This window comes from Streptomyces sp. RPT161, assembly GCF_027533845.1.
Taxonomy (GTDB): Bacteria; Actinomycetota; Actinomycetes; order Streptomycetales; family Streptomycetaceae; genus Streptantibioticus_A; species Streptantibioticus_A silvisoli_A.
Genome location: NZ_JAPZVN010000026.1, coordinates 1 through 57,342, shown reverse-complemented (window position 1 = coordinate 57,342; position 57,342 = coordinate 1). Strand labels below are relative to the sequence as shown.

Genomic DNA, 57,342 nt, shown 5'->3' with positions numbered 1-57,342 from the left:
GACGTGCCGGTGGTGGTCGACCCGGTCGGCATCTCCAAGCACGGCGACACCCTGCTGGCCACCGAGGCACTCGACCCGGTACGCGCCAGGCTGCTGCCCACCGCGACCGTCGCCACCCCCAACCTGGACGAGGTCGAGCAGCTCACCGGCGTCAAGGTGACCGACGAGTCGGCGATGCCGGACGCCGCCCGCGCCATGCTCGCCTTCGGACCGCGCTGGGTGCTGGTCAAGGGCGGCCATCTGCCGGGCGCGCCGGTGGACCTGCTCACCAACGGCACCGACGAGCACTGGTTCCGCGCCACCCGGCACGACAACCGGCACACCCACGGCACCGGCTGCACCCTGGCCAGTGCCATCGCCGTCCACCTGGCCAACGGGCTGAGCGTCCCCGAGGCGGTGGGCGCCGCCAAGAGCTATGTGACCGGTGCCATCGCCGCCGGATATCCCCTGGGCGCCGGAATCGGCCCGGTCGACCACGCCTGGCAGTGGCGCTGAGCGGCCCGCGGGCCGCTCCGGAGACGGCAAAAAACCGGCCCACCGACAGGTGGACCGGTTTTCGATGAGCCGCAGGGCTGCGCTACGACGACGCGGTGGACGTCAGCGCGCGACCTTGCCGGCCTTGATGCACGAGGTGCAGACGTTGAGGCGCTTCGGCGTCCGACCGACCACAGCACGCACCGTCTGGATGTTGGGGTTCCAACGACGGCGCGTACGGCGGTGCGAGTGCGAGATGTTGTTGCCGAAGCCCGGCCCCTTGCCGCAGACGTCGCAGTTGGCAGCCACGGGTCACTCCAAAGACTTCAGATGCACGTACGGTGAGTTCTCGGCGGGCCGAGAGGAAGGCCCGACTGGTGCCGGGCAACCGGAGAAGCATACAACGCCCACTCCGTACAGAAAAACTACCATGGTCCCGACGGCCCCCCGCCGCGGGCCGTCCGCCGACCGGAGCACCCTAGGGACCGCCGCGGCCCCCGGCGCCACTACTGTCGGGTGCCACACGTCGGCCGCCCCACAGGAGGAAACCGGTGCCGCACACGCTCGACGCCGCCGCGGTGCGCACCTGGTGCAGGCTGGCCCTGCGGGCGCTCGGCCGGGCGCGCGAGGAGATCGACGCGATCAACGTGTACCCGGTCGCCGACGGTGACACCGGCACCAACCTCTATCTGACCGTCGAGTCCGCCGCCCAGTCCGTGGACGCCGTCTTCGACGGCTACGCCGCATCGGGCAGCACCCCCGGCGTCGCCGAGGCGGTACGCACCATGGCGCACGGCGCGCTCATCGGGGCCTGCGGCAACTCCGGCACCATCCTGGCGCAACTGCTGCGCGCGATGAGCGAGGTGCTGGCCGAGCAGCCGGACGCGGCCGGGCTGCGCAAGGCGCTACGGGCCGCGGCCGGATCGGCGTACCAGGCGGTCGCCCATCCCGTCGAGGGCACCATGCTCACCGTCGCCACCGCCGCGGCCGACGCCGCCTCCGCGGCCTGTCAGGGGACGCCCCCCGTCGCTGCTTCCCGGGACAACGGTGAGGCCGACGCCCCGGACGACCTGGTGGCCGTCGCCGCCGCCGCCTACCAGGGCGCCCACGCCGCGCTGGCCCGTACCACCGGCCAGCTCGACGTCCTGGGCCGCGCCGGGGTCGTGGACGCGGGCGGGCTCGGCCTGGTCGCGGTGCTGGGCGCGCTCGCCGAGGCGCTGCGCGGCGACGCCACCGACCGGCTGCCCGCCTCACCCGCCCTGCACCCGCCGCTGGTTCCGTACGGCTGCGCGGGACACGGCCAGGACGCGGTGGGGGATCCGCACGCGGTGCCCGGCGGCCCCGGCTACGAGGTGATCTACCTGCTGGAGGCCCCGCAGGAGGCGGTCGACCGGCTCAGGAGACAACTCGACGCGCTGGGCGACTGCCTGGTCGTGGTCGGCGGCGACGGCCTGTGGAACGTGCACGTCCATGTCGATGACGCGGGCGCCGCCGTCGAGGCAGGCGTCGAGGCCGGACGGCCTTACCGGATCCGCATCACCCACTTCGGCGCGGCGGCCCAGACGGCGGCAACCCGCCCGGCGACCGCGGCCGGCCGGGCGATCGTGGCCGTGGTCGAGGGCGACGGACTGGCCGAGCTGTGCGCCGAGGCCGGGGCCGTGGTGGTCCCCACTCGCCCCGGCGAACCGCTGGCCAGCGGCGAGATCGCGCAGGTCATCCGCCGGGCGGGGGCCAGGGAGGCGGTGCTGCTGCCCAACGAGGACGAGCTGCGGCCCACCGTCGCGGCGGCCGCGGAACGGCTCCGCGCCGACGGGGTGCGGGTCGCGCTGATCCCGACCAGGTCCGTGGTCCAGGGCATCGCGGCGCTCGCGGTACACCAGCCGTCCCGCCGGTTCGACGAGGACGTGGTGGCGATGACGGCCGCCGCCGGGGCCACCCGGTACGCCGAACTGGCCGTCGCCGAGCACGAGTCGTGGACCATGGCGGGCGTCTGCCAGGCCGGAGACACCCTCGGCCTGATCGACGGCGACGTGGCCGTCATCGGCCGCGACGTGGCGCACACCGCCGTCACCCTGCTCGACCGCATGCTCGCGGCGGGCGGCGAAATGGTCACCCTGGTCCTCGGCGAGGATGCCCCGCCCGACCTGGCCGACCGCCTGCAGTCCCACGTCCGCGAATCCCACCTGGCAGTGGACACCGTCCTCTACGAGGGCGGCCAGGGCAGCCGCCTGCTGCTCATCGGCGTCGAGTGACGGATGGGCACGACCGCGCCGCGGACCGCGATGGCGAGCGGCCGCCTGATGCCGGATTGTCGGTGCCGTGCGCCAAGATGGACACGATGGCTGCCCTGGACGAACCCCTCCGCAAAGTGGTCGGCGACCGCACCGCAAAGGTGCTGGCCGACCACCTGGACCTGCACACCGCCGGCGACCTGCTGCACCACTACCCCCGCAGGTACGCCGAGCGCGGCGAGCTGACCCGGCTCGCCGACCTCCCGCTGGACGAGCACGTCACCGTGGTGGCCCGGGTGGCCAAGGCCGAGAAGAAGACCTACAACCACGGCAAGGGGCTCCGCCTGGAAGTCGTGGTCACCGACGGCAGCGGCTCACTGCAACTGGTGTTCTTCAACAAGGCCGCGCACTACCACCACCAGAAGCTGATCCCCGGTCGGCGCGGGATGTTCGCGGGCAAGGTCACGGTCTTCAACCGGGTGCGCCAACTCGCCCACCCCGACTACCAGTTGCTGGACGCGGAGGACGGCACGGACGCCGTGGAGACGTTCGCCAACCGGCTGCTGCCGCTGTACCCGGCGTGCAAGCAGATCGCCTCCTGGCAGATCGCCCAGTCCGTGGAAACGGTGCTCAACTCCCTCGCGGCGACCGGCTGGACGGGCGTCGGCGAACCGCTGCCGGACAGGCTGCGGGGCGCCCGCGGACTGGCCCCGCTGCCCGAGGCGCTGGAGAAGGTGCACCGGCCGCGCACCAAGGCCGACATCGCCGCCGCCCGCCAACGCCTCAAGTGGGACGAGGCGTTCGTGCTCCAGGTCGCGCTGGCCCGGCGGCGCGCCGCCGACGCCGCGCTGCCCGCCGTCGCGCGGGTGCCGGGCGAGGACGGACTGCTGAGCGCCTTCGACGCCAAGCTGCCGTTCACCCTCACCGAGGGGCAGCGCGCGGTCAGTGCGGAGATCTTCGCCGACCTGGCCACCGAGCACCCGATGCACCGGCTGCTGCAGGGCGAGGTCGGCTCCGGTAAGACGCTGGTCGCGCTGCGCGCGATGCTGGCCGTGGTGGACGCCGGGGGGCAGGCCGCGATGCTGGCGCCCACCGAGGTGCTGGCCCAGCAGCACCACCGGTCGATCACCGAGATGATGGGCGAACTGGCCGAGGCGGGAATGCTCGGCGGTTCCGACGTCGGGACCAAGGTGGTGCTGCTCACCGGGTCGATGGGCACGGCCGCCCGCCGCCAGGCGCTGCTCGACCTGGTCACCGGCGAGGCCGGAATCGTCATCGGCACCCATGCGCTGATCGAGGACGCCGTGCGGTTCCACGACCTCGGGCTGGTCGTCGTGGACGAGCAGCACCGCTTCGGCGTCGAACAGCGTGACGCGCTGCGCGGCAAGGGCAAGCAGCCCCCGCACCTGCTGGTGATGACCGCCACCCCGATCCCGCGCACGGTCGCCATGACCGTCTTCGGCGACCTGGAGACCTCGGTACTCGACCAACTGCCCGCCGGGCGCTCCCCGATCGCCACCCATGTGGTACCGGCGAAGGACAAGCCGCACTTCCTGACCCGCGCCTGGGAGCGGGTACGCGAGGAGGTCGAGGCCGGGCACCAGGCGTACGTGGTGTGCCCGCGCATCGGCGACGAGGACGTGAGCGACGCACGGGAGCAGGCGGGCCGCCCGCGGGGGCCGCGAGCGGGTGGAGAGGCGAACCAGGGAGACGAGCCCCAGCAGAGGCCGGGCGAGGACGAGGCGGAGCGCCGCCCGGCGCTCGCGGTGCTCGACGTCGCCGAGCAGATCGCCAGGGGTCCGCTGCGCGGACTGCGGGTGGAGGTGCTGCACGGCCGGATGGCGCCGGACGCCAAGGACGACGTGATGCGACGGTTCGCGGCCGCGGAGGTCGACGTGCTGGTCGCCACCACCGTCATCGAGGTCGGGGTGAACGTCCCGAACGCCACCGCGATGGTGATCATGGACGCCGACCGGTTCGGCGTCTCGCAGCTGCACCAGTTGCGCGGCCGGGTCGGCCGGGGGAGCGCGGCGGGCCTGTGCCTGCTGGTCACCGAGATGCCCGAGGCGAGCTCCGCACGGGCGCGGCTGGACGCGGTGGCGGCGACGCTGGACGGGTTCGAGCTGTCCCGGATCGACCTGGAGCAGCGCCGGGAGGGCGATGTGCTGGGGCAGGCGCAGTCCGGCACCCGGTCGTCCCTGCGGATGCTCGCCGTCATCGACGACGTGGAGGTCATCGAGGCGGCCCGCGAGGAGGCCGGCGCGCTGGTCGCGGAGGACCCCGAACTGGCCGGACATCCGGACCTGTTGAGCGCGTTGGACAGTCTGGTCGACGCCTCGCGCGAGGGGTATCTGGAGAAGGGCTGAGCCCCGCCTCGGAACCCTGAATTGTCAGACCCCCCTGGGAGAATGGAACCAGTCCGAGCCAATCCGACCGTGGATGGGCTGACTTGGACCCTAGGGGGCTGGATCATGGCGTTTCGCCATCTGAACGAACTGCCGCTCGGCGACAAGGTCTTCCGGATCGAACTCGCCAGTGAGGACGACCTCACCGTCACGCTGACGCTCACCGGCTGGAGCGAGGCCGATCCGCAGACCCCGCTGGCCTGCGGCCAACTGCGGCTGCCGATGGGGGACGTGGCCACCGTGCGGATAGCGCTGAACAGGGCGCTGCGCGCGCTCGCGCTGGTCGCCGACGTGGCGGAGCCGATCCCGGACCGCGATGTGCTGCGGGAACTGTTCCCCGGCCACGGTGCGCCGTGGGTACCGCAACACGAGGAGGAGCTGTTGCGCCGCTTCCACGACGGGGAGTCCATAGCGCGGACCGCCGCGCGCTTCGGCCGTACGCCGGACTCGGTCCGCACCAAGCTGCGGGAGCTGGGGCACGACCCCCGCCACCCCGAACACTGCCCGCCGGACGGCTGCCTGTCCTGGTCCCGTTACGCGTCGCCCGCCCTGGTCGGATCGGCCCCGGCCGATCCGACCCCCAACGGCTCGTAGCGACGTCGCGGCGGGGGCTGGAGGCGAGCAACCAACCAGCCCCCGCTGAGGCGGTACAGGCACACCGAACCAGCCAAGGGCATGGTCCCGGACGCGGGTCGTTCCCGGGAACGGTGCCTGGCCCCCGCAGGCGGGCCCGCCGGGGGCTACGTATCGTTGTGGTGCGGCGGCGGACCCGTCGCGCCGCCGCCAAGAACGACTCAAGGGGACGTGACCGAGGGTGACCCGCGTGATCGCCGGTGCCGCAGGAGGGCGTCGACTGGCCGTCCCGCCAGGACAGGGCACCCGGCCCACGTCCGACCGGGCCCGCGAAGGGCTGTTCTCCACCTGGGAGTCGCTGCGCGGCTCCCTGCACGGCGCCAGGGTGCTCGACCTGTACGGCGGCTCCGGTGCCGTGGGCCTGGAGGCGCTGTCCCGCGGCGCCGAACACGTACTGCTGGTCGAGGCGGACGCCCGGGCCGCCCGCACCATCCGGGACAACGTGCGCACCATCGGCCTGCCGGGCGCCGAAGTGCGCGCCGCCAAGGCCGAGAAGCTGATCGCCGGACCGCCCCCCGCGGCCCCGTTCGACGTGGTCTTCCTGGACCCGCCCTACGCGGTCACCGACGACCAACTGCGCGAGATCCTGCTCACACTCCAGGCCCAGGGCTGGCTCGCCGACGAGGTGCTCGCCACCGTGGAGAGGAGCACCAGGGGCGGAGAGTTCCGCTGGCCCGAGGGCTTCGAGGGGCTTCGGGCCCGTCGGTACGGCGAGGGCACACTTTGGTACGGTCGCGCCGCCGCGACACGCGCCGACGCCACCGCCGACGCGTCATGACCGCATCGGAGAGCGAGGAACCACTGTTGCGCCGCGCCGTCTGTCCGGGGTCATTCGACCCCATCACCAACGGACACCTCGACATCATCGCCCGCGCGTCCCGGCTGTACGACGAGGTCTACGTCGCCGTGATGATCAACAAGGCGAAGCAGGGCCTGTTCACCGTCGACGAGCGCATAGCGCTGATCGAGCAGGTCACCGAGGAGTTCGGCAACGTTCGGGTGGAGGCCTTCCACGGCCTGCTGGTGGACTTCTGCAAGCAGCGCGACATCCCCGCCATCGTCAAGGGGCTGCGCGCGGTGAGCGACTTCGACTACGAGCTGCAGATGGCCCAGATGAACAACGGGCTGTCCGGCGTGGAAACCCTCTTCGTCCCCACCAACCCCACCTACAGCTTCCTGTCCTCCAGCCTGGTCAAGGAGGTCGCCCAGTGGGGCGGCGACGTCTCCCACCTGGTGCCGGACGCCGTGCTGCGGGCGCTGCGCGAGAAGCTGGGCCGGGACTGAGCCGACCACCGCGCCCGGAACTTTCTGACGGGTCGTCAGGCGGCGTGCCGGGCGCGCCCGGTGGTCGTAGAGTCTGACCCAACCACCCGGCCCGCGCCGGGCCCGCCGAGGAAAGACTTAACGGACATGGACGTGCAAAAGAAGCTCGACGAGATCGTCGCGGCCGTCGAAGGCGCGCGCTCCATGCCGATGTCGGCCTCCTGCGTGGTCAACCGGGCCGAACTGCTCGCCATGCTGTCCGAGGTGCGCGACGCCCTCCCGGACTCGCTCTCCCAGGCCCAGGCGCTGCTCGGTGACCGCGAGCAGATGGTCGCCGAGGCGCGGGCGGAGGCCGAGCGGATCATCGCCTCCGCCCACGAGCAGCGCGGCTCGCTGGTCTCCGACACCGAGGTCGCCCGGCGCTCCCAGGCCGAGGCCGACCGGATCCTGGCCGAGGCCCGCCAGGAGGCCGAGGAGATCCGCGCGGAGGCCGACGAGTACGTCGACAGCAAGCTCGCCAACTTCGAGGTGGTCCTCACCAAGACCCTCGGCTCGGTCGACCGCGGTCGCGAGAAGCTGCTCGGCCGCGGCCCCGGCACCGACGAGCAAGGCATGGCGGACGAGGAGGCGCCGGAGCGTACCGGCGACCCCGAGGAACTGCGCCGCCGCGCCGACGCCTACGTGGACGCCAAGCTGGGCGCGTTCGAGGCGGTGCTGGCCAAGACCCTGGAGGCGGTCGGCCGGGGCCGCCAGAAGCTCACCGGGCACCGCCCCGTCGACGAGTTGGCCGCCCACATGGCGGCCCAGGACGGCCTGGCGGCCGACGGCACCCCGATGGCCGCCCAGCAGAGCGACGCCGAGTATCTGGCGGGCCTGGCGGGCGCGCAGCCGGAGCCGGTACCCCAGGAGCAGCCCGCCGCCTACGACTACCCGCAGCAGCCCGAGTACGCGCCGATGGCGGCCGACTACGGCGGCTACCAGCAGGACCCGTACCAGGGCGGCGGCTACGACGCCTACGGCTACGTCCCGCAGCAGACCGAGTACACCGACCCCGCGTACGGCTGGCAGCAGCAGGGGTACGAGCACCAGATCCCACACCAGCACCAGCCGCACGAGCACCAGCAGCAACAGCCGTACCAGCAGCACGCCGTGCAGCCGACCGGACTGGACGAGACCAGCTTCTTCGACACCGGACTGATCGACCTGGACCGCCTGCGGGAGCTGGAACAGGGCCGCTGACCGCGCCGGCCCCTGTTCGCGGAAACGGGGCCGGCGCTGGCCCGAAGTTGGGCCAGAGGCCCGCGTCCAGTATCCTGACACCTCCGGCCTGTTTGATGAGCCGGTTTCCGGCTGCCCTCTTCCAGGTCGGCCCGCGCCGTACGGCACACGCACCGAGGAAAGCAGGAAGCCATCAACGCCCGCCTTGACCACCGAGACCCTCTCGTGTTCGACACACGCGAGCTGGGTCGTCGGCCTGGCGCGATGAAGAAGGTCTCCCGCACGGTGCCCGCGCCCGCGGACCTCGGCATCGCCGGGGTGATCGGTGTGCCCGAAGGGGCCTCGATCGAACTGGACCTTCGGCTGGAATCGGTCATGGAAGGCGTGCTCGTCACGGGTACCGCCCATGCGCCGGTCGAGGGGGAGTGCGTAAGGTGTCTGGAGCCGGTCGAGTGGGAGCTCGACTCGGACTTCCAGGAGCTGTTCTCCTACCCGGACGCCGACCAGCGCTTCGGCGGTGACGCGGAAGAGACCGAGGACGGCGACGAGGAGGAACTGCTCGTCCTTGAGGACGACATGTTCGACCTCGAATCCGTGCTGCGTGACGCGGTGGTGCTGGAACTGCCGCTGCAGCCGGTGTGCCGGGAGGACTGCCCTGGCCTGTGCTCCGAGTGCGGAGCGCGGCTGGCGGACAACCCGGAGCACCACCACGATGCCGCCGACGTTCGTTGGGCGGCACTGCAGGGACTCGCCGAATCCCTCAAGGCCGGCGAGAAGGACAACATGAGCGGCGCCGAGCGCGGCGTCGACGAGAAGCAGGAGAAATAGCCGTGGCTGTTCCGAAGCGGAAGATGTCGCGCAGCAACACGCGCCACCGCCGGTCGCAGTGGAAGGCTGCGGTCCCCACCCTCGTGGCGTGTGAGCGCTGCCACGAGCCGAAGCAGCAGCACATCGCGTGCCCGAGCTGCGGCACCTACAACAAGCGTCAGGTCCTCGAGGTCTGATCGGTAGGTGACAGGCTTCATGTCAGACGCCAAGTCGTCGGCAGACGCCATCAAGGCAGCCTCGTCCCACACGCTTCTGGAAGGGCGGCTCGGGTACACACTCGATCCCGCCCTTCTGGTGCGTGCGCTCACCCATCGTTCGTTCGCGTACGAGAACGGCGGGCTGCCGACCAACGAGCGGCTGGAGTTCCTTGGTGACTCCGTGCTCGGTCTGGTCGTCACCGACACGCTGTACCGGGCCCACCCGGACCTGCCCGAGGGCCAACTGGCCAAGCTGCGGGCCGCGGTGGTCAACTCGCGTGCGCTAGCGGAGGTGGCCCGCGGCCTTGAGCTGGGCAGCTTCATCCGCCTGGGCCGGGGTGAGGAGGGGACCGGCGGCCGGGACAAGGCGTCGATCCTCGCCGACACCCTGGAGGCCGTGATCGGTGCCGTCTATCTGGACCAGGGTCTGGACGCGGCGTCCGAGCTGGTGCACCGACTCTTCGATCCGCTGATCGAGAAGTCCTCGAACCTCGGGGCGGGCCTGGACTGGAAGACCAGTCTCCAGGAGCTGACCGCGACTGAGGCGCTCGGTGTCCCCGAGTACCTGGTCACCGAGTCGGGGCCGGACCACGAGAAGACCTTCACGGCTGCCGCCCGCGTCGGTGGTGTCACGTACGGCACCGGCACCGGCCGCAGCAAGAAGGAAGCCGAACAGCAGGCGGCCGAGTCCGCCTGGCGGGAGATCCGCGCCAAGCGCGAGCAGCGGGAAGCCTCCGCCCAGGAGCAGACCGCCTCCCACTGATCGGCCGTTCAGAGCCGTGTGACACGCTACCGCCGACACTGCGGCCCGCAGGGCCTCCTTCGAGGGCGGTGGAGAGCAACGGGCGGGCTCCACCCCATCCTGGGGTGGGGCCCGTAACGCTGGGAGGGGACATGCCCGAGCTGCCAGAGGTGGAGGTCGTCCGCCGCGGACTCGATCGCTGGGTAAGCGGCCGTACGGTCGCCGATGTCGAGGTGCTGCACCCACGCGCGGTGCGTCGGCACATCGCGGGCGGGGCCGACTTCGCCGACCGGCTGCGCGGGCTCAGCCTCGGCCCGGCGCACCGGCGCGGCAAGTACCTCTGGCTGCCGCTGGGCAACGGCAGTTCGCTGCTCGGACACCTCGGCATGAGCGGTCAACTACTCGTCCAGCCGCGGGAGGCGCCCGACGAGACGCACCTGCGGATCCGCATCCGGTTCACCGACGAGGTGGAGACCGAGCTGCGCTTCGTCGACCAGCGCACCTTCGGCGGTCTGTCGGTGCACGACGCGGTTCCCGACGGCCCGGACGCCGCGGTGGGCCTGCCGCTGCCGCTCGCGCACATCGCCCCCGACCCGCTGGAGAAGTCGTTCGACGAGGACGCCTTCCACGGCGCGCTGCGCCGCCGCCGCACCACGCTCAAGCGCGCGCTGCTCGACCAGTCGCTGATCAGCGGCGTCGGCAACATCTACGCGGACGAGGCGCTGTGGCGCGGCAAGCTGCACTACGACCGCCCCACCGCCACCATGAACCGGTCGCGCACCGCGGAGTTGGTCGGCCACATCCGCGACGTGATGGGTGACGCGCTGGCCGCCGGGGGCACCAGTTTCGACAGCCTCTACGTCAACGTCAACGGCGAATCGGGCTACTTCGACCGGTCGTTGGACGCGTACGGCCGCGAGGGCGAGCCGTGCCGCCGTTGTGGCACGCCGATCCGCCGGCGGCCGTGGATGAACCGGTCCAGTTACTTCTGCCCGCGCTGTCAGCGCCCGCCGCGGGCCTCATAGGCCTCCCGGGCGGCCAGCACCTCGGGCATCCGCTCCTCCACCAGGTTGATCAGCGACAGCAGCCGCTCGGCCACCGCACGGCCCAGCGGGGTGAGGCGGTAGTCCACCCGCGGCGGGTTGGTGGCCGCCGACTCGCGGTGCACCAGTCCGTCGCGCTCCAGCGCGTGCAGGGTCTGGGACAGCATCTTCTCGCTCACGCCGTCGACCCGGCGGCGCAACTCGTTGAAGCGCAGCGTGCTCTCGCTGAGCGCGCCCAGTGTCAGGCTGCCCCAGCGCCCGGTGACGTGCTCCAGCGTCGAGCGTGACGGACAGGCCTTGGCGAACACGTCGAACGCCCGCCCGTCGCACTCCTCCAACGGAGGCCCTTCGGGCCGCTGCGCCAGTCCTGCCGCGCCGGCGGACGGACAGGCGGAGGTCTCGGTCGTAGCCATAACCCAAGCGTACCCCCATGCAGCGCTAACTTAAGGGTTGCGCTTTCTTTTGGAAAGTGCTCTCCTGTTGGTGCCACCCCGGGGTGCCTGATCGACGGCGCCCGGGGCCGATCGCATCAAGGAGCACAACCGTGACCACTCCCGTCACCCCCGTCGTGGCCGTCGCCTACCACTCCGGCTACGGGCACACCGCCGTCCTCGCCGAGGCCGTGCGCGACGGCGCCGCCGCCGCGGGCGCCACCGTCCACCTGGTCGACGTCGAGAAGATCACCGACGAGCAGTGGGCGCTGCTGGACGCCTCCGACGCCATCGTCTTCGGCTCGCCGACCTACATGGGTACCGCCTCGGCCGCCTTCCACGCCTTCGCGGAGGCCAGCTCCAAGCGCTGGTTCAGCGCCGCGTGGAAGGACAAGCTGGCCGCCGGATTCACCAACTCCGCCTCCAAGAGCGGCGACAAGCTGCACACCCTGCAGTTCTTCACCGTGCTCGCCGCCCAGCACGGCATGCACTGGGTGAGCCTCGGTCTGCACCCGGGCTGGAACGCCTCCACCGCCTCCGAGAACGACCTCAACCGGCTGGGCATCTTCCTCGGCGCGGGCGCCCAGTCCAACAGCGACGAGGGTCCGGACGCCGTCCACAAGGCCGACATCGCCACCGCCGAGCACCTCGGCCGCCGGATCGCCGACACCGCGCGGACCTTCGTCGCGGGCAAGGCCGCCTGACGTAGCGTCAATTCGATTGTGCCGCAGGGCTGACGGAGCCCATCGGGCGCAACTGCCGCCCCGGTGGCCTCAGAAGCCGAAGTCCTGCGTCCACCAAGGGCCGCTGGAGGTGAAGTCGACGCCTATCCCGATGGTGTGGTACTCGCAGTCGAGGATGTTCGCCCGGTGCTCCGGGTTGCCCATCCAGGAGTCCATCGCCGCCTTGGCGTCGGTCTGGCCGCGGGCGATGTTCTCGCCGCCCAGGTTCGCTATCCCCAGCGAGGCCGCCCGGTCCCACGGCGACCTGCCGTTCTGGTCCGTGTGGCCGAAGAATCCGTGGGCGGCCATGTCCTGGCTGAAGTCCTGGGCGAGGGTGCCCAGCCGGGGGTCCTCGGTGAGCGGTACGCAGCCCGCCGCGGCGCGCTGCTGGTTCACCAGGGCGAGTACCTGACGCACCGCTCGGTCGGCCGCGCCGGGCCCCGACGGTTGGCCGATGCTGCCGTAGGGGGCGTCGCTGCCGCTCGCGCCGTCGGTGCCGTCCGGGGCGGCGGTGCTCGGTGGGGCGGTTGGGGTGGCGGAGGCGGCGGCTGTGCCGGCGCCGCGCTGCGGCGGTACGGCGGTCGGTGACGGCCGCGCCGACCGGCCCGGTGATCCGACGGGCACCGGCCCGCCCGGGTCGGCACCGCGTCCGGCGTCCCGGCTCGTCGGCACGGAGCCCCGGTCCGTCGGGACGGCGCCGGTCACCGGAGTGGTGGGGGCGCCGTCGGCCCGCGGCAGGTTGCCGGGGGCGTCGTCCGGGGCGCCCAGGGTGTTGCCGCCTGGGGCCCCGCCCGGCACCGGCACGAGTCCGGAGGCGACGGCCACCGCGCCGACCGCGAGCGCGGCGGCGGCGCCCAACAGACCCGTGCGCACCGGGGGGTTGGGCCGCGGCTCCCTGCCGCGGCCGGGCACCGGCCGGTGGGACGGGGCAGGCGACGCGGCGGTCCGAAGGGCCTGCGTCGCGGGTGGCGGCGTGCGACGGGCGGCAGGTGGGGCGGGTTCGGCGGAAGTGCGGCGATGGCGGCCCATCTGCGCGGTCCTCGCTTCCCGGTGTCGGCGGTGCCCCGCGGCGCTGCGGAAGAACGCCCGCGTTCACTCGAACGGGTGAGTCCTGATCCGGCGTGACTGTATCGAACCCGGGCCGACACCCGCGCGTGACCCAGGTAATTGACGGGGTGCCGGATGTCCGCGGGAGCCGTTGCATCGGTGCCGCGGGCCGCCGTCGCGCGGTGCCCGCGTACGGTTGACGTCCGTCGGCCGCGCCGGACCTGCGGCATATGACACAGGACTGGACGCGGTCATGGAGAGAGGGAAACCCGGTGAACGACTCGGACCGCAACGGCGATGGGTGCGTCCAGAACGGTGACGTCGACCACGTCCGAAACGGTGATGTCGGCGACGACGGAGCCGACGGTCAGGTGCGGATGACCGCCTGGGTGCGCGGCCGGGTCCAGGGTGTGGGCTTCCGGTGGTGGACCCGGGTCACGGCACTGGAGATCGGCGGCCTGCGCGGCTACGTCTCCAACCTCGCCGACGGGCGCGTCCAGGTGGTCGCGGAGGGCGCCAAGGAGCGCTGCGAGCGACTGCTCGACTGGCTCAGGGGCGGCGAAACCCCAGGTCGGGTCGATGGTGTCACGGAGATCTGGGGTGAGCCGCGGGGCGGATATGACGGATTCAGCACCCGCTGATGGCGTGGGCCGGGAAGCCGCGCATAGGCTGCGGGCAATTGGGCGGTACAGCTCGGCTGTGGCGGTTGCCTTTTCCGGATCGGCGTGCCAGGCTGCCGCGAAGGATGATCTCTGAGCCCCCTGCGGGTGCCCCCGCGGCGAGTGACGCGCCGCGTGACGTTGACGGCGCGCCGCACGACAGGGGTGTGATCGTGTTGACCGTCAAACCTTTTGGTGAGACGCTGGAAGCCCCGCGCACCTTAGCTGTTTGGCTGTGAGAAGGACAACGGCGGCGGCGCAAACGGCGGGTGCGGCAACCCCCTCACGACCCACACCGCTTAGGTCGGTCACTCAGCGTGGAGGACCATCCATCATGGCAAAGGCGCTTCTCGGTTACGTCGGCGGTCCCGACCCGCGACTCCTCGCCGAGATGCGACGACTTCAGCAGCGTGTACAGGACCTGGAGTCCGAGCTTGTACGGATCCAGGCCGAAAACGACGCTCTGGCTTCGTCGCGTGAAGAGTCGCTGCTCAGCTCCATCGACGTACCCCAGGCGGAGCCCGCGCTGGCTTGATCCGGCTGCTGGCTTGACCCGGCCGAAACCGCTCGGCCCGGATCAGCACACCGCTTGAAGTTATGTAAAGGGACGCTTCGGCGTCCCTTCGTCGTGTCCCCCTCGACCGCACCCCCGTGATCCTCTTCGTTTCTTAACCTCTGGTGTGCCCTGCATCCTCCCCGGTGAAACCGGGCTCGAACTGTAGAGTCCGACTCCTCGACAGCGTCATCAGCGGCAGCCGCCGCGCAGTGGAGGAGGAGAGCTCGGCGTGCACCTCAAGAGCTTGACCCTGCGCGGGTTCAAATCCTTCGCGTCGGCCACCACCCTGCGTTTCGAACCCGGCATCACCTGCGTCGTGGGCCCCAACGGCTCGGGCAAGTCCAACGTGGTGGACGCCCTGTCCTGGGTCATGGGCGAACAGGGCGCCAAGAGCCTGCGCGGCGGCAAGATGGAGGACGTGATCTTCGCGGGCACCACCGGCCGCCCGCCGCTCGGCCGCGCCGAGGTCTCGCTCACCATCGACAACGGCGACGGCGCCCTGCCCATCGACTACGCCGAGGTCACCATCACGCGGACGATGTTCCGCAACGGCGGCAGCGAGTACCAGATCAACGGCGACACCTGCCGCCTGCTCGACATCCAGGAACTGCTGTCCGACTCCGGTATCGGCCGCGAGATGCACGTCATCGTCGGCCAGGGCCAGCTCGACTCCGTACTGCACGCCGACCCGATGGGCCGCCGCGCCTTCATCGAGGAGGCGGCGGGCGTCCTCAAGCACCGCAAGCGCAAGGAGAAGGCGCTGCGCAAACTGGACGCGATGCAGGCCAATCTGGCCCGGGTCACCGACCTGACCGCCGAGTTGCGCCGCCAGCTCAAACCGCTGGGCCGCCAGGCCGCCGTAGCCCGCCGCGCCGCCGTCATCCAGGCCGACCTGCGGGACGCCCGGCTGCGGCTGCTCGCCGACGACCTGGTCACCCTGCGCGCCGCACTGCGCAGCGAGATCGCCGACGAGACAGCGCTGAAGGAACGCCGCGACGCGGTCGAGGCCGAACTGGCCATCGCCACGCGGCGCGAGGCCCAACTGGAGGAACAGGTACGGCAGACCGGGCCGCGGCTCGCCGAGGCCCAGCAGACCTGGTACGGGCTGTCGCAACTCGCCGAGCGGGTGCGCGGGACCATCGGCCTGGCCGAGCAGAAGGTCAAGCACGCCACCGCACCGCAGACAGAGGAGCGGCGTGGCCGCGACCCGGAGGACATGGAGCGCGAAGCGGCCCGCATCCGCGAACAGGAGGCCGAGCTGGCCGCGGCGCTGGAGGCCGCCCGGTCCGCGCTGGACGACACCGTCGCGCACCGCGCCGAACTGGAGCGCGCCCTCGCCCAGGAGGACCAGCGGCTCAAGGCGGTCGCCCGGGCGATCGCCGACCGCCGCGAGGGCCTCGCCCGGCTGCACGGTCAGGTCAACGCGGCCCGCAGCCGGGCCGGCGCCGCCGAGGCCGAGATCGGCCGACTGGCCGCCGCCCGCGACGAGGCGGCCGAGCGCGCGGTGGCCGCACAGGAGGAGTACGAGCAGCTAAGAGCCCAGGTCGACGGCCTGGCCGCGGGCGACGCGGAGTTGGAGGAACGTTACGAGTCCGCCCGGGCCGAGCTGGAGGGGGCCGAGGAGGAGCTGACCGCCGCCCGCGAGGCCGCCACCGCCGCCGAACGGGAACGCGCCGCGCTCTCCGCCCGGCACGACGCGCTCGCCCTCGGACTGCGCCGCAAGGACGGCACCGGGATACTGCTCGGCGCCACCGACCGGCTCACCGGACTGCTGGGACCGGCCGCCGAACTGCTCACCGTCGCACCGGGGTTCGAGGTCCCGGTCGCCGCCGCGCTGGGCGCCGCGGCCGACGCCGTCGCGGTGAGCCACCCCGGTGCCGCCGCCGCGGCCCTGCGGCTGCTGCGCAAGGACGACGCGGGCCGGGCCGCCCTGCTCATCGGCGGGGCCGCGGCGGAGCAGGCTGTCCGGACGGCAGACGGAACGTTTCCTGACGCCGGGCGGCCCGCCGCCGAACTCGTGGGCGGGCCCGAGGAGTTGCTGCCCGCACTTCGCCGGCTGCTGCGCGACACCGTGGTGGTGGACACCCTCGCGGACGCCGAGGCGTTGATCGCCCGGCACCCCGGGCTCACCGCCGTCACCGCCGAAGGCGACGTACTGGCGGCCCACTTCGCGCACGGCGGGTCGGCCGGGGCGCCGAGCCAGTTGGAGGTGCAGGCGGCGGTCGACGAGGCGGCGGCACGGCTGCGCGAGCTCGCGGCCCGCTGCGAGGAGCTCACCGAGACCCAGGCCCGGGCCAAGGAGCGGCGTGCGCAGGCCACCCGTACGGTGGAGCAGCTCGCCGCCGCGCGACGGGACGCGGAGAGGGAGAAGTCGGCGGTCGCCCAGCAACTCGGCCGCCTCGGCGGCCAGGCGCGCGGCGCGGCCGGGGAGGCGGAGCGCGCCTCGGCGGCCGTCGCCCGCGCCGAGGAGTCGCTGGCCAAGGCCGGCGCGGAACTCGCCGAGCTGACCGGCCGGCTGCGGGAGGCCGAACAGAGCCCGGCCGAGGAGGAACCGGACACCTCGCACCGGGACCGGCTCGCCGCCGACGGCGCCAACGCCCGGCAGACCGAGATGGAGGCCCGGCTGCAACTGCGCACCCACGAGGAGCGGGTCAAGGCCCTCGCGGGCCGCGCCGACGCGCTGGACCGGGCGGCGCGCATGGAGCGTGAGGCGCGGGCGCGCGCCGCCCAGCGCAGGGCGCGCCAGGAGCACGAGGGGCGGGTGGCCTCCGCCGTACTGGCCGGTGCCCGGGGCCTGTTGGAGTACGTCACCGTCTCGCTGGCCCGCGCCGAGCAGGAGCGGTCGGCCGCGGAGCGGACGAAGGCGGAGCGCGAGGCCCGGCTGGCCGCCGAACGGGACGCCGCACGCGGTCTGAAGTCCGAGCTGGACAAGCTCACCGACTCGGTGCACCGCGGCGAGGTGCTGGGCGCCGAGAAGCGGCTGCGCATCGAACAACTGGAGGCCAAGGCGCTGGAGGAGCACGGCGTCGAACCGGCCGGACTGGTCGCCGAGTACGGCCCCGACCAGCTCGTACCGCCCACCCGTCTGCCTCCACCACCGTCAACCGAGGCGCCTCACGCCGCGGCGACGATCCCCCCGGCCGGGGGAGAGGCGGCGGACACCGAGGGCGCGCCGCGCCCTTATGTGCGTGCCGAGCAGGAGAAGCGGCTGCGCGCCGCCGAGAAGGCGTACCAGCAGCTCGGCAAGGTCAACCCGCTCGCCCTTGAGGAGTTCGCGGCTCTGGAGGAGCGGCACAAGTTCCTCTCCGAGCAGCTGGAAGACCTCAGGAAGACCCGTGCCGACCTGTTGCAGGTGGTCAAGGAGGTCGACGAGCGCGTCGAGCAGGTCTTCACGGCCGCCTACCACGACACCGCGCGGGAGTTCGAGGGCGTCTTCTCCAGGCTGTTCCCCGGCGGTGAGGGACGGCTGATCCTCACCGACCCCGACGACATGCTGGCCACCGGCGTCGAGGTGGAGGCCAGGCCGCCGGGCAAGAAGGTCAAGCGGCTCTCCCTGCTCTCCGGCGGCGAGCGGTCGCTGACCGCGGTGGCGCTGCTGGTGTCGATCTTCAAGGCGCGGCCCAGCCCGTTCTATGTGATGGACGAGGTGGAGGCCGCGCTCGACGACACCAACCTCCAACGGCTGATCGGGATCATGAAGGAGCTTCAGGAGAGCTCGCAGCTGATCGTGATCACCCACCAGAAGCGCACGATGGAGGTCGCCGACGCGCTGTACGGCGTGTCGATGCAGGGCGACGGTGTGTCGAAGGTGATCAGTCAGCGGCTGGGGGACGGAAAGAAGTAGTCGGACGCCGTTGGTATCGGCTTGGCGACGCTTCCGTCAAGAGTTCAATACGTGAACGTCCCCTGCCGGTAATTGTGTCCAAACAGACCCACTGCCCCCTATTGACTTCGAAACTTGAAGGCATAGTCTCTGCAACGTCGTTTTAACTTTCGATGTATAGCCGAGTGGTCACGGGCGTTGGATCGCCTGACACTCGAAGCAGTCGAAGATCCAGGCCCCCAGGGAGGGCTCAGTGCGGAGCCCCAGGAGTTCACCTTGACCAGTAGCAGCGCAGTGGACCTCGGAAAGGACGGCCCCGGGGCCGCGCCTGACCACCTTGGCCACGTCATCTTCATCACCGCCGCCGCAGCCATGGGCGGATTCCTCTTCGGCTACGACAGCTCCGTGATCAACGGCGCTGTCAACGGCATCCAGGGCAAGTTCGGCATCAGCCACGCCCTGCTCGCCCAGGTGGTCGCCGCGGCACTGCTCGGCTGCGCGATCGGCGCCGCCACCGCGGGCCGCCTCGCCGACCGCATCGGCCGGATCCGCGTCATGCGGATCGCCTCGCTGCTGTTCGTGGTGAGCGCGATCGGCTCCGCGCTGCCGTTCGCCGTGTGGGACCTCACCCTTTGGCGGGTGATCGGTGGCTTCGGCATCGGCATGGCCTCGGTGATCGGCCCCGCGTACATAGCCGAGGTCGCACCGCCCGCCTACCGAGGCCGCCTCGGCTCCTTCCAGCAGGCCGCGATCGTCATCGGCATCGCGATCTCACAGCTGGTCAACTACGGCATCCTGCAGATGGCTCACGGCCAGCAGCGCGGCCACCTCGGCGGCCTTGAGGCCTGGCAGTGGATGCTCGGCGTGATGGTGGTCCCCGCGGCGCTCTACGGGCTGCTGTCCTTCGCCATCCCGGAGTCCCCGCGCTTCCTGATCTCCGCGGGCCGCGAGGCCGACGCGCGCAAGGTGCTCGCCGAGGTCGAGGGCGGCCAGGCCGACCTCGACGCCCGCATCACCGAGATCCGCACCGCCATGCACCGCGAGCACAGGTCCACGTTCAAGGACCTGCTCGGCGGCCGGGTGGGCCTCCTGCCGATCGTGTGGGTGGGCATCGGGCTGTCGGTCTTCCAGCAGCTGGTCGGCATCAACGTGATCTTCTACTACTCCGCGTCGCTGTGGCAGTCCGTCGGCATCGACCCGACCAGCTCGTTCCTGTACTCGTTCACCACCTCGATCATCAACGTGATCGGCACCGTGATCGCGATGGTCTTCGTGGACCGGATCGGGCGCAAGCCGCTCGCGCTGATCGGCTCCGCCGGTATGGCCGTCTCGCTGGGACTGTGCGCCTGGGCGTTCTCGTACAAGACCGGCTCCGGCACGCACATCCACATGCCGGGACTGCAGGGCGCGGTGGCGCTCGGCGCGGCCCACGCGTTCGTGCTGTTCTTCGCCCTGTCCTGGGGCGTGGTGGTCTGGGTGCTGCTCGGTGAGATGTTCCCGAACAAGATCCGGGCGGCGGCGCTCGGCGTGGCCGCCGCCGCGCAGTGGATCGCCAACTGGCTCATCACGGTCAGCTTCCCGTCGCTCTCCGACTGGAACCTGTCCGGTGCCTACGTGATCTACACCTTCTTCGCCCTCCTCTCGATCCCGTTCGTGGCGTTCTTCGTCCGGGAGACGAAGGGCAAGGCTCTGGAAGAGATGGGCTGACCAACCCCGCTTGCCCGCCCCTTCCAGCACCGCCGCCCCGGCTCAGCCCCGCTGAGCCGGGGCGACGGGTTTTCGGGGGCGGGGCTTCCTCGGCGGCGCGCCCAAGCGCCGCTGGGGGAGGGCGAGCTGGCAGCGCGCGGCGGTGTGCTCGGCAGGGGGACGGGCAACCGCCCGTCCGATTACGGTTCCGGGTTTACGGGAGGCCGGAGGCGGGGCCCACTGGCGGGGCGCGTTCGAACACCGACAGGCTCGCGCCGATGCGGCGGGACACCGGTTCGGACTCGCCAGCCCCGAGGCCCGCGTGCGACCCGGGCCCGCGGCCCGAACAGAAGCGCACGCCCCGACAGGTCATCCCTCGCCGGGGGCGGGCGCCTGCCCCCAAGCCCCCAGCCGGTCTCCGCCGCGCGGGGAGCAACCCGACCTCCCACGGCTCTGCCCGTCCGTTTTCCAACGGGCCCTGACGAGAGGGAAGTTCACCGGCCAGGCGTCGCGCCACCGTACGAAAGCGTCCCCCCTCCGCCGGGCAACGGCGAAGGGGGGACGTCGAGTTGGAGCGTCTGAGGTCAGCCGACCAGGGTCTTGTCCAGGTCGACGGGCTCCGCCGCCTCAGCGGCGGCAACCGCCTTCTGCCGGGGCAGCACCGCGTACAGCACGGCGGCGACGACGATGGTGACCGCCCAGCCGAGACCGTTCTTGCCCAGCCAGGTGCCGGCCAGCGGGCCGGAGAACCAGGACACCGCCGTGAAGCACAGACCGGTGGCCAGGCCCGCCGCCCAGGCGGTCATCGCCTGCCAGGCGAAGCCGCCCTGGTACCAGTAGGCGCTGGTGCGGGTGGTGTCCATCAGCGCCTTCGGGTCGTACACCCGACCCCGCAGCATGTCGACGCCGAAGACGCCGATCCAGGCCGAGAACGAGACCGCCAGCAGGGTCAGGAAGGAGATGAACGAGCTGATGAAGCTGGTCGCCACGATCATCAGCAGCGAGCCGAAGACCAGGCTGATGACCGCGTTGACGCTGACCGCCCAGGCGCGCGGGATCTTGAAGCCCAGAGTCTGCGCGGTGAACCCGGCCGAGTACATCGACATGCTGTTGATGAGCAGCATGCCGATCAGCGCGATCAGCAGGTACGGCACCGACAGCCACATCGGCAGCAGCTTGCCGATGAACGACACCGGGTCGGTGGCCTTCGCCAGGTCCGGGGTGCCGACCGCCATCACCGCGCCCATCAGCACCAGCGGCACCACGACGATGCCCGCGCCCGCGACGGTGTTGCCCACGATGCCCTTGCTGGAGGCGGTACGCGGCAGGTAGCGGGAGAAGTCCGCACCGGACGGCGCCCAGCTGATACCACCGGCCGCGATGGTGCCGACTCCGGCCACCAGCAACGCCGTTGAGCCCGCCGGGCGGGAGAAGACCGCGGACCAGTCGGTCTCGGCGATCAGATAGCCCAGCACCGCGATGCTGAACGCGCCGAACAGGTACGCCGACCACTTGTTGCACAGCAGCAGCACCTTGCGGCCCATACCGCTGACCGTGAAGGTGGCGCCGACGAAGAACAGCAGGGTGACGACGATCAGCGGTGTGTTGCTCTTGATCCCGAACAGCAGGTTCAAGATGGTGAGCACCGCGTACGCGCCGGTCACCGCGTTGATCGTCTCCCAGCCCCAGCGCGCGATCCAGGTGACCGCACCGGGGAAGAGGTTGCCCCGCTGACCGAACACCGCACGGGAGAGCGTCATGCCAGGCGCGCCACCGCGCTTGCCCGCGATGGTCAGCACGCCCACGATGCCGTACGAGACAATGGGGGCGAGAACGGCGACCAGCAGGACCTGGTAGAAGTTCAGGCCGTTGGAGACCACAAGGCCCGCGCCCATGGTGAGCAGCAGGACGCTGATGTTGGCCGCGACCCAGGTGGGGAAGAGTTCTCTGACGCGGCCGTGCCGCTCGGAGTCGGGGACGGGCTCGATGCCGCGGGTCTCGATGGCACCTTCGGCATCGGGAGCAGGCGTCTTCTCCATAAGGGTGGTTTCTCCGAGCGGGAAATCGAGGGGGAGGGGCGACAGCGGCTATGAGACGATCATTAAGTCCCGTCTACGCGCATTGCAGATCAGGATCGTATGCGCGTCAGGAAGACGTCAAGGGTGACCTTTGTCCCATTAAGTTGCTTTAGCTGTGAGCCCCGCGTCTTCACGGGCACGGGCGTTGGGCCGTGGCCGATACTGGAGGGCGTTATGGAAACCGTCATCCTTGCTGTAGTCATCGCCCTGGTCGCGGTCGGCGCGCTCAGCGGCCTCGTGGTCAGCAGCCGCCGCAAGAAGCAGCTGCCGCCCGCGCCGCCGCCGTCGGCAGAACCGAAGATCACCGCCCCGCCGGCCGAGCCGCACGTCGGCGAGGAGGCGGAGGAACCCCGCGAAGAACCCCGCAGGACCATCGAGGAGGTCGACCTGCCGGAGGCGGCCACCGCCGTCGAGGCCCCGGAGGTCGAGGAGCCCACCGAGGTCGCCGGGGAACCGCTGGCCCCGCCCATCGAGGTACCGGAGCCCACCGCGGGCCGCCTGGTGCGGCTGCGCTCCCGGCTGTCCCGCTCCCAGACCACCCTCGGCAAGGGGCTGCTCACCCTGCTCTCCCGGGACCGCCTCGACGAGGACACCTGGGAGGAGATCGAGGACACCCTGCTCACCGCCGACGTCGGCGTGGCCCCCACCCAGGAACTGGTCGAGCGGCTGCGCACCCGCGTCAAGGTGCTGGGCACCCGCAGCCCCGAAGAACTGCGCACACTGCTGCGCGAGGAGCTGCTGGCGCTGGTCGGCACCGACATGGACCGTGTCCTGCACACCGAGAGCCCCCAGGACACCCCGGCCGTGCTGATGGTGGTCGGGGTCAACGGCACCGGCAAGACCACCACCACCGGCAAGCTGGCCCGGGTCCTGGTGGCCGACGGCCGCAGCGTGGTGCTGGGCGCCGCCGACACCTTCCGTGCCGCCGCCGCCGACCAGCTCCAGACCTGGGGCGAGCGGGTCGGCGCGCGCACCGTCCGCGGCCCGGAGGGCGGCGACCCGGCCTCCGTCGCCTTCGACGCGGTGAAGGAAGGTATCTCCGAGGGCGCCGACGTGGTGCTGATCGACACCGCAGGCCGCCTGCACACCAAGACCGGCCTGATGGACGAGCTGGGCAAGGTCAAGCGCGTCGTGGAGAAGCACGGCCCCGTGGACGAGGTGATCCTCGTCCTCGACGCCACCACCGGCCAGAACGGGCTGGTCCAGGCCCGCGTCTTCGCCGAGGTCGTGGACATCACGGGCATCGCCCTGACCAAGCTCGACGGCACCGCGAAGGGCGGCATCGTGGTCGCCGTCCAGCGGGAGCTGGGCGTACCGGTCAAGCTGGTCGGCCTCGGCGAGGGGCCGGACGACCTGGCGCCGTTCGAGCCGGAGGCGTTCGTCGACGCGCTGATCGGCGACTGACCGACACGTAACGGTAAGGGGCGCCCGCTTGTGCGGGCGCCCCTTACGCATGCCGGGATCACATCGTCCGCGCCAGCGTCCCGTGCCGATGGCACACGTACGCCAGCGTGCCCAGCAGCAGCCGGGCCTCCGGCGGCTGCCGGTCCGGAGAGGGCGGCCGCAGCCAGCGCACCGGCCCCAGCCCCCCGAGGTCCGACGGCGGGGCGGTGACGTGCTCACCCAGTCCCCGGCAGCGCAGATCGAGAGCGGCGCCGTCCCAGCCCATCCGGTAGAGCAGCCGCGGCAGCTCGTCCGCCGCGCCGGGCGCGACGAAGAACAGCGCACGGCCGTCCGGCGTGCCGATCACCGGGCCGAGCCGCAGTCCCATCCGCTCCAGCCGCACCATCGCCCGGCAGCCCGCCTCCTCGGCCACCTCCAACACATCGAACGTCCGCCCGGTGGGCAGCAGTACGGCCGCGCCCGGCGTCAACGCCCAGGCGACGCCGACCTGTTCACCGGTCGCGCCGGCCGGAATCTCGTCGGCGAAGTCCAACGCGTGGGCTCCGGGCGCCGCGCACCCCGGATCACCGCAACTGCACTGGCCACCGCCCCGGGTGGCGCGGGCACCAGGGGCCACCGCCCAGCCGTGCACCGCCGTGTACTCCGCGATCGTTGAGCGGACCGAGGCGCGGGTGCGGCGGCGCACGCCGGGAGTGATGTCCCGAATCTCCCGGAAGCTGCCGATCGTGAAGCCCATGTCACCTCCAACACTCGGAATTCGTCGATGGTTACGCCCGCCCGTCGCCCACCACCACCCTCGGTGGAGGCCCTGGCGGCACGGATCAGCGCGATATGTGGTTCGGGCTGCCTGCCCACGCCCCAGGGCCGACGCGCCGTCGGCGGCGGCGCGTCGGCGGCGCATCGCGGCGCGGGGTGTGGTGCGCGGTGTAGTGCGCGCCCTGGCGCGCTTCGCTCCACCCGGACCTGATGTTCATCTGTCAAGTGAATCGTGTGCGAGCAGGGAAGAGTTCATTCGAAGGGGTGGCGAATGGTGGCGATTTGGTATCTGCCCTCGCCGGATGGGTGATCACGGGATTACTTTCGGTTTACGAGCCCACGGAAGTCGCGCCGTCCGCGGGTATGCCGGAGGCAGAGAACGCACAGGCATTCGGTCACCGGGGGTGGCGCGTTGAGGACAAGGAGCCCCAACTGGCGGCATCCTTTGGACAGTTCGGCGAAGAGAAGTGGGATGGGGGCGTTCCGGTGGGCGGAAGCGTCACGAGCGGCGAGGCCGAGGCCAGCGGCGTCGCGGAGAAGCAGGCCAACGAACAACTGCGTTCGTGGTTCGTCCGCAGCGGTTGGTCCAAGGGCGAGCTGGCCCGTCAGGTCAACCGCCGGGCGCGGCAGATCGGCGCGCACCACGTCAGCACCGACACCTCCCGGGTGCGGCGCTGGCTGGACGGCGAGCAGCCGCGCGAGCCGATCCCGAGAATCCTCTCCGAGCTGTTCTCCGAGCGGTTCGGCTCGGTCGTCGCCATCGAGGACCTCGGCCTGCGCAGCGCGCACCAGCCCCCCGCCACCTCCGGTGTCGACCTGCCCTGGGCGGGGCCCCAAACCGTCGAGCTGATCAGCGAGTTCTCCCGCAGCGACCTGATGCTGGGGCGGCGCGGCTTCCTCGGCGCCTCGCTGGCGCTGTCCGCCGGGCCCGCGCTGATCGAGCCGATGCAGCGCTGGCTGGTGCCCACCCCGGCGGCCGACGCCGTCCCGCCCTCCCGCACCCCGCGCGCCGAGCGGTCGTCCCGGCCCACCAAGCTCTCCGGCCCCGAGCTGGACCTGCTGGAGGCCACCACGGTCATGTTCCGCCAGTGGGACGCCCAGTGCGGCGGCGGCCTGCGCCGCAAGGCGGTCGTCGGGCAGCTGCACGAGGTGACCGACCTGCTCCAGGAGAGCCATCCGGAACCGGTTTCCAGGCGGTTGTTCAAGGTCACCGCCGAACTCGCCGAACTCGCCGGGTGGATGAGCTACGACGTGGGCCTACAGCCCAGCGCGCAGAAGTACTTCGTGCTCGCGCTGCACGCCGCGAAGGAGGCCGGGGACCGCCCGCTCGGCGCCTATGTGCTGTCCAACATGAGCCGCCAGATGCTCCACCTCGGCCGTCCCGACGACGCGTTGGAGCTTATCCACCTCGCCCAGTACGGCAGCCGGGACACCGCCACCGCCACCACGCAGTCGATGCTCTACGCGATGGAGGCCCGCGCCTACGCCAGCATGGGCCAGGTGCAGAAGTGCCACCGCGCGGTGCGGATGGCCGAGGACACCTTCACCGACCGCCACCCGGACGAGGACCCGGACTGGATGCGGTTCTTCTCCGAGGCCGAGCTGAACGCGGAGAACGCGCACTCCTACCGTGACCTGGCGTACGTCGCGGGCCGCAGCCCCACATACGCCTCGCTGGCGCAGCCGGTGATGGAGCGTGCCGTGGAACTGTTCGCCCAGGACCCGGAGCACCAGCGCAGCTACGCCCTGAACCTCATCGGCATGGCCAGCGTCCATCTGCTCCAGAAGGACCCCGAGCACGCCTCCGAGCTGGCCGTGCAGGCGATCGGCGTCGCCAGGAGGATCCGTTCCGAGCGGGTGAACACCCGCATCCGCCGCACCACCGACACCGCTGTGCGCGACTTCGGGCAGGTGGCCGAGGTTGTCGCGCTCAGCGACCGGCTGCGCACCGACCTTCCCGACGACTACGAGCAGGATCCGGCGGCCCAGGCCGTGTGATGTGACGGACCCCTTCACTCCGGCCGCGGCGGCCACCCCGATCAGCCCGACTAGGCTCCCCCACCGCCAGGTCGACGGGCAACCGCCGCGGCCGGTTCTGTCTGCGCGTCGAAGGGCCCGCCAGTGGCCTGTAGCAGCCAGCGGGTACCGGTATACGGAGTACCGCGTTCACCATGACCGGCGCGGACCGGTTCACTCGGCCGTAACACGCGCGCCATCTTCGTCACGGCGGCGAAACACCGCACGGCGGCGACTGAAACCCGGCTGGGCCACGCTCTAGGCGATAACCGGCCCTTTCATTCCCCCACGCCAACGCGGGCCGTACCGACGACGAGGAGGCGCCGATGCCAGCCGGCATCTTGACGACGCTCGCTGCCGACAAGCCCGTACTTGACACGGGCCATACCGCGTTCATGCTGATCAGCGCCGCCCTGGTGATGGTGATGACGCCAGGGCTCGCCTTCTTCTACGGCGGCATGGTCCGGGTCAAGAGTGTGCTGAACATGCTGATGATGAGCTTCATCAGCCTCGGCATCATCACCATCTTGTGGACCCTGTTCGGCTTCAGCCTCGCGTTCGGTACCGACCACGGCGGTTTCATCGGCGGCACCGACTGGCTGGGCATGCGGCACATAGGGATCACCCAGCTGTGGCCCGGCTACGGCATCCCGATCTATGTGTTCGCCGTCTTCCAGCTGATGTTCGCGGTGATCACCCCGGCGCTGATCAGCGGTGCGCTGGCGGACCGGGTCAGGTTCACCGCGTGGGCGCTGTTCATCACACTGTGGGCGATCGTGGTGTACTTCCCGGTCGCGCACTGGGTGTGGGGCACCGGCGGCTGGCTGGCCAAGCTCGGCGTGATCGACTTCGCGGGCGGTACCGCGGTGCACATCAACGCGGGCGCCGCGGCGCTCGGGGTCATCCTCGTCATCGGCAAGCGGGTCGGCTTCAAGCGCGATCCGTTCCGGCCGCACAACCTGCCGCTGGTGATGCTCGGCGCGGGACTGCTGTGGTTCGGCTGGTTCGGCTTCAACGCGGGCTCGTGGCTGGGCGCTGACGGCGTCGCCGCGGTCGCGTTCACCAACACCCAGGTCGCCACCGCCGCCGCCATGCTCGGCTGGCTCGGCTACGAGCGGATCCGGCACGGCTCCTTCACCACCCTGGGCGCCGCATCCGGCGCGGTGGCGGGCCTGGTCGCGATCACCCCGGCCTGCGGCTCGGTCTCGCCGATGGGCGCGATCGCGGTCGGCGTGATCGCCGGTGTGCTGTGCGCCTGGGCGGTGGGGCTGAAGTTCAAGCTCGGCTACGACGACTCGCTCGACGTCGTCGGCGTGCACATGGTCGGCGGCATCGTCGGCTCGCTGCTGATCGGGCTGTTCGCCACCGGCGGTGTCGGCCAGACCGCCAAGGGCCTGTTCTACGGAGGCGGGTTCGGGCAACTCGGCAAGCAGGCCGTCGGTGTCGTCTGCGTCCTGCTGTACTCGCTGGTGGTCTCCGCGGTCCTCGCCAAGGTGATCGACCTGGTGATGGGCTTCAGGGTCAGCGAGGACGACGAGGTCTCCGGCATCGACCAGTGCGAACACGCCGAAACCGGTTACGACTTCGCCGGGGTCGGCTCCGCCGCCCGGCTCGGCGGCCTCCCGGTGGCGGCCGAGAGCAAGGCGGTCACCGGCAAGAAGAACGAGACCGCTTCCCCGGCCCAGGCCGCGGAGCCGAAGGTGGACGCATGAAACTCATCACCGCAGTCATCAAGCCGCACCGCCTCGACGAGGTGAAGACCGCCCTCCAGGACTTCGGGGTGCAGGGCCTGACCGTCACCGAGGCCAGCGGGTACGGCCGCCAGCGCGGTCACACCGAGGTCTACCGCGGCGCCGAGTACACCGTCGACCTGGTGCCCAAGATCCGCATAGAGGTCCTGGCGGAGGACGCCGACGCCGACGAGCTGATCGAGGTCCTGGTGAAGGCCGCCAGGACCGGCAAGATCGGCGACGGCAAGGTGTGGAGCGTCCCCGTGGACACCGCGGTCCGGGTGCGGACCGGCGAGCGCGGCCCCGACGCCCTGTAGGCCCGCGCGGACGACCCACCCTGGACGATGCGGAATCGCGCCTGGCATTGGGAGACCGTATGACTGACCGTGCCGTCCCGGAGGCCTCCGGGACCCCCCACCGTGTACCGGACGGCGCACGGTCGCCCGATGCCGGCTATGCGGCGGCCCGGCTGGCCCTGCTCAACGAGGAGGGCCAGCCAGGGCCGTCGCGCCGTGCCACGCTCGCCGACCTGACCGACCGGTGGCTCACCGGACTCTTCCCGACCCGGCCCACCGGTACCGCACTGGTCGCCGTCGGAGGCTACGGGCGCGGCGAACTCTCCCCGCGCAGCGACCTGGACCTGCTGCTGCTACACGACGGCACGGCCGGCACCCGCGAGGTCTCCGCGCTCGCCGACCGCCTGTGGTACCCGGTGTGGGACCTCGGCCTGGCCCTGGACCACTCGGTGCGTACCCCCGCCGAGGCCCGCAAGACCGCCGAGGACGACCTGAAGGTGCAGCTCGGCCTGCTCGACGCACGCCACATCGCGGGCGACCCGGCGATCACCGCCGCCCTGCGCACCGCCGTGTTCGCCGACTGGCGCGCACAGGCCCCCAAACGGCTGCCCGAACTGCACGAGCTGTGCCTGCAACGGGCGGCCCGCCAGGGCGAGTTGGCCCATCTGCTGGAACCCGACCTGAAGGAGGCGCGCGGCGGACTGCGCGACGCGACCGTGCTGCGCGCCGTCGCCGCCTCCTGGCTGGCCGACGCCCCCCGCGAGGGCCTGGCCGAGGCCCGCACCCGGCTGCTGGACACCCGCGACGCGCTGCACCTGGTCACCGGGCGCGCCACCGACCGGCTGAGCCTGCAGGAGCAGGACCAGGTCGCCTCCTGGCTGGGCGTGCTGGACGCCGACACACTGCTGCGGCAGGTGTACGAGGCGGCCCGCACGGTGGCGTACGCGAGCGACGTGACCTGGCGCGCGGTCGGCCGGGTGCTGCGCGCACGGTCGGCGCGGCCCCGCAAACGGTTCCTGGGGCGCGGCCGCGTGGAGCCGGTGGACGTGGAGCGGGTGCCGCTGGCCGAGGGCGTGGTGGAGCAGGAGGGCGAGGCGGTGCTGGCCCGCACCGCCCGGCCGGAGCGTGACCCGGTGCTGCCGCTGCGCGCGGCGGCCGCCGCCGCCCAGGCGGGCCTGCCGATCTCGGTGCCCGCGGTACGGGCGCTGGCCGCCGCCGCGCCCGCGCTGCCGGTGCCGTGGCCCGCGGAGGCCCGGGAGCAACTGGTCACGCTGCTCGGCGCCGGGCAGGCCACGGTGCCGGTGTGGGAGGCGCTGGAGGCCGAGGGACTGATCACCGGGCTGCTGCCGGACTGGGAGCGGGTGCGCTGCCGCCCGCAGCGAAACCCCGTACACCGCTGGACGGTTGACCGGCACCTGGTCGAGACCGCCGTGCAGGCGGCGAGGCTGACCCGCCAGGTCGGCCGCCCCGACCTGCTGCTGATCGGCGCACTGCTGCACGACATCGGCAAGGGCTGGCCGGGCGACCACTGCGTGGCGGGCGAGGTCATCGCCCGGGACGTGGCCGCGCGCCTGGGCTTCGGCCGCGCCGACGCCGACACCCTCGCCCTGCTGGTACGGCACCATCTGCTGCTCATCGAGACGGCCACCCGGCGCGACCTGGACGATCCGGCCACCGTCGAGTCGGTGGCGAAGGCGGTCAGGTCGGTGGAGTGCCTCGACCTGTTGCACGCGCTGACCCAGGCCGACGCGCTCGCTACCGGGCCGGCGGCGTGGAGCGCGTGGCGGGCCTCGCTCGTCGCCGACCTGGTGCGCCGGGTGGCGGGGCTACTGGCGGGTGAGGCGCCGCCGGGGCCGCCGACCCGGGAGCTGTCGGCCGAGGAGGAGCGGCTGGCGGTCGAGGCGGCACGCACCGGCGCCCCGGTGCTGGCGCTGCGGGCCGAGTCGGAGCCGGTGGCGGAGGACGGCACCGAGCCGGTCGGCGTGGAACTGCTGCTGGCGGTGCCGGACCGGCCCGGGCTGCTGCCCGCGGCGGCGGGCGTACTGGCGCTGCACCGGCTGACGGTGCGCGCGGCGGACCTGCGCACCGCGGACCCGATCGGGGCGGGCCTGGTGACCCTGCTCAGCTGGCGGGTGGCGGCGGAGTTCGGCTCGCTGCCGGAGGTGGCCCGGCTGCGGGCCGACTTCGCGCGGGCCTTCGAGGGGTCCTTGGACATCGAGTCCCGGCTGGCGGAGCGCGAGGCCGCCTATCCGCGCCGCAGGGGCGTTCCGGCGCCGCCGCCGAGAGTGACGGTGGTGGGCGGCACCTCCGAGGTGGCCACCGTGATCGAGGTCCGGGCGCAGGACGCGCCGGGGCTGCTGCACCGCATCGGCCGCGCCCTGGAGGACGCGGCCGGGGTGGCGGTGCGCTCGGCGCGGATCAGCACACTGGGCGCCAACGCGGTGGACGCGTTCTACGTGGTGGGCCTGGACGGCACCCCGCTTCCGCCGGACCAGGCGGCAGAGGTGGCCCGGGAGCTGGAGGCGGCGCTGGGTTGACGCGCTGCGGTGGCGGTCCGTCCGGGGCGAGCCGCTGCCGGTGGGCGCCCGTACTGTTGCGAAGCCGCGCCAGTACGCCCGCTTCGCGGTCCCACGTACCCGATCACCCCACGGGCAACTCCAAGCTCGGGACTGAGCGGATTTACCACCCTCTCCACGCTTCTCCACCGCTGGCCGGACCGCGGTGGAGACCGCACCTGGACTGTCCGGATACCCTGGAGGGCGATATCCGCCCGCCGCCGACCCGAGGATCCGCGACGCCGTGTTCGACACTCTCTCCGATCGCCTCGCAGCGACCTTCAAGAACCTCCGGGGCAAGGGCCGCCTGTCCGAGGCGGACATCGACGCCACCGCGCGTGAGATCCGCATCGCGCTGCTGGAGGCGGACGTCGCGCTCCCCGCGGTCCGCGCGTTCATCAAGCAGGTCAAGGAGCGGGCGCTAGGCGCCGAGGTCTCGCAGGCGCTCAACCCGGCCCAGCAGGTCATCAAGATCGTCAACGAGGAGCTGATCGGCATCCTCGGCGGCGAGACCCGCCGGCTGCGGTTCGCCAAGACCCCGCCGACCGTGATCATGCTGGCCGGTCTCCAGGGCGCCGGTAAGACCACGCTCGCCGGAAAGCTCGGCAGCTGGCTCAAGGGCCAGGGACACACCCCGCTGCTGGTCGCCTGTGACCTCCAGCGTCCGAACGCGGTCAACCAGCTCGCGGTCGTCGCCGAGCGGGCGGGCGTCGCGGTCTACGCGCCCGAGCCGGGCAACGGCGTCGGCGACCCGGTGAAGGTCGCCAAGGACTCCATCGAGTACGCGCGCACCAAGCAGCACGACGTGGTCATCGTGGACACCGCGGGCCGCCTCGGCATCGACCAGGAGCTGATGCAGCAGGCCGCGGACATCCGCGACGCGGTCAGCCCGGACGAGATCCTCTTCGTCGTCGACGCCATGATCGGTCAGGACGCGGTCAACACCGCCCAGGCCTTCCTCGACGGCGTCGGCTTCGACGGCGTGGTGCTCTCCAAGCTCGACGGTGACGCGCGCGGTGGCGCCGCGCTGTCGGTGGCGCACGTCACCGGCAAGCAGATCATGTTCGCCTCCAACGGCGAGAAGCTGGACGACTTCGACGCGTTCCACCCGGACCGCATGGCGTCCCGCATCCTGGGCATGGGCGATGTGCTCAGCCTGATCGAGAAGGCCGAGCAGACCTTCAGCCAGGCCGAGGCCGAGAAGATGGCGGCCAAGCTGGCGAAGGGCCCCAAGGAGTTCACCCTCGACGACTTCCTCCAGCAGATGGAGCAGGTCCGCAAGATGGGGTCCATCTCCAAGCTGCTCGGCATGCTGCCGGGGATGAACCAGATCAAGGACCAGATCAACAACCTGGACGAGCGGGACGTGGACCGCACCGCCGCGATCATCAAGTCGATGACCCCGGCCGAGCGCACCGACCCGACGATCATCAACGGCTCGCGCCGGGCCCGTATCGCCCGGGGTTCCGGCGTCGAGGTGGGCGCGGTCAAGAACCTGGTGGAGCGGTTCTTCGACGCCCGCAAGATGATGTCCCGCATGGCGCAGGGCGGCATGCCGGGGATGCCCGGGATGCCGGGCATGCCGGGCCTGGGGGGCGGGGCCCGCAACAAGAAGAAGGCCAAGCCCGCCAAGGGCAAGCAGCGCAGCGGCAACCCGATGAAGCGCAAGGCCGACGAGGCCGCGGCCGCCGCCCGCCGCGAACAGCAGCCCGACAACCCGTTCGGCCTCCCGGCGGGCGACGACGGCAAGTTCGAACTGCCCGACGAGTTCAAGAAGTTCATGGGCTGACCGGGGGCCGCGACCGATCACCATGCGCGTTCACATCAGGCCGCCACGACCAGCGGATGCGACGGCCTACGCCGAGGCCGTCACCCGGTCCGCCGAGCACATCGGCGCCTGGAACCCGGTCGACCCCAACGGGTTCGCCGAGCTGCTGCGCAACCAGGGGCCGACGCTCCAGACCTTCCTGGTCGTCAACGACGAGGACGGCGGCCTCGTCGGCAAGTGCAACGTCGCCAACATCGTGCGCGGCCGGTTCCGCAACGGCGCCCTCGGCTACGACTCGTACCTGCCGTACGCGGGCACCGGCCGGATGACCGAGGGCATGCGCCAGGTGATCGACCGGTGCTTCGCCCACCCGTCACCCACCACGCCCAACGCGGGTTCTTCGGGCCGCGGCCCCGACGCCGCGGACGGCCTGGCGCTGCACCGTCTGGAGATCAACATCCAGCCGGACAACGTCCGTTCCATCGCGCTGGCCAAGCGGCTCGGGTTCCGGCACGAGGGCTTCTCGCCGCGCATGCTCTACATCAACGGCGCCTGGCGGGACCACGAGCGGTTCGCGCTCACCGCCGAGGAGTGGCCCGGCCTGTGAGCCCGCGCGGACGAGGACGTTCCGGGTAGGGGTCCCGCCGCCTGTCAGAGCTTGTCCGTATGGTCGAACCATGACCAACTCCGTACCGCCCCGACAGAGCCCGGACCAGCCGTGGCGGTCGGAGGGCGCGCCACCGCCGCCCCCGCCGCAGCGGCCGCGCCGGCGGCTGGGCGGCTGGGGCGGCATGATCCTGACCGCCCTGGCCGTCTTCCTGATCACCGACGCGCTGCTGTCGTTCTTCGGCGGCCCGACCAGCCAGTCGATCTCGTACACCGAGTTCAGCAAGCAGCTCGGCGCGGGCAACATCACCAAGATCTACGCCAAGGGCGACGCGATCCAGGGCGAACTCAAGAGCAGCGCGCCGGTCCCCTCGGGCAAGGGCACGTACAAGAACTTCGACACCCAGCGCCCGTCCTTCGCCGACGACAAGCTCTGGTCCCAGCTGACCAAGCACAACGTCACGGTCACCGCCGAACCCGTGGTGCAGCAGCGCAGCTTCCTCGCCAACCTGCTGCTGTCGCTGGCCCCCATGCTGCTCCTGGTCGCACTGTGGATCATCATCGCGCGGCGGATGAGCGGAGCGCTCAGCGGCGGTCTCGGCGGACTGGGCCGCAAGGCCCCGCCCAAGCCGGTGGCGCCCGAGGAGGGCAGGCGCACCACCTTCGACGACGTCGCCGGGATCGACGAGGTCGAGGCGGAGCTGAGCGAGGTGGTCGACTTCCTCAAACGGCCCGACGCCTACCGCAGACTGGGCGCCCGGATGCCGCGCGGCGTACTGCTCGCCGGACCGCCCGGCACCGGCAAGACACTGCTGGCCCGCGCCGTGGCCGGCGAGGCGGACGTACCGTTCTTCTCCGCCTCGGCCTCCGAGTTCATCGAGATGATCGTCGGTGTCGGGGCCAGCCGGGTCCGCGAACTGTTCAACGAGGCCCGCAAGGTCGCCCCCGCGATCATCTTCATCGACGAGATCGACACCATCGGCCGGGCACGCGGCAGCGGCAGCGGCATGGGCGGCCACGACGAGCGCGAGCAGACGCTCAATCAGATCCTCACCGAGATGGACGGGTTCTCCGGCTCCGAGGGCGTGGTCGTGCTCGCCGCCACCAACCGCGCCGACGTCCTCGACCCCGCGCTGCTGCGGCCCGGCCGCTTCGACCGCACCGTGCAGGTCAGCCCACCGGACCGGGCCGGGCGGGAGGCGATCTTGCGCATCCACACCCGCGACGTACCGCTGGGCCAGCAGGTCGACCTCGCCCACGTCGCCCGCTCCACCCCGGGAATGACCGGTGCGGAACTGGCCAACCTGGCCAACGAGGCGGCCCTGCTCGCCGTCAAGCGCAACCTGGACGCCGTCGGTCAACCCGAGCTGTCCGACGCCCTGGAAAAGGTCCAACTCGGCGCCGAACGCCCCCTGGTGATGCCCTACGAGGAACGTCGGCGCACCGCCTACCACGAGAGCGGACACGCGCTGCTCGGCATGCTGCAACCGGGAGCGGACCCGGTCCGCAAGGTCACCATCGTGCCGCGCGGCCGGGCGCTGGGCGTCACCCTGTCCACTCCCGACGCCGACCGCTACGCCTACACCGAGGAGTACCTGCGCGGCCGGATCATCGGCGCGCTGGGCGGCATGGCCGCCGAGCAGACCGTCTTCGGCGTCATCACCACCGGCGCCGAGAGCGACCTGGAGCAGGTCACCAACATCGTGCGCGGCATGGTCGCCCGCTGGGGAATGAGCGAACGCATCGGCCGGCTCACCGCCCTGCCGCAGGACGCCCAGCAGGCCTACGGGCTGGCCGCCGCGCCCGCCACCCTCGACGCGGTCGACGCGGAGATGCGGCGCATCGTGGACGAGTGCTACGAGCACGCGTGCCGCCTGCTCACCGAGCACCGGCCCCAACTCGACGCGCTCGCCGAGGCGTTGCTGGAGCGCGAGACGCTGGAGGAGGACGAGGCGTACCGGACCGCGGGCATCCCGCGCCCGGAACGGACGGACAGCTGACGTTCCGCTCGGTGGGCGCCGCGGCCGGCCTCCGCCGTACCGGCGCTCAGGCCCGTGCGAGCACGTACCGGAAGACGTTCTCCATCCGGACCGTGCCGTCCGGGCGGCGGTAGGGGTGCAGCGCCTCGGCCAGCTCCTTGTCGACCTGGGGGCGGTCGGTGGCCTCGACCGCCGCGTCGAACAGACCGGTGGACACCAGCCCCCGCACCGCGCTGTCCATGTCCGGGTAGCCGAACGGGCACGCCACCCGCCCCGAACCGTCCAACCGCAGCCCGGCCATGCGCGCGGTGTCCTCAAGGCCGTCCCGTACGCTCACCCGCACCGGCTCCGCCAGCCCTGCCAGCCGCTCCGCGACCCGCAGCACCCGCGCCGTGGCACACCGCTCGGGCGGACCCCAGCCGGCCAGCACCACCGCCGCCCCCCGCTGCGCCAGCCCGCCCGCCGCCCGCAGCGCGGGGACCAGCCACTCCCCGGGCAGCGCCGGATCGAACGCCGTCACCACCGTGAACGCGGCGGCACCGGGCACCGCCGCACCCTCCGGACCGCCCAGCACCAGCCGCGCCTGCCCGTAGTCGGCCCGCCGCGCACCCCACTGCGGCGCGGGCAGCAGCCGCTCCCGGGCCAACGCCAGCCGCCGCCCGTCCCGGTCCACCCCGGTCACCGCCGCGCCCCGCGCCGCGGCCAGCAGCAGCGCCAGACCGGCACCGCAACCGATGCCCAGCAGGCGGGTGCGCGGCCCCACCTCAAGCCGTTCGTACACGGCCTCGTACAGCGGCACCAGCATCCGCTCCTGGATCTCCGCCCAGTCACGCGCGCCGCCATCGGAACGCTCCGGCCGTGCGGTCAGCCCGGGCGCGGAGGAAACGAGCATGGGTGTCATCGAGCGGCCTCATTCCAGCGAGTCGTCGTCGAGTGCCCCCGTCTGCGCCTCACGTCGTGCGCCAGACCCCCCGCAAGCCAGGGAACTCCGCTTCCCGTCCGTAGTCCAGAGGCTACGCAGGAGCGCTTGAACGCGCCCTCTGTGCGCCCCCCTCCGCCGTACCCGGGCGGCCCGTGCGCGGCGCCCCGCCCGAGCCCGGGAGGACGGCCGATTCACGCTCGGGCGCGCCCTGCCCGTACGATCTGCGCCATGGCAAAGGCTCCCGTACTCACTCCCCAGGCGGACGATTTCCCCCGCTGGTACCAGGACTTGATCAACAAGGCCGAGCTGGCCGACAACGGCCCGGTGCGCGGCACCATGGTCATCCGACCGTACGGGTACGGGCTGTGGGAGCGGATGCAGCAGGAGATGGACGCGCGGATCAAGGACGCGGGCGCGCAGAACGCGTACTTCCCGCTGTTCATCCCGCAGTCCTACCTGACCAAGGAGGCCGAGCACGTCGAGGGCTTCGCCCCCGAACTGGCCGTGGTCACCCACGCGGGCGGCAAGGACCTGGAGGAGCCGGTGGTCGTCCGGCCCACCTCCGAGACGATCATCAACGAGTACTTCTCCAAGTGGGTGCAGAGCTACCGCGACCTGCCGCTGCTGGTCAACCAGTGGGCGAACGTGGTGCGTTGGGAGATGCGCCCGCGGGTCTTCCTGCGCACCACCGAGTTCCTCTGGCAGGAGGGCCACACCGCGCACGCCTCCTACGAGGACGCCCGCGACTACGCCGCCCGCATCCACCGCGAGGTCTACGGCGACTTCATGACCAACGTCCTGGCCATCGACGTGGTGCTGGGCCGCAAGACCGCCAAGGAGCGCTTCGCGGGCGCGATCAACACCCTCACCCTCGAAGCGATGATGGGCGACGGCAAGGCCCTGCAGATGGGCACCAGCCATGAGCTGGGCCAGAACTTCGCCCGCGCCTTCGAGACCCAGTACCTGTCCAAGGACGGACGGCAGGAACTCGTCTGGCAGACCTCCTGGGGCGTGTCCACCCGTATGGTCGGCGGACTGATCATGTCCCACGGCGACGACAACGGGCTGCGGGTCCCGCCGCGGCTGGCCCCGATCCAGGCCGTGGTCCTCGCCATCAAGGGCGACGACGCGGTGATCGCCAAGGTCCGCGAGATCGGCGACCAGCTCAAGGCCGCGGGCGTCCGGGTCCAGGTGGACGACCGCACCGACACCCCGTTCGGCCGCCGCGCCGTCGACTGGGAGCTCAAGGGCGTCCCGGTGCGCATCGAGGTCGGCCCGCGCGACCTGGAGAACGGCACCGCCATGCTGGCCCGGCGCATCCCCGGCGGCAAGGAGCCGGTGGCCCTCGACGGGCTCGCCGCGGTGCTGCCGAAGGTGCTGGAGGAGGACCAGGCGCTGCTGCTGCGGCAGTCGCGCGAGCGGCGCGAGGCCCGTACCACCGACGTGGCCACCATCGACGAGGCCGCCGAGGCGGCACAGACCGGTTGGGCCCGCATCCCGTGGGCCAAGCTGGGCCCGGAGGGCGAGGCCAGGCTTGCCGAGCAGAGCGTCACCGTGCGCTGCCTGGTGAGTGAGGACGGGTCGGTGCCGCAGGCCGACGACGCACCCGGTACGGTCGCCTTGGTGTCCCGGGCGTACTGAGCCCGGCCAGCCGGTCCCGTACCGACCACACGGGACCGCACACAACACGAATAGCGAGCCACAAGACGGGGCGTACCACCGCGATGTCCCGGGGAGCCATCCCCGGCGGCGCCGCAGTGGTACGCCCCGGCTTGTTCCACGGACGCACAGCTCATCCACAGACGTCCGCACCCGCCCTCAGTCGGATGCATGAGCCCGAACTGACGAGTACGTGCAAATTATTTGGGATAGCCCCGGAATCGGAACACAGCGGCATGTCTACTCGTTGTCACGACGTGAGCACGACACCACCAGTTCTCGCCGCCGAGCTGGCAGTCGCGTGGGCCGACATCCAACGGCACCACCCCGAGCTGCCGGATCTGGCCGCCCCCGAGTCCCTGATCGGAGAGTCCTCGTCCGCCTGCGGCACCGAGCTCTCCTTCGAAAGGCTGCTGCACGAGGCCGTACACGGAATCGCCGCCGCCCGCGGCGTACGTGACACCTCGCGCGCGGGCCGCTACCACAACCGCCGGTTCCTGGCGATCGCCGACGAACTGGGCCTGGACCACTCCGAGGAGCCGCATCCCAGCAGCGGCTTCTCGCTGGTCGTGATGCGCCCGGAGACCAGGAAGCGGTACCGGCCGACGATCGAGCGGTTGCAGCGCGCGCTGAAGGCGCACACCGCGGCGACCGCCGCCGACACCAGCCGCTCCTTCCGCGGCCCGGCCGCCCGGCACGGCTCGTCCGGCGGCGGCGTACGCGTCAAGGCGGTCTGCGACTGCGGTCGCAACGTCAGGGTCGTCCCGTCCGTGCTGGAGCAGGCGCCGATCATGTGCGGTGCGTGCGGACAGCCGTTCCGCATCCCGGAGGTGGTCGGCGCGGCATGAGGCGACGGCAGCGTGAAGGCCGTCGGGACGGGAGGCGGCGGCACGAGTGGGCGGCGCGGTGTGGCAGAATGGTCCGCTGAGCACTCGGCAGCCGTGCAGGACCCCTCTCTCCTTCGGCTGACGCGTCCGTCGGGCAACCGGCTCCCACAACCCCACGTGGCGATCCGTGCTGCCCAACCACGTCAATACCAGGAGAACCCACTCCCGTGGCAGTCAAGATCAAGCTGAAGCGTCTGGGCAAGATCCGTTCGCCTCACTACCGCATCGTCGTCGCCGACTCCCGTACCCGCCGTGACGGCCGGGCCATCGAGGAGATCGGCCTGTACCAGCCGGTGCAGAACCCGTCGCTGATCCAGGTCGACAGCGAGCGCGTGCAGTACTGGCTCGGCGTCGGCGCCCAGCCGACCGAGCCGGTCCTCGCCATCCTCAAGAAGACCGGCGACTGGCAGAAGTTCAAGGGCGAGCCCGCCCCGGCCCCGCTGCTCGTCGCCGAGCCGAAGGCCGACAAGCGCGCCCTCTTCGAGGCCGCCGCCAAGGAGTCCGCGGACGAGCCGAAGGGTGAGGCGATCACCCCCAAGGCGAAGAAGGCTGAGAAGAAGGCGGACGAGGCCGCTGAGGCCGAGGCCGCCACCGAGTCGACCGAGTCCTGAGCATGCTTGAGGAGGCTCTTGAGCACCTCGTGAAAGGCATCGTCGACAACCCGGACGACGTGCAGGTCGCCTCGCGCAACCTGCGCCGCGGGCGCGTGCTGGAGGTCCGGGTGCACCCGGACGACCTCGGCAAGGTGATCGGCCGCAACGGCCGCACCGCCCGCGCGCTGCGTACGGTCGTCGGTGCCCTCGGCGGACGCGGTGTCCGCGTCGACCTCGTCGACGTGGACCAGGTCCGCTGAGCAGGACCGGGCTTCTGCCGGGGCCGGCGCCCCGGCACCCCAACACCGGCTCGGGCCGGGACGGCTACGGCCGCCCCGGCCCGAGCCGTTCGGGTTGAGAATCGGGGACGGGAGAACCGCCCTCCCCGCAACGAACTCCATGCCGTACCCCTCAACGGGAAGTGGGGGGGCGCCGCCCCCGCCGCATTCCCATCTCGTACTCCTCACCGGGAGGTGAACCCGTGCAGCTCGTAGTCGGCCGGATCGGCCGCGCCCACGGCATCAAGGGCGAGGTCACGATCGAGGTACGCACCGACGAGCCCGAGCTGCGGCTCGGGCCCGGCGCCGTGCTCGCCACCGACCCGGCGTCCGCGGGCCCGCTGACCATCGAGACCGGTCGCGTGCACAGCGGACGGCTGCTGCTGCGCTTCGCCGGCGTCAGCGACCGCAACGGTGCCGAGGCCCTGCGCAACACGCTGCTGATCGCCGAGGTCGACCCGCAGGAGACGCCGGAGGACCCCGAGGAGTTCTACGACCACCAGCTGATCGACCTCGACGTGGTGACCGAGAACGGCACCGCCGTCGGCCGGATCGCCGAGATCACCCACCTGCCCTACCAGGATCTGCTGGTCGTCCAACGCCCGGACGGCAGCGAGGTGCTGATCCCGTTCGTCAGCGAGATCGTCCCGGACATCGACCTGGAGCGGCAGATCGCCGTCATCACCCCGCCGCCCGGCCTGCTGGACGAGCGCGACGCGGAGATCGACAGCACGCGGGAGCGGGAACAGCCCTGATGCGGATCGACGTCGTCACGATCTTCCCGGAGTACCTCGAACCGCTGAACGTCTCGCTCGTCGGCAAGGCGCGCGCCCGCGGCCAGCTGGACGTGCGCGTGCACGACCTGCGGCAGTGGACGCACGACCGGCACCACACCGTGGACGACACGCCCTACGGCGGCGGACCCGGCATGGTCATGAAGCCCGAGCCGTGGGGCGAGGCGCTGGACGCCGTCGAGGCCTCCGGCCCGTCCGACGTCCGACCGGTCATGGTGGTGCCGACGCCCAGCGGGCGCCCCTTCACCCAGCGGCTCGCCGTGGAACTGTCGGCCAAGCCCTGGCTGGTCTTCACACCCGCCCGCTACGAGGGCATCGACCGCCGGGTGATCGACGCCTACGCCGAGCGGTGGGAGGTGCACGAGGTCTCCATCGGCGACTACGTGCTCGCCGGCGGCGAAGCCGCGGTCCTCGTCATCACCGAGGCGGTGGCCCGACTGCTGCCCGGCGTGCTGGGCAACGCCGAATCGCACCGCGACGACTCCTTCGCCCCCGGCGCCATGGCCGACCTGCTGGAAGGCCCCGTCTACACCAAGCCCCCGGTGTGGCGCGACCGCGCCATCCCCGAAGTGCTGGTCAGCGGCCACCACGGCAAGATCGCGCGGTGGCGGCGGGACCAGGCGTTCCGCCGCACCAGCGCCCTGCGACCCGACCTGATCGAGCGCTGCGACCCCGCCGCCCTGGACAAACACGACCGCGCCCTGCTCGCGGAACTGGGCTGGACCCAGGACCTGGACGGGCGATTTGGGCGAGCGGCCGGGCCCGTGGAAGAATAGGCAGCTGCTGTACGCCCGCCGTGCGCCCCTGCCACAGGGGGAACGACGCCCGGACGGCAACGCGGCACCCCGAACTCATCTCCGAACTACCGCTGATGACCTGTGGCATCAGCGAAGAAAGCAGACAATCATGTCGCACCTGCTCGACGTTGTCGACAACGCCTCCAAGCGCTCGGACATCCCCGGCTTCCGCCCGGGCGACACGGTCAACGTGCACGTCCGCGTCATCGAGGGCAACCGCTCCCGTGTGCAGCAGTTCAAGGGCGTGGTCATCCGCCGGCAGGGCTCCGGCGTCCGCGAGACCTTCACCGTCCGCAAGGTCAGCTTCAGCGTCGGCGTGGAGCGCACCTTCCCGGTGCACACCCCGATCGTCGAGAAGATCGAGGTCGTGACCCGCGGTGACGTCCGCCGCGCCAAGCTGTACTACCTGCGCGAGCTGCGCGGCAAGGCCGCCAAGATCAAGGAGAAGCGCGAGAGCTGAGTCTCGCGCCCGCCGCGCCGGATCGCGCACCGCCCGATCCGGCCCCGGCGCCTCGGACCAGCGGGCACAGCTGGGCCGGATAGGCTCTGCCCCCGATGGACACCGAAGCACAACCTGACGTGGAGCGCGACCGCTCATCCAACCCCCAGGGGCGGATCGGGCGGTCGCGCTTCGCCGTTCCCGGGCCGTGCGGCGCCCGCGCCCGGCTGCGCGCCGCCCGCGGTTGGTGGGACGGGCTGCGCCTGTGGCAGGAGGTGGCGCTGCTGGCCGTCCTCTGCCTGGGCACGCTCGTCCTGGTCAACACCTACCTGGTGCAGCCGTTCCTGATCCCCAGCGGATCGATGGAGAACACCCTGAGGGTCGGCGACCGGGTTGTCGTCAACAAGCTGGCGTACCGTTTCGGCAACCAGCCGCGGCGCGGCGACGTGATCGTCTTCAACGGCGCCGGATCCTTCGTCCAGGACCCGCCGCCGGGCAACCCGCTGACCCACCTGGTGCGCACCGTGGGCAGCATGGCCGGGCTGGCGCAGCCGGACGAGACGGACTACATCAAGCGCGTGGTGGGAGTCGGCGGCGACCGCGTCACATGCTGCGACAAGCAGGGCAGGATCATGGTCAACGGGCAGCCCGTCGAGGAGGACTACCTCTACCCCGGCGACGCGCCCTCCCAGATCCCGTTCGACATCGTCGTGCCGCCGGGAAGGCTATGGGTGATGGGCGACCACCGCAGCGACTCACGGGACTCCCGCGACCACCTCGGCGACCCCGGCGGCGGCACCGTCCCGGTGGACGAGGTGATCGGACGCGCCGACTGGATCGGCTGGCCGTTCGACCGGATCCGCGCCCTGCACCGCCCGGCGGGCTTCGCCCACGTACCGCCGCCCGCGCATCCGGCCACCGGCGGTGCGCATGGGTAATCGCGGACGGTCCCGCAACGGCCACCACCGCTCGGCCGTCGGCCCGGCGGCAGCGGTGGGGCCCGAGGGGCGCACGTCCCCGGGGCGGGCGGAGCGGCGACGCGCCGCCCAGCGGGTCAAGCGGCGACGGCGCCGGTCGGCCGCCAGGGAGGTGCCGATCCTGATCGGGGTGGCGCTGCTGATCGCTCTGGTCCTCAAGACCTTCCTGGTGCAGGCTTTTGTGATCCCCTCCGGATCGATGGAGGAGACCATCCGGATCGGCGACCGGGTGCTGGTCGACAAGCTCACCCCGTGGTTCGGGGCGAAACCGCAGCGCGGCGACGTGGTGGTGTTCAAGGACCCGGGCCACTGGCTGGACGGCGAACCCAAACCGAAGCCGGACCCGGAGGGCATCAAGCAGGTCAAGCAGTTCTTCACCTTCATCGGTCTGCTTCCGGCGGCGAACGAGCAGGACCTGATCAAGCGGGTGATCGCGGTCGGCGGCGACAAGGTCGCCTGCTGCGACACCCAGGGCCGGATCATGGTCAACGGCAGGGCCCTGGACGAGCCGTACGTGGCGCCGGGCAACCCGCCGTCGCAGATCCGGTTCAGCCTCACCGTCCCCGCCGGGCGGCTGTGGGTGATGGGCGACCACCGAAGCGACTCGGCCGACTCGCGCTACCACATGGACGAGCCCGGAGGCGGTACGGTCGCCGAGAGCCAGGTGGTGGGTCGGGCGTTCGTGATCGCCTGGCCCTTCTCGCACTGGCGGACCCTGCCGGAACCAGGAACGTTCGCATCGGTGCCCAACCCGGGCGCGGATGGGGCGACGGCCCTGGGGAAGGCCAATAATCGGCAAGGAATGGTCCAACTCCCGACTCCTGCGGAACTCCCGCTCGTTATGGGAGTGATGGGCCTGCATCGCGCGCGGAGCAGGCCGTGGCGCGGAGTGAGGAGTGGAAGTGGGGGACCTGGTGGTCGGCGCACGGTCCGGACCCGGCGAGCCCGAAGGGCAGGGCCCATCGGTCGGCGCCGCCGAGAAAGAGGCGACGGCGGTGAATCTCGGCAAGTCCCCTGACGCGGACGGTACGCAGCGGTTCGAGCAGGACGGCGCCGGCCCCGGTGGCTCCGGCAGCCGCTGGTCCTGGGGCAAGCGCGGCCGGGCGGGCGCGGGCGAGCCCAAGAAGCCGCGCTCCTTCTGGAAGGAACTGCCGATCCTCATCGGCATCGCCCTGGTCCTGGCTCTCATCATCAAGACCTTCCTGGTACAGGCGTTCTCCATCCCGTCGCAGTCGATGCAGAACACGCTGCAGGTCGGCGACCGGGTGCTGGTCGACAAGCTCACCCCGTGGTTCGGCTCGAAGCCGTCGCGCGGCGAGGTCGTGGTCTTCCACGACCCGGGCGGCTGGCTGGAGGAGAACCCGCCGACCACCACCAACCCGGTGGCCTCCGCCTTCCAGAAGGTGCTCAGCTTCATCGGCCTGATGCCGTCCGCCGAGGAGAAGGACCTGATCAAGCGGGTCATCGCGGTCGGCGGCGACACGGTCGAGTGCAAGGGCACCGGACCGGTCATCGTCAACGGCAAGCCGCTCGACGAGCCGTACATCTTCCCCGGCAACACCCCCTGCGGTGACAAGCCGTTCGGCCCGATCAAGATCCCGCCGAACCGCATCTGGGTGATGGGCGACCACCGGCAGGACTCGCTGGACTCCCGCTACCACCAGATGCTGCCCGGCGGCGGCACGGTCTCGGTCAACCAGGTCGTCGGCCGCGCCATCGTGGTCGCCTGGCCGGTCACCCGGTGGAGCACGCTGCCGATCCCGTCGACGTTCGACCAGCCCGGCATCAACGCCGCCGCCGCCGGGGCCGTCCCCGCCGTCGGCGGGCTGGCGGGAGCGGTTCCGCTGGTGCTGCTGCGGCGTCGCCGCATGGTCAAAAAGCAGCGGGAGGACTGCTGACCACCGCGGGTACCGCCCGGTAGGGTGCGCCCATGAGCAGCCGGGATACCCAAGCGAACAGCGGCCACGGCCGCCTCGGCAACGTACTGTCCGGGGTGGCCGTGGCCGTCGGCTGTCTGCTGTTCCTGGGCGGATTCGCCTGGGGCGCGCTCCTCTACCGGCCGTACACCGTGCCGACCGACTCGATGCAGCCGACCGTCAACCCCGGTGACCGGGTGCTCGCCCAGCGCATCCACGGCGACCAGGTGCACCGTGGTGACGTGGTGGTGTTCAACGATCCGCTGTGGGGCAACGAGCCGATGGTCAAACGGGTGGTGGCGGTCGGCGGCGACAGGATCGCCTGCTGCGACAAGCAGGGCAGGTTGACGGTCAACGGTCAGCCGGTCGACGAACCGTATCTGCTCCAGCGCGGCCAGGCGCCGATCCCGGCCACCACGGTGCCGCGCGGGCAGCTGTTCATGCTCGGCGACAACCGCCAGGTCTCGATGGACTCCCGGGTGCACCTGTCCGACGTCGACCACGGGGCGGTGCCCAGCGGCGAGGTCGCGGCCCGGGTGGACGCCGTCGTCTGGCCGCTCGGCCAGCTCAAGGAGGTCACCCGCCCGACCGCCTTCGCGGCCCTGCCCGGCGGGGTCTCCACACCGGGGCCGATCACCTGGATCGCCTCGGCGGTCGCGGCGGGCGTGCTGCTGATCCTGGGCGGCGCGGCGTACGGCCCGATCGCGGGACGCAGGCGCAGGCGCGCGCAACGGCGCCGGGTACTGGCCGGGGCGTGAGACGGTGAGCGGCGTCGGACCCGCGGCCGGGGCTTCGGCCATGGGCGAGCCGGGGGCCGAGGCCGAAGCCGTTGCGGCGGTCGCGGCCGGGCCCGCCGGGCCGATGCGGCGGGCCGCCCGGGTGATCCTTCTGGATCCGGCGGACCGGATCCTGCTGCTGCACGGCTTCGAGCCCGCCGACCCGGCCACCACCTGGTGGTTCACCCCCGGTGGCGGGGTCGAGCCGGGGGAGAGCCTGCCGGCCGCGGCGCGCCGCGAGGTGGCGGAGGAGACGGGCATCACCTCGATACGGCTGGGCCCGGTGGTCTGGCAGCGCTCGTGCGCGTTCGACTTCGACGGGCGGCGCTGGGAGCAGGACGAGTGGTACTACCTGGGCCGGACCGACGCCACCGAGCTGGACACCGGCGGCCACACGGAGCTGGAACGACGTAGCGTGCGCGCACTGCGCTGGTGGACCTGCGAGGAACTGCTCGCCACCCGTGAGACGGTGTATCCGACCAGGCTCGCCGAGCTGCTGCGTAGGCTGCTTGATGAGGGGCCTCCGCCGTCGCCGCTGCTTCTGGAGACAGAGAGCGAGTGAAAGTCGGCGGAGGAACGTACCGCTGAAGGGGAACATGCCATGAGCGCCGAGGACCTCGAAAAGTACGAGACCGAGATGGAGCTGAAGCTCTACCGGGAGTACCGCGATGTCGTCGGTCTGTTCAAATACGTGATCGAGACCGAGCGCCGCTTCTACCTGACCAACGACTACGAGATGCAGGTGCACTCGGTCCAGGGCGAGGTGTTCTTCGAGGTGTCGATGGCCGACGCATGGGTGTGGGACATGTACCGGCCAGCCCGCTTCGTCAAGCAGGTACGGGTCCTGACGTTCAAGGACGTGAACATCGAGGAGCTGAACAAGAGCGACCTCGATCTGCCCTCCAACGACTCCGGGTTCAACGCGTGACCTCACGGGTGGGTCTGGGCCCGGGTGAGGGTGCGGGACGCCGCTGAAGAGAGGGTTTCACCCTCACGGGTGACGGAGTTGTCCACAACCGGGCGGTAGCCCACAGAATCCATTCAAGATCATCTGGCCACCTCTGGAACCGGCACAGTCGGTCCCGGAGGTGGTACCCATGAACGCCCGCACAGCCCTCGGCCGCTACGGCGAGAAACTCGCCGCCCAACGACTCACCCACACCGGCCTGACCGTCCTCGCCCGCAACTGGCGCTGCGCCGCGGGAGAGATCGACATCGTCGCCGCCGAAGGCGACTGCCTCGTCATCTGCGAGGTCAAATCCCGAACCGGCGGCGCCTACCAGCACCCCATGGCCGCCATGACCCCCGTCAAGGCCCAGCGGCTACGACACCTCGCCGAACACTGGCTCGCCCAACACGGCGGACCACCACCAGGCGGCGTCCGCATCGACCTCATCGGCGTCCTCGTCCCGCAACGCGGCGCCACCCGCCTCGAACACGTACGGGGCGTGGCGTGATGGGATTCGCCCGCACCTGCTCCGTCGCCCTCGTCGGCGTCGAAGGAGTCGTCGTCGAAGTCCAAGCCGACCTCGAACCAGGCGTCGCCGCGTTCACCCTCGTCGGCCTCCCCGACAAAAGCCTCTCCGAAAGCCGCGACCGCGTCCGCGCCGCCCTCGTCAACAGCGGCGAGACCTGGCCGCAGAAGAAACTCACCGTCGGCCTCAGCCCGGCCTCCGTACCCAAAAGCGGCAGTGGCTTCGATTTGGCCGTCGCCTGCGCCGTACTCGCCGCCGCCGAACGCATCGCGCCAACCGCCATCGCCGACCTCATGATGATCGGCGAACTCGGCCTCGACGGCCGCGTACGACCAGTACGCGGCGTCCTGCCCGCCGTACTCGCCGCCGCCGACGCCGGATACCGCCACGTCGTCGTCCCCGAACGCGCAACCGCCGAAGCCACCCTGGTACCCGACATCGCCGTCCTCGGCGTACGCAGCCTGCGTCAACTCATCGCCGCGCTCAACGACGAACCCATCCCAGAAGAAGAACCCGACGACAACGACAGACACCCCGACACCATCAGCACCGGACTCACCATCCCCGGACTCGGACCAGGCCTCGGCCTGGGCACCACCCGCGGCGCACACCCACCCGACCTCGCCGACGTCGCAGGACAACCCGCCGCCCGCAAAGCCCTGGAAATCGCCGCGGCCGGCAGCCACCACCTCTACCTGTCCGGACCACCCGGCGCGGGCAAAACCATGCTCGCCGAACGACTCCCCGGACTCCTGCCACCCCTCACCCGACAGGAATCCCTCGAAGTCACCGCCGTCCACTCCATCGCCGGAGTCCTGCCGCCCGGCAAACCCCACATCGAATCCGCCCCCTACTGCGCCCCACACCACTCCGCCACCATGCCCTCCATCGTCGGCGGCGGCAGCGGACTCCCCAGACCAGGAGCCGTCTCCCTCGCCCACCACGGAGTGCTGTTCCTCGACGAAGCCCCCGAATTCAGCACCCGCGTCCTGGAAGCCCTACGTCAACCCCTCGAATCCGGGCACGTCGTCGTCGCCCGCAGCGGAGGCGTCATGCGGCTACCCGCCAAATTCCTCCTCGTCTTCGCCGCCAACCCGTGCCCCTGCGGCCGACACGCCCTCCTCGGCGGCGGCTGCGAGTGCACACCCAACCAGGTACGCCGCTACCAGGCACGACTCTCCGGCCCACTACTGGACCGCGTCGACCTACGCGTCACCGTCGACACCGTCAGCCGCTCCGAACTGATCGGCCACGGCACCAGAGGCGAAACCACCGCACACGTCGCCGAACGCGTCCACGAAGCCAGACAACGAGCCGCCGCCCGCTATCAGGACCTCCCCTGGAACACCAACAGCGAAGTCCCCGGACACGAACTGCGCACCCGCTGGAGAGTACGCACCGGAGCCATGCGCGACATCGAACGCGAAATGGAACGCGGCCTGCTCACCGCACGAGGCCTCGACCGAGTACTCCGCGTCGCCTGGACCGTCGCCGACCTCGCCGGACACGACCGCCCCAGCTACGACGACGTCGGCCAGGCCCTCCAACTGCGCACCGGCGTACACCGCGGAGTCCCCGCCACCGTAGGGAGCGGCACATGACCACCGAACCCACACCGACCGACGAGCGCCGGGCCCGCGCCGCACTCAGCAGAATCGCCGAACCCGGCGACCCCGCCATCGGCCGATGGCTCCGCGAACACGGCCCCATCGAAACCCTGCGCATGCTCACCACCCGACACCCCCTACCCGGCATCAGCGACACCCGCACCGCCGGATACCGACTACGCGCCCAACACGCCCGACCAGACAACGACCTGGCCACCATCGAAACCCTCGGCGGCCGCTTCATCTGCCCCAACGACCCCGACTGGCCCAGCCAACTCAACGACCTCGGAGACCAACGCCCCGTAGGGCTATGGGCCATCGGCCACCCCGCGCTACGCCCCTGGGCACTGCGCTCCATCGCCATCGTCGGCGCCCGCGCCAGCAGCGACTACGGCACACACATCGCCGCCACCCTCGCCTCCGACCTCGCCGAAGCAGGCTGGACCGTCATCTCCGGCGCCGCCTACGGCATCGACAGCGCAGCACACCGCGGCGCACTCGCCGCCCATGGCGCCACTATCGCCGTCGTCGCCTGCGGAGTGGACAAGCCATACCCGCGCGGCAACACCGAGTTACTCCGACGCATCACCCAACAGGGCATGATCATCGCCGAGTTGCCACCCGGTGAACACCCCACCCGCAGCCGCTTCATCCAACGCAACCGCGTCATCGCCGCACTCGCCCGCGGCACCGTGGTGGTCGAAGCCCAACTACGCAGCGGCTCACTGATCACCGCCCGTCGCGCCACCGCTCTCGGCCGCATCACCATGGGCGTACCCGGCCCCGTCACCTCAGCACTGTCAGCGGGAGTCCACCAACTCCTGCGCGAGGAAGGCCAACTGGTCGCCGACGCCACCGACATCATCGAACTCACCGGCAGCATCGGCGACGACCTGGCACCCGAACGCCGAAGCCCCGTACACCCCAGAGACCTGCTGGCACCCGCCACCGCCGCGGTACTCGAAGGACTCCCCGGCCACGGCGACGCCGACACCGAACACATCGCCCGCGCCGCCGGAACCGGCATGGACGAAGCCGCCGGCCGCCTCCACGAACTCCACACCCTCGGCTTCGTCGAACGCCACGGCACCCGCTGGCGACTGACCAACGCCGCCCGAGAGAGTGGCACCCCCCGGATCCGGTGACCCGGTCAACACACCATCAGGTGACAGGAAGGTTCTTGACCTGGGACGACCCGATGACGAGGTTAGGGGAATGACCGCAGAACGCTTTAATACGCAACAGGCAGGGCAGGAAAGGGCAAAGAGACGTCCAGCCCAACTCCCTGTATGGCGGAACGTATCTGCGTGAGGCTCACCCGAACGTCGTAGCACAACGCGACGCCCGGCTCACGCTACGCTCGCGGAGACCCGAATCCCCACCCCACGTCACGGCAGAACGGCTCAAGGCGACGCATGCCCCAGCACATCTCCGGGCCTGACCGCGCGACCGCGGCCACCGACGACCGCGGAGTTCCACCGCGCGCGCAGACCGCCGCCCCCTCCGCACTCGACGAGCTGTGGCGCTCCTACAAGGCCACCGGGGAGCCACGACTACGCGAGCAACTGATCCTGCACTACTCACCCCTGGTGAAGTACGTCGCCGGCCGGGTCAGCGTCGGCCTGCCCCCCAACGTCGAACAGGCCGACTTCGTCTCCTCCGGCATCTTCGGACTCATCGACGCCATCGAGAAGTTCGAACCAGAACGCTCCATCAAGTTCGAGACCTACGCCATCAGCCGCATCCGCGGCGCCATGATCGACGAACTGAGGGCGCTCGACTGGATCCCGCGCTCCGTACGCCAGAAGGCCCGCGCCGTCGAACGCGCCTACGCGACCCTCGAAGCGCGCTACCACCGCACACCCACCGAAGCCGAAGTCGCCACCGAGATGGACATCCCCGTCGAGGAACTGCACACCATCTTCGGCCAGCTCTCCCTCGCCAACGTCGTCGCCCTCGAAGAACTCCTGCACGTCGGCACCGAAGGCGGCGACCGCCTCAGCCTCGTCGACACCCTCGAAGACCGCGCCGCCGACAACCCCGTGGAAGTCGCCGAGGACCGCGAACTGCGCCGACTCCTCGCCCGCGCCGTCAACACCCTCCCCGAACGCGAGAAGACCGTCGTCACCCTCTACTACTACGAGGGCCTCACGCTCGCCGAGATCGGACACGTCCTCGGCGTCACCGAAAGCCGCGTCAGCCAGATCCACACCAAGTCGGTCCTCCAGCTCCGCGCGAAGCTGGCGGATGTGGGGCGCTGCTGACCCCAGCCGGGGCCGTTGTCCGTACAGTGGTGGGGTGCCCAGGATTCGAGCGGCCTCAGTGGCCGAGCACCGGACGATGCAGCGCAGCGCCCTGCTGGACGCCGCGCGTTCCCTGCTGTCCGAGGGCGGTACGGAAGCGCTGACGTTCCCCGCCCTCGCCGAGCGCACCGGCCTCGCGCGCTCCTCCGTCTACGAGTACTTCCGGTCCCGGGCGGCCGTGGTGGAGGAACTGTGCGCGGTCGACTTCCCCGTCTGGGCCGCCGAGGTCGAGGCGGCCATGGAAACCGCCGACACCGCCGAGCGCAAGATCGAGGCGTACGTACGGCAGCAACTCGCCCTGGTCGGTGACCGCCGACACCGCGCGGTCGTCGCCATCTCGGCGGGCGAACTCGACCCGGGCGCCCGCGAGAAGATCCGCGCCGCGCACGGCGGACTGATCGCCATGGTCGTCGAAGCGCTCAGCGAACTGGGCCACCGAGAACCCCGGCTGACCGCCATGCTGCTCCAGGGCATCGTCGACGCCGCGGTCCGCCGCATCGAACTGGGCGCGGCCGAAGACCCCGACGCCATCACCCAGGCCGCAGTGTCCATGGCATTGCGGGGGGTCGGGAGCACCGTCTCCTAACCCCTTGGGGGCCTCCCCCCCCGCCCCCTCCCTCCCCACCCCCTCCCCCTCCGAGGGGCGGCGGGACAGTACCCGCCGTCCCTCAGTCGCGCGTCCCCGCGCTGTGCCTCCGCCGCCGCCCCCAGGCAAATGCCCACACCGCTGGAAGCACCACCATCGCCACCCCCAAACCCCCCGCCGCACCCGTCCCCACTCTCGGCACGGCGGCACCGCTCAACACAACTGCCACCGCAGCCGACCCGGCGGCCAACCCATCCGACCCCGCACTTGCGTCAACCCCCACCGCAGCCGACCCGGCGTCCCTCCGCTCCGACCCCGCACTTGCCTCAACCCCGACCAGCGGCAGCAACCGCGAGGGTCCGTGCCGTCGAAGGGGGGCCGGGATCAGGGTCAGCGGGTCCAGATAGACGTCACCTCGTAGCAGCCCCCAGTGGAGACAGCCCGCGGGGCAGTGGAAGGGGCCGGACAGCAGGACGCCGACGGGTTGCCCGGCGGCCACCTGCGTGCCGGTCGGGAGAGTTGCCCGGACGGGCTCGTAGGTGGTGCGTAGCGGTGGTGTTCCGGTGCCGGTGAGTTCGACCGTGACCACGCCCTGGCCCGCCACCGTGCCGGCGAAGGTGATGCGGCCTGGCGCTGCGGCTCGTACCTGGGCGCCCGGGGTGGCGGCGAGGTCGGCGCCTCGGTGGCCGGGGGACCAGGGGAGTGGTGGCGGTTCGAAGCCGCGTACCACCGTGGGTGGTTCTCGGCCGCCGGGGGCGGTGACCGGCCATGCTCGCTGGCCGTTCGGGTCGGGTGCGCCGGTGGCTCGGCCCGCCGGGAGCACCGCGAGCAGTAAGGCCGCCACCGCCGTGACCGCCGCCCGGGCCTGCCCCAACCCTCTGGCGTCCTCCGCCGTGCGCGTCCCCAACCCCCGGGAGCCCGCGGTCGTCTTCTGCGGCTGGTGCCGCTGCGTTCTCGTCTGCATGGCGTTACTGTCGCGCACTCGCCTGGAGCGGGATGATCTTGGGCGGAAGCTGTGGACAACTCGGAGAGTGTGGACAACTGGGCCACTCATGCGGGTGAAATCGCCTCGCACCCTCCCTAAAACCGAAATCCGCCGGAAACCGCCGTGTCGCCCGGCGCCTCGCCGGTCCCGTACACTTTCCCTGGCGACCCGGGCCCCCGGGTCGACTTCGCACGCCCCGCCGCCGTCGCGTCAGTCCACGTCATGAACGTCATGGGCAGCACGGTGGCCGCGTCCCTCGGTCCTCGGAAGACTCGCGCCAGCGCAAGGCTCCCGCGGCATGGCGCGTCGGGGCGTCAGGCGTGGCAGCCGCCCGGCGGCCACGGAACCGAGTACCCAAGGAGCACGGCAATGGCCGTCGTCACGATGCGGGAGCTGCTGGAGAGCGGCGTCCACTTCGGGCACCAGACCCGCCGCTGGAACCCGAAGATGAAGCGCTTCATCTTCACCGAGCGCAACGGCATCTACATCATCGACCTTCTCCAGTCGCTGTCGTACATCGACCGCGCCTACGAGTTCGTCAAGGAGACCGTCGCGCACGGCGGTTCCATCCTCTTCGTCGGTACGAAGAAGCAGGCCCAGGAGGCCATCGCCGAGCAGGCGACCCGCGTCGGCATGCCGTTCGTCAACCAGCGCTGGCTGGGCGGCATGCTCACCAACTTCTCGACGGTCTACAAGCGCCTGCAGCGCCTGAAGGAGCTTGAGGAGATCGACTTCACGGATGTGGCCGCCTCCGGCCTCACCAAGAAGGAGCTCCTGGTCCTCGAGCGCGAGAAGAACAAGCTGGAGAAGACCCTCGGCGGTATCCGCGACATGCAGAAGGTGCCGAGCGCCGTCTGGATCGTGGACACCAAGAAGGAGCACATCGCCGTCGGTGAGGCGCGCAAGCTGCGCATCCCGGTCGTCGCGATCCTCGACACCAACTGCGACCCGGACGAGGTCGACTACAAGATCCCGGGCAACGACGACGCGATCCGCTCCGTCACCCTGCTCACCCGCGTGATCGCCGACGCCGTGGCCGAGGGTCTGATCGCCCGCTCCGGTGCCGCCACCGGTGACAAGGCCGCCCCGGCCGAGCCGCTGGCCGAGTGGGAGCGCGAGCTGCTGGAGGGCGAGAAGGCCCAGGCCGCCGAGGAGAAGGCCCCGGTCGCCGAGGAGACCGCGGCTGCCGAGGAGAAGGCTCCGGTCGCCGAGGCCGAGAAGCCCGCCGAGGGCGAGCAGGCCTGAGCCGTAGCCACCGGCTCACACGGCTGAACGCGGCGGGGGACGGGACCTTCCTTACGAGGACCGGCCCCCGCCGTTCACCGGTGGAACCGCTGACCGGCACGGGCCACCGGTGGTAGACCCCCGACTTTCCGAGAAGAGATTCCAGGGACCATGGCGAACTACACCGCCGCCGACGTCAAGAAGCTCCGTGAGCTCACCGGCGCCGGCATGATGGACTGCAAGAAGGCGCTGGACGAGGCCGAGGGCAACGTCGAGAAGGCCGTCGAGATCCTGCGCGTCAAGGGCCAGAAGGGCGTCGCCAAGCGCGAGAGCCGTAGCGCCGAGAACGGTGCCGTGGTCTCGCTCATCGCCGACGACAACGCCTCCGGTGTGCTGCTCGAGCTGAAGTGCGAGACGGACTTCGTGGCGAAGGGCGAGAAGTTCCTCGCCGTCGCCGACGCGCTGGCCGCGCACGTCGCCAAGACCTCCCCGGCCGACCTCGAGGCGCTGCTCGCCTCCGAGATCGAGGCCGGCAAGACCGTCCAGGCTTACGTCGACGAGGCCAACGCCAACCTCGGCGAGAAGATCGTCCTGGACCGCTTCGCGCAGTTCACCGACGGTTTCGTCGCCGCGTACATGCACCGCACCATGCCCGACCTGCCGCCGCAGGTCGGTGTGCTGGTCGAGCTGGACAAGGCGAACGCCGAGGTCGCCAAGGACGTCGCGCAGCACATCGCCGCGTTCTCGCCGAAGTTCCTCACCCGTGAGGAGGTCCCGGCCGAGGTCGTGGAGAACGAGCGCCGCGTCGCCGAGGCCACCGCGCGTGAGGAGGGCAAGCCGGAGGCTGCCCTGTCGAAGATCGTCGACGGCCGGGTGACGGGCTTCTACAAGGAGAACGTGCTGGTGGACCAGCCCTTCGCCAAGGACAACAAGAAGTCCGTGCAGAAGGTGCTGGACGAGGCCGGCGTCACGCTGAAGCGCTTCGCGCGCATCCGCGTCGGCGTCTGAGTCGCGCAAGCGTAAGACCCGCGACCCCGCAAGGGTCGATCGCGGTCGGCCGCTGGCCGGCCGGCCGCAGTTGTGACGAGGAGGCCATTGCCGTCATGGGAACTCAACGAGACCCACGGCAATGGCCTCCTTCGTACGTGCACGAGGAGAACTCCATGGATCAGGACGACCGCACCGGCGATTCGACGGCCAACAACGCCGAAGGCACTGACAACAGCGGCAGCAAGCCGCGCCGGTTCCTGCTGAAGCTTTCCGGCGAGGCGTTCGGTGGCGGCAGCCTCGGCGTGGACCCCGATGTCGTGCACAAGATCGCGCGGGAGATCGCGGCGGTGGTTCGCGGCGGCACGCAGATCGCCGTCGTGATCGGCGGCGGCAACTTCTTCCGTGGCGCCGAGCTCCAGCAGCGCGGCATGGACCGGGCGCGCTCGGACTACATGGGCATGCTCGGCATCGTCATGAACTGCCTGGCGCTCCAGGACTTCCTGGAGAAGGAGGGCATCGACACGCGGGTGCAGACCGCCATCACCATGGGCCAGGTCGCCGAGCCGTACATTCCGCTGCGGGCCGTGCGGCACTTGGAGAAGGGCCGGGTGGTCATCTTCGGCGCGGGCATGGGCATGCCGTACTTCTCCACCGACACCACCGCCGCGCAGCGCGCCCTGGAGATCCACGCCGAGGAGATCCTGATGGGCAAGAACGGGGTGGACGGCGTCTACGACTCCGACCCGAAGGTCAACCCGGACGCGGTGAAGTTCGACGCCCTGGAGTACGACGAGGTCCTGGCCCGTGACCTGAAGGTGGCCGACGCCACCGCGATCACGCTGTGCCGGGACAACAAGCTGCCCATCCTGGTCTTCGAACTCCTCACTGAGGGGAACATCGCCCGTGCCGTGAAGGGTGAGAAGATCGGCACGCTGGTGAGCGAGCACGGCACCCGGGACTGAGCACGACCCCGCGACCAGGGGTACGGCAACCCCGCAGCGGACCGAACAGTCCGGTACGGGGATGGACAACACGCTGCCGGTTCGACACCGTGCAGGGAAGACGCGCGCACGCAGGGGCGAGACTCTGCTCATGATGAGGACCAGGAGCACATGGTGATCGAAGAGATCCTCCTCGAAGCCGAGGAGAAGATGGAAAAGGCCGTCGTGGTCGCCAAGGAGGACTTCGCCGCGATCCGCACCGGGCGTGCGCACCCGGCGATGTTCAACAAGATCGTGGCGGACTACTACGGCGCCTTGACGCCCATCAACCAGTTGGCGTCCTTCTCGGTGCCCGAGCCGCGGATGGCCGTGGTGACTCCGTTCGACAAGAGCGCGCTGCGCAACATCGAGCAGGCGATCCGCGACTCCGACCTGGGCGTCAACCCGTCGAACGACGGCAACATCATCCGAGTGACGTTCCCGGAGCTGACCGAGGAGCGCCGCCGGGACTACATCAAGGTCGCCAGGACCAAGGGCGAGGACGCGAAGGTCTCGATCCGCAGCGTCCGGCGCAAGGCCAAGGACGCCCTCGACAAGCTCGTCAAGGACAAGGAGACCGGCGAGGACGAGGTGCGGCGTGCCGAGAAGGAGCTCGACGACACCACCGCCAAGTACGTGGCGCAGGTCGACGAGCTGCTCAAGCACAAGGAAGCAGAGCTGCTAGAGGTCTGATGAACGACTCTTCACGGGGGTCCTCGCCGGGCGCCGGTTACTGGAGGGCCCCCGAGCAGCCGCATTTCTCGGCGGGTCCTGGCTACGACGGCGGGGAGGCGGCGCAGACTCGACCCATGCCACCAGTACCGGACGCCAGTGGCGGCCCGCAGTTCCGGGACGAGTCCCCCGTGCCGTCAGAGCGTCACGCGTCCGCGGCGCCGCACTCCGGAGCCGGGGCGTCCGGTGCTTCGGCGGTGCCGGGCGGGCGCCGCGCCAACCGGACGAAGAAGAAGGCGGGCCGTAACCTGCCCGCCGCGATAGGGGTCGGCGTCGGGCTCGGCGCCGTCATCATCGCCGCGCTCTTCGTGGTGAAGGCGGTCTTCGTCGGCGTGGTGGTGCTCGCGGTGGTCGTGGGCCTGTGGGAGCTGACCAGTCGGCTCTCCGAGCGCAAGGGCATCCGGGTGCCGCTGGTGCCGTTGGCGGTCGGCGGCACGGCGATGGTGATCGCCGGTTACGTACGCGACGCCGAGGGCGCCTGGGTGGCGATGGCGCTGACCGCGCTGGCGGTCCTGGTGTGGCGGATGACCCAGCCACCGGAGAACTACCTACGGGATGTCACCGCGGGCCTGTTCGCCGCGTTCTACGTGCCGTTCCTCGCCACGTTCGTGGTGATGATGCTGGCCGCGCACGACGGTCCGTGGCGGGTGTTCGTCTTCCTGTTGCTCACCGTGGTCAGCGACACCGGCGCCTACGCGGTCGGCTGGCGGTTCGGCAGGCACAAGCTGGCGCCCCGGATCAGCCCCGGCAAGACCCGTGAGGGCCTGGTCGGCGCGGTCACCTTCGCGATGGCCGCGGGCGCGCTGTCGATGCGGTTCCTCATCGACGGCGGCCAGTGGTGGCAGGGCCTGCTGCTGGGGCTTGCGGTCGCGGCCAGCGCCACGCTCGGCGACCTCGGCGAGTCCATGATCAAGCGGGACCTGGGCATCAAGGACATGGGCACGCTGCTGCCGGGCCACGGCGGCATCATGGACCGGCTCGACTCGCTGCTGCCCACCGCCCCGGTGGTCTGGCTGCTTCTGGTCGTCTTCGTCGGGGCGAGCTGACGGCTCCGGCGCCGCCCGGTGGGCCTCCGGCCGAGGCTGCCGGGCGCGAGGGAGGGGAACGCCTTAGGCGTCTGCGACACTGGACAAATCATGCCTGCACCCGGAGAACTGATGATCTCTGAGCAGAGAAAAGCCCTCTACCAGCGTGTTTGCTGCCGGTAGAGGGCTTTCGTCTAGGGGCTGGGCCGTCCGTGGGCCGTCATCGGTGACGGATCCCTGGATTTTGGGAG

Annotated in this window: 54 protein-coding genes (1 of these 54 only partly in view); 47 read left to right on the top strand and 7 right to left on the bottom strand. The window is 71.2% G+C overall.

Going from position 1 to position 57,342, the window contains the following annotated elements:
- Positions 1–495 carry the 3' portion of a bifunctional hydroxymethylpyrimidine kinase/phosphomethylpyrimidine kinase gene (gene thiD / locus O5O46_RS31445; RefSeq protein WP_269859041.1) on the top strand. 294 nt of this gene lie to the left of the window's left edge, so only the last 495 of its 789 coding nucleotides appear in the window; its start codon lies off the left edge, out of view; the stop codon is at positions 493–495.
- Between the two features lie 102 nt (positions 496–597).
- On the opposite strand, the gene rpmB is transcribed toward thiD, so the two are convergent.
- Positions 598–783, bottom strand: a complete 186-nt coding sequence (gene rpmB, locus O5O46_RS31440; protein ID WP_014628431.1) for a 50S ribosomal protein L28 — start codon at positions 781–783, stop codon at positions 598–600.
- A 242-nt stretch (positions 784–1,025) separates the two neighbouring features.
- Between rpmB and O5O46_RS31435 the strand changes: the two genes are divergently transcribed.
- From O5O46_RS31435 to mutM, 10 genes are all read left to right on the top strand, one after another.
- Positions 1,026–2,726 (top strand): DAK2 domain-containing protein, encoded by a 1,701-nt coding sequence (locus O5O46_RS31435; RefSeq protein ID WP_269859040.1) that lies wholly within the window; start codon positions 1,026–1,028, stop codon positions 2,724–2,726.
- Between the two features lie 86 nt (positions 2,727–2,812).
- A complete protein-coding gene (gene recG / locus O5O46_RS31430; RefSeq protein WP_269859039.1) occupies positions 2,813–5,071 on the top strand; it encodes an ATP-dependent DNA helicase RecG in 2,259 nt (752 codons plus the stop codon).
- Positions 5,072–5,176: 105 nt separating this feature from the next.
- Complete coding sequence (locus O5O46_RS31425) at positions 5,177–5,704, top strand: hypothetical protein (RefSeq protein WP_269859038.1); 528 nt, start codon at positions 5,177–5,179, stop codon at positions 5,702–5,704.
- 220 nt (positions 5,705–5,924) lie between these two features.
- Positions 5,925–6,521, top strand: coding sequence for a 16S rRNA (guanine(966)-N(2))-methyltransferase RsmD (gene rsmD / locus O5O46_RS31420; protein WP_269859037.1), 597 nt, complete (start codon positions 5,925–5,927; stop codon positions 6,519–6,521).
- 26 nt (positions 6,522–6,547) lie between these two features.
- The gene (gene coaD / locus O5O46_RS31415; protein WP_269859069.1) at positions 6,548–7,027 is read left to right on the top strand and encodes a pantetheine-phosphate adenylyltransferase; all 480 of its coding nucleotides are present in this window, start codon (positions 6,548–6,550) and stop codon (positions 7,025–7,027) included.
- Between the two features lie 126 nt (positions 7,028–7,153).
- Positions 7,154–8,245: an ATP synthase F0 subunit B gene (locus O5O46_RS31410; RefSeq protein ID WP_269859036.1), complete on the top strand. Its 1,092-nt coding sequence runs from the start codon at positions 7,154–7,156 to the stop codon at positions 8,243–8,245.
- A 171-nt stretch (positions 8,246–8,416) separates the two neighbouring features.
- Positions 8,417–9,052 (top strand): YceD family protein, encoded by a 636-nt coding sequence (locus O5O46_RS31405; RefSeq protein ID WP_269859068.1) that lies wholly within the window; start codon positions 8,417–8,419, stop codon positions 9,050–9,052.
- A gap of 2 nt (positions 9,053–9,054) precedes the next feature.
- Complete coding sequence (rpmF, locus tag O5O46_RS31400) at positions 9,055–9,228, top strand: 50S ribosomal protein L32 (RefSeq protein ID WP_003951102.1); 174 nt, start codon at positions 9,055–9,057, stop codon at positions 9,226–9,228.
- Between the two features lie 19 nt (positions 9,229–9,247).
- A complete protein-coding gene (gene rnc, locus O5O46_RS31395; protein ID WP_269859035.1) occupies positions 9,248–10,012 on the top strand; it encodes a ribonuclease III in 765 nt (254 codons plus the stop codon).
- 131 nt (positions 10,013–10,143) lie between these two features.
- Positions 10,144–11,016 carry a bifunctional DNA-formamidopyrimidine glycosylase/DNA-(apurinic or apyrimidinic site) lyase gene (gene mutM, locus O5O46_RS31390; protein WP_269859034.1) on the top strand — a complete coding sequence of 291 codons (873 nt, stop codon included), beginning with the start codon at positions 10,144–10,146 and terminating at the stop codon, positions 11,014–11,016.
- On the opposite strand, the gene O5O46_RS31385 is transcribed toward mutM, so the two are convergent.
- Entirely contained in the window at positions 10,992–11,447 is a 456-nt protein-coding gene (locus tag O5O46_RS31385; protein ID WP_269859033.1) for a winged helix-turn-helix transcriptional regulator, read from the bottom strand. The two genes, mutM and O5O46_RS31385, sit on opposite strands and share 25 nt — an antisense overlap.
- Before the next feature lie 131 nt (positions 11,448–11,578).
- On the opposite strand from O5O46_RS31385, the gene O5O46_RS31380 reads away from it, so the two are divergent.
- Positions 11,579–12,169 (top strand): flavodoxin family protein, encoded by a 591-nt coding sequence (locus O5O46_RS31380; protein WP_269859032.1) that lies wholly within the window; start codon positions 11,579–11,581, stop codon positions 12,167–12,169.
- A 69-nt stretch (positions 12,170–12,238) separates the two neighbouring features.
- On the opposite strand, the gene O5O46_RS31375 is transcribed toward O5O46_RS31380, so the two are convergent.
- Entirely contained in the window at positions 12,239–13,060 is an 822-nt protein-coding gene (locus O5O46_RS31375; RefSeq protein WP_269859031.1) for a CAP domain-containing protein, read from the bottom strand.
- 551 nt (positions 13,061–13,611) lie between these two features.
- Here O5O46_RS31375 and O5O46_RS31370 point away from each other — a divergent pair.
- The 4 genes from O5O46_RS31370 to O5O46_RS31355 all read left to right on the top strand — a co-directional run bounded on the left by O5O46_RS31370 (position 13,612) and on the right by O5O46_RS31355 (position 19,979).
- The gene (locus O5O46_RS31370) at positions 13,612–13,875 is read left to right on the top strand and encodes an acylphosphatase (RefSeq protein WP_269859067.1); all 264 of its coding nucleotides are present in this window, start codon (positions 13,612–13,614) and stop codon (positions 13,873–13,875) included.
- A 352-nt stretch (positions 13,876–14,227) separates the two neighbouring features.
- Complete coding sequence (locus tag O5O46_RS31365) at positions 14,228–14,428, top strand: hypothetical protein (protein ID WP_269859030.1); 201 nt, start codon at positions 14,228–14,230, stop codon at positions 14,426–14,428.
- A gap of 250 nt (positions 14,429–14,678) precedes the next feature.
- The gene (gene smc, locus O5O46_RS31360; RefSeq protein WP_269859029.1) at positions 14,679–18,293 is read left to right on the top strand and encodes a chromosome segregation protein SMC; all 3,615 of its coding nucleotides are present in this window, start codon (positions 14,679–14,681) and stop codon (positions 18,291–18,293) included.
- Between the two features lie 255 nt (positions 18,294–18,548).
- Positions 18,549–19,979, top strand: coding sequence for a sugar porter family MFS transporter (locus tag O5O46_RS31355; RefSeq protein WP_269859028.1), 1,431 nt, complete (start codon positions 18,549–18,551; stop codon positions 19,977–19,979).
- A gap of 563 nt (positions 19,980–20,542) precedes the next feature.
- Here the strand turns inward: O5O46_RS31355 and O5O46_RS31350 are convergent.
- Entirely contained in the window at positions 20,543–21,997 is a 1,455-nt protein-coding gene (locus O5O46_RS31350) for a purine-cytosine permease family protein (protein WP_269859027.1), read from the bottom strand.
- A 213-nt stretch (positions 21,998–22,210) separates the two neighbouring features.
- Here O5O46_RS31350 and ftsY point away from each other — a divergent pair, with 213 nt between their 5' ends.
- The gene (ftsY, locus tag O5O46_RS31345; protein WP_269859026.1) at positions 22,211–23,440 is read left to right on the top strand and encodes a signal recognition particle-docking protein FtsY; all 1,230 of its coding nucleotides are present in this window, start codon (positions 22,211–22,213) and stop codon (positions 23,438–23,440) included.
- Positions 23,441–23,498: 58 nt separating this feature from the next.
- On the opposite strand, the gene O5O46_RS31340 is transcribed toward ftsY, so the two are convergent.
- A complete protein-coding gene (locus O5O46_RS31340; protein WP_269859025.1) occupies positions 23,499–24,176 on the bottom strand; it encodes a bifunctional DNA primase/polymerase in 678 nt (225 codons plus the stop codon).
- A gap of 506 nt (positions 24,177–24,682) precedes the next feature.
- On the opposite strand from O5O46_RS31340, the gene nsdA reads away from it, so the two are divergent.
- The 7 genes from nsdA to ftsH all read left to right on the top strand — a co-directional run bounded on the left by nsdA (position 24,683) and on the right by ftsH (position 35,167).
- Positions 24,683–26,194 (top strand): transcriptional repressor NsdA, encoded by a 1,512-nt coding sequence (nsdA, locus tag O5O46_RS31335; protein ID WP_269859024.1) that lies wholly within the window; start codon positions 24,683–24,685, stop codon positions 26,192–26,194.
- Positions 26,195–26,538: 344 nt separating this feature from the next.
- Positions 26,539–27,924 carry an ammonium transporter gene (locus O5O46_RS31330; RefSeq protein WP_269859023.1) on the top strand — a complete coding sequence of 462 codons (1,386 nt, stop codon included), beginning with the start codon at positions 26,539–26,541 and terminating at the stop codon, positions 27,922–27,924.
- Complete coding sequence (locus O5O46_RS31325; protein ID WP_269859022.1) at positions 27,921–28,259, top strand: P-II family nitrogen regulator; 339 nt, start codon at positions 27,921–27,923, stop codon at positions 28,257–28,259. The genes O5O46_RS31330 and O5O46_RS31325 overlap by 4 nt, the downstream gene beginning before the upstream one ends.
- A gap of 59 nt (positions 28,260–28,318) precedes the next feature.
- Positions 28,319–30,775 (top strand): [protein-PII] uridylyltransferase, encoded by a 2,457-nt coding sequence (locus tag O5O46_RS31320; protein ID WP_269859021.1) that lies wholly within the window; start codon positions 28,319–28,321, stop codon positions 30,773–30,775.
- Positions 30,776–31,037: 262 nt separating this feature from the next.
- On the top strand, positions 31,038–32,582 hold the full coding sequence (gene ffh, locus O5O46_RS31315; RefSeq protein ID WP_269859020.1) for a signal recognition particle protein: 1,545 nt from the start codon (positions 31,038–31,040) through the stop codon (positions 32,580–32,582).
- Positions 32,583–32,604: 22 nt separating this feature from the next.
- Positions 32,605–33,168, top strand: coding sequence for a GNAT family N-acetyltransferase (locus O5O46_RS31310; protein WP_269859019.1), 564 nt, complete (start codon positions 32,605–32,607; stop codon positions 33,166–33,168).
- 70 nt (positions 33,169–33,238) lie between these two features.
- On the top strand, positions 33,239–35,167 hold the full coding sequence (ftsH, locus tag O5O46_RS31305; RefSeq protein ID WP_269859018.1) for an ATP-dependent zinc metalloprotease FtsH: 1,929 nt from the start codon (positions 33,239–33,241) through the stop codon (positions 35,165–35,167).
- Between the two features lie 46 nt (positions 35,168–35,213).
- On the opposite strand, the gene O5O46_RS31300 is transcribed toward ftsH, so the two are convergent.
- Positions 35,214–36,047: an SAM-dependent methyltransferase gene (locus O5O46_RS31300; RefSeq protein ID WP_443072672.1), complete on the bottom strand. Its 834-nt coding sequence runs from the start codon at positions 36,045–36,047 to the stop codon at positions 35,214–35,216.
- Between the two features lie 249 nt (positions 36,048–36,296).
- Between O5O46_RS31300 and proS the strand changes: the two genes are divergently transcribed.
- From proS to O5O46_RS31210, 18 genes are all read left to right on the top strand, one after another.
- Positions 36,297–37,709, top strand: coding sequence for a proline--tRNA ligase (gene proS, locus O5O46_RS31295; RefSeq protein ID WP_269859017.1), 1,413 nt, complete (start codon positions 36,297–36,299; stop codon positions 37,707–37,709).
- A 275-nt stretch (positions 37,710–37,984) separates the two neighbouring features.
- The gene (locus tag O5O46_RS31290) at positions 37,985–38,575 is read left to right on the top strand and encodes a hypothetical protein (RefSeq protein ID WP_269859016.1); all 591 of its coding nucleotides are present in this window, start codon (positions 37,985–37,987) and stop codon (positions 38,573–38,575) included.
- A gap of 206 nt (positions 38,576–38,781) precedes the next feature.
- Positions 38,782–39,225 carry a 30S ribosomal protein S16 gene (gene rpsP, locus O5O46_RS31285; RefSeq protein WP_269859015.1) on the top strand — a complete coding sequence of 148 codons (444 nt, stop codon included), beginning with the start codon at positions 38,782–38,784 and terminating at the stop codon, positions 39,223–39,225.
- Positions 39,226–39,227: 2 nt separating this feature from the next.
- Entirely contained in the window at positions 39,228–39,467 is a 240-nt protein-coding gene (locus O5O46_RS31280; RefSeq protein ID WP_255932252.1) for an RNA-binding protein, read from the top strand.
- A gap of 221 nt (positions 39,468–39,688) precedes the next feature.
- Positions 39,689–40,240 carry a ribosome maturation factor RimM gene (rimM, locus tag O5O46_RS31275; protein WP_269859014.1) on the top strand — a complete coding sequence of 184 codons (552 nt, stop codon included), beginning with the start codon at positions 39,689–39,691 and terminating at the stop codon, positions 40,238–40,240.
- A complete protein-coding gene (gene trmD, locus O5O46_RS31270; RefSeq protein WP_269859013.1) occupies positions 40,240–41,055 on the top strand; it encodes a tRNA (guanosine(37)-N1)-methyltransferase TrmD in 816 nt (271 codons plus the stop codon). Before rimM ends, trmD begins: the two co-directional genes overlap by 1 nt.
- Positions 41,056–41,185: 130 nt before the next feature.
- A complete protein-coding gene (gene rplS / locus O5O46_RS31265; RefSeq protein ID WP_269859012.1) occupies positions 41,186–41,536 on the top strand; it encodes a 50S ribosomal protein L19 in 351 nt (116 codons plus the stop codon).
- 95 nt (positions 41,537–41,631) lie between these two features.
- The gene (gene lepB, locus O5O46_RS31260; protein WP_269859011.1) at positions 41,632–42,453 is read left to right on the top strand and encodes a signal peptidase I; all 822 of its coding nucleotides are present in this window, start codon (positions 41,632–41,634) and stop codon (positions 42,451–42,453) included.
- On the top strand, positions 42,446–43,510 hold the full coding sequence (lepB, locus tag O5O46_RS31255; RefSeq protein WP_269859010.1) for a signal peptidase I: 1,065 nt from the start codon (positions 42,446–42,448) through the stop codon (positions 43,508–43,510). The genes lepB (O5O46_RS31260) and lepB (O5O46_RS31255) overlap by 8 nt, the downstream gene beginning before the upstream one ends.
- Entirely contained in the window at positions 43,404–44,390 is a 987-nt protein-coding gene (lepB, locus tag O5O46_RS31250) for a signal peptidase I (RefSeq protein ID WP_443072675.1), read from the top strand. Before lepB (O5O46_RS31255) ends, lepB (O5O46_RS31250) begins: the two co-directional genes overlap by 107 nt.
- Positions 44,391–44,422: 32 nt before the next feature.
- A complete protein-coding gene (lepB, locus tag O5O46_RS31245) occupies positions 44,423–45,166 on the top strand; it encodes a signal peptidase I (protein ID WP_269859008.1) in 744 nt (247 codons plus the stop codon).
- A 40-nt stretch (positions 45,167–45,206) separates the two neighbouring features.
- The gene (locus tag O5O46_RS31240) at positions 45,207–45,746 is read left to right on the top strand and encodes an NUDIX hydrolase (protein ID WP_443072674.1); all 540 of its coding nucleotides are present in this window, start codon (positions 45,207–45,209) and stop codon (positions 45,744–45,746) included.
- A gap of 39 nt (positions 45,747–45,785) precedes the next feature.
- Positions 45,786–46,112 (top strand): DUF2469 domain-containing protein, encoded by a 327-nt coding sequence (locus O5O46_RS31235; RefSeq protein ID WP_269859007.1) that lies wholly within the window; start codon positions 45,786–45,788, stop codon positions 46,110–46,112.
- Between the two features lie 169 nt (positions 46,113–46,281).
- Positions 46,282–46,641 carry a YraN family protein gene (locus tag O5O46_RS31230; protein ID WP_269859006.1) on the top strand — a complete coding sequence of 120 codons (360 nt, stop codon included), beginning with the start codon at positions 46,282–46,284 and terminating at the stop codon, positions 46,639–46,641.
- Positions 46,641–48,260, top strand: a complete 1,620-nt coding sequence (locus O5O46_RS31225) for a YifB family Mg chelatase-like AAA ATPase (RefSeq protein WP_269859064.1) — start codon at positions 46,641–46,643, stop codon at positions 48,258–48,260. Before O5O46_RS31230 ends, O5O46_RS31225 begins: the two co-directional genes overlap by 1 nt.
- On the top strand, positions 48,257–49,411 hold the full coding sequence (dprA, locus tag O5O46_RS31220; protein WP_269859005.1) for a DNA-processing protein DprA: 1,155 nt from the start codon (positions 48,257–48,259) through the stop codon (positions 49,409–49,411). The genes O5O46_RS31225 and dprA overlap by 4 nt, the downstream gene beginning before the upstream one ends.
- Before the next feature lie 270 nt (positions 49,412–49,681).
- Positions 49,682–50,530, top strand: a complete 849-nt coding sequence (whiG, locus tag O5O46_RS31215; RefSeq protein WP_269859004.1) for an RNA polymerase sigma factor WhiG — start codon at positions 49,682–49,684, stop codon at positions 50,528–50,530.
- Positions 50,531–50,588: 58 nt separating this feature from the next.
- Complete coding sequence (locus O5O46_RS31210) at positions 50,589–51,155, top strand: TetR/AcrR family transcriptional regulator (protein WP_269859063.1); 567 nt, start codon at positions 50,589–50,591, stop codon at positions 51,153–51,155.
- An 82-nt stretch (positions 51,156–51,237) separates the two neighbouring features.
- Here the strand turns inward: O5O46_RS31210 and O5O46_RS31205 are convergent, their stop codons facing one another.
- The gene (locus tag O5O46_RS31205) at positions 51,238–52,119 is read right to left on the bottom strand and encodes a M23 family metallopeptidase (RefSeq protein ID WP_269859003.1); all 882 of its coding nucleotides are present in this window, start codon (positions 52,117–52,119) and stop codon (positions 51,238–51,240) included.
- 390 nt (positions 52,120–52,509) lie between these two features.
- Here O5O46_RS31205 and rpsB point away from each other — a divergent pair, with 390 nt between their 5' ends.
- The 5 genes from rpsB to O5O46_RS31180 all read left to right on the top strand — a co-directional run bounded on the left by rpsB (position 52,510) and on the right by O5O46_RS31180 (position 57,112).
- On the top strand, positions 52,510–53,385 hold the full coding sequence (gene rpsB / locus O5O46_RS31200) for a 30S ribosomal protein S2 (RefSeq protein ID WP_269859002.1): 876 nt from the start codon (positions 52,510–52,512) through the stop codon (positions 53,383–53,385).
- 150 nt (positions 53,386–53,535) lie between these two features.
- A complete protein-coding gene (gene tsf / locus O5O46_RS31195) occupies positions 53,536–54,372 on the top strand; it encodes a translation elongation factor Ts (RefSeq protein ID WP_269859001.1) in 837 nt (278 codons plus the stop codon).
- A gap of 155 nt (positions 54,373–54,527) precedes the next feature.
- The gene (pyrH, locus tag O5O46_RS31190) at positions 54,528–55,316 is read left to right on the top strand and encodes a UMP kinase (protein WP_269859000.1); all 789 of its coding nucleotides are present in this window, start codon (positions 54,528–54,530) and stop codon (positions 55,314–55,316) included.
- Between the two features lie 153 nt (positions 55,317–55,469).
- A complete protein-coding gene (gene frr / locus O5O46_RS31185; protein WP_269859062.1) occupies positions 55,470–56,027 on the top strand; it encodes a ribosome recycling factor in 558 nt (185 codons plus the stop codon).
- Positions 56,027–57,112, top strand: coding sequence for a phosphatidate cytidylyltransferase (locus tag O5O46_RS31180; protein ID WP_269858999.1), 1,086 nt, complete (start codon positions 56,027–56,029; stop codon positions 57,110–57,112). The genes frr and O5O46_RS31180 overlap by 1 nt, the downstream gene beginning before the upstream one ends.
- Positions 57,113–57,342: the final 230 nt, after the last annotated feature.

What these genes read in the sequence shown, in the direction of transcription:
- recG (WP_269859039.1), top strand. Translation starts at nt 2,813, where the DNA reads ATGGCTGCCCTGGACGAACCCCTCCGCAAAGTGGTCGGCGACCGCACC.
- O5O46_RS31425 (WP_269859038.1), top strand. Translation starts at nt 5,177, where the DNA reads ATGGCGTTTCGCCATCTGAACGAACTGCCGCTCGGCGACAAGGTCTTC.
- O5O46_RS31410 (WP_269859036.1), top strand. Translation starts at nt 7,154, where the DNA reads ATGGACGTGCAAAAGAAGCTCGACGAGATCGTCGCGGCCGTCGAAGGC.
- rnc (WP_269859035.1), top strand. Translation starts at nt 9,248, where the DNA reads ATGTCAGACGCCAAGTCGTCGGCAGACGCCATCAAGGCAGCCTCGTCC.
- mutM (WP_269859034.1), top strand. Translation starts at nt 10,144, where the DNA reads ATGCCCGAGCTGCCAGAGGTGGAGGTCGTCCGCCGCGGACTCGATCGC.
- O5O46_RS31385 (WP_269859033.1), bottom strand. Translation starts at nt 11,447, where the DNA reads ATGGCTACGACCGAGACCTCCGCCTGTCCGTCCGCCGGCGCGGCAGGA.
- O5O46_RS31370 (WP_269859067.1), top strand. Translation starts at nt 13,612, where the DNA reads ATGACCGCCTGGGTGCGCGGCCGGGTCCAGGGTGTGGGCTTCCGGTGG.
- O5O46_RS31365 (WP_269859030.1), top strand. Translation starts at nt 14,228, where the DNA reads ATGGCAAAGGCGCTTCTCGGTTACGTCGGCGGTCCCGACCCGCGACTC.
- O5O46_RS31350 (WP_269859027.1), bottom strand. Translation starts at nt 21,997, where the DNA reads ATGGAGAAGACGCCTGCTCCCGATGCCGAAGGTGCCATCGAGACCCGC.
- ftsY (WP_269859026.1), top strand. Translation starts at nt 22,211, where the DNA reads ATGGAAACCGTCATCCTTGCTGTAGTCATCGCCCTGGTCGCGGTCGGC.
- O5O46_RS31340 (WP_269859025.1), bottom strand. Translation starts at nt 24,176, where the DNA reads ATGGGCTTCACGATCGGCAGCTTCCGGGAGATTCGGGACATCACTCCC.
- O5O46_RS31330 (WP_269859023.1), top strand. Translation starts at nt 26,539, where the DNA reads ATGCCAGCCGGCATCTTGACGACGCTCGCTGCCGACAAGCCCGTACTT.
- O5O46_RS31325 (WP_269859022.1), top strand. Translation starts at nt 27,921, where the DNA reads ATGAAACTCATCACCGCAGTCATCAAGCCGCACCGCCTCGACGAGGTG.
- O5O46_RS31320 (WP_269859021.1), top strand. Translation starts at nt 28,319, where the DNA reads ATGACTGACCGTGCCGTCCCGGAGGCCTCCGGGACCCCCCACCGTGTA.
- O5O46_RS31310 (WP_269859019.1), top strand. Translation starts at nt 32,605, where the DNA reads ATGCGCGTTCACATCAGGCCGCCACGACCAGCGGATGCGACGGCCTAC.
- ftsH (WP_269859018.1), top strand. Translation starts at nt 33,239, where the DNA reads ATGACCAACTCCGTACCGCCCCGACAGAGCCCGGACCAGCCGTGGCGG.
- O5O46_RS31300 (WP_443072672.1), bottom strand. Translation starts at nt 36,047, where the DNA reads ATGACACCCATGCTCGTTTCCTCCGCGCCCGGGCTGACCGCACGGCCG.
- proS (WP_269859017.1), top strand. Translation starts at nt 36,297, where the DNA reads ATGGCAAAGGCTCCCGTACTCACTCCCCAGGCGGACGATTTCCCCCGC.
- O5O46_RS31280 (WP_255932252.1), top strand. Translation starts at nt 39,228, where the DNA reads ATGCTTGAGGAGGCTCTTGAGCACCTCGTGAAAGGCATCGTCGACAAC.
- trmD (WP_269859013.1), top strand. Translation starts at nt 40,240, where the DNA reads ATGCGGATCGACGTCGTCACGATCTTCCCGGAGTACCTCGAACCGCTG.
- rplS (WP_269859012.1), top strand. Translation starts at nt 41,186, where the DNA reads ATGTCGCACCTGCTCGACGTTGTCGACAACGCCTCCAAGCGCTCGGAC.
- lepB (WP_269859011.1), top strand. Translation starts at nt 41,632, where the DNA reads ATGGACACCGAAGCACAACCTGACGTGGAGCGCGACCGCTCATCCAAC.
- lepB (WP_269859010.1), top strand. Translation starts at nt 42,446, where the DNA reads ATGGGTAATCGCGGACGGTCCCGCAACGGCCACCACCGCTCGGCCGTC.
- lepB (WP_269859008.1), top strand. Translation starts at nt 44,423, where the DNA reads ATGAGCAGCCGGGATACCCAAGCGAACAGCGGCCACGGCCGCCTCGGC.
- O5O46_RS31240 (WP_443072674.1), top strand. Translation starts at nt 45,207, where the DNA reads ATGGGCGAGCCGGGGGCCGAGGCCGAAGCCGTTGCGGCGGTCGCGGCC.
- O5O46_RS31235 (WP_269859007.1), top strand. Translation starts at nt 45,786, where the DNA reads ATGAGCGCCGAGGACCTCGAAAAGTACGAGACCGAGATGGAGCTGAAG.
- O5O46_RS31230 (WP_269859006.1), top strand. Translation starts at nt 46,282, where the DNA reads ATGAACGCCCGCACAGCCCTCGGCCGCTACGGCGAGAAACTCGCCGCC.
- O5O46_RS31225 (WP_269859064.1), top strand. Translation starts at nt 46,641, where the DNA reads ATGGGATTCGCCCGCACCTGCTCCGTCGCCCTCGTCGGCGTCGAAGGA.
- dprA (WP_269859005.1), top strand. Translation starts at nt 48,257, where the DNA reads ATGACCACCGAACCCACACCGACCGACGAGCGCCGGGCCCGCGCCGCA.
- whiG (WP_269859004.1), top strand. Translation starts at nt 49,682, where the DNA reads ATGCCCCAGCACATCTCCGGGCCTGACCGCGCGACCGCGGCCACCGAC.
- O5O46_RS31205 (WP_269859003.1), bottom strand. Translation starts at nt 52,119, where the DNA reads ATGCAGACGAGAACGCAGCGGCACCAGCCGCAGAAGACGACCGCGGGC.
- rpsB (WP_269859002.1), top strand. Translation starts at nt 52,510, where the DNA reads ATGGCCGTCGTCACGATGCGGGAGCTGCTGGAGAGCGGCGTCCACTTC.
- tsf (WP_269859001.1), top strand. Translation starts at nt 53,536, where the DNA reads ATGGCGAACTACACCGCCGCCGACGTCAAGAAGCTCCGTGAGCTCACC.
- pyrH (WP_269859000.1), top strand. Translation starts at nt 54,528, where the DNA reads ATGGATCAGGACGACCGCACCGGCGATTCGACGGCCAACAACGCCGAA.
- O5O46_RS31180 (WP_269858999.1), top strand. Translation starts at nt 56,027, where the DNA reads ATGAACGACTCTTCACGGGGGTCCTCGCCGGGCGCCGGTTACTGGAGG.